The organism is Alteromonas sp. W12 (genome assembly GCF_001924945.1).
Lineage (GTDB): Bacteria > Pseudomonadota > Gammaproteobacteria > Enterobacterales > Alteromonadaceae > Alteromonas > Alteromonas macleodii.
In genome coordinates this window covers 288,358-346,028 of record NZ_LQXH01000009.1, presented here as the reverse complement: position 1 = coordinate 346,028, position 57,671 = coordinate 288,358, and the positions used below count along the sequence as shown (strand labels likewise).

Below are 57,671 nucleotides of genomic sequence, written 5' to 3'. Positions count from 1 at the left end.
AAACTAAATGGGTAACCAGTGAAGTTCACGGCATATTCAAGCTATCTCCTCGCCGTAAAATCAAGCAAATCAACAGTGACTCGTTAGTTGCACCTAGTGGCATTGAGCTAGACACCTTCAAAAATAGTGGCGATGTATTGATTGCTACAGCAAATGCTGAAATTTATACATGGAAAGTGAAAGAGCAAATACTCCAAAAGGAATTTGACTCGGTATTTAAAGAAGAAAGTGAATATTCAAATAGGGGAGTTATAGAACGACCTATTATTGTCCCCGATAAACACGGCAATATTTGGGTGGCACAAGACAACTTTATTGCACGTGTTAACAGAAAGAATGGAAATGTAAGTCGCTTAGAATATCCCAGAGAAGACAGCAAATATCGCCAATTCAGAGAGTTCAGAGCGTTAGCGTTAGATAACGAAGACAATGTATGGATAGGTACCTACAAGCATGGAGTTTATATATACAACGTGCAATCTGGCGTCTTTAGGCATCTTTCAACGACTGACGGTTTAGCTCACCCAGAGATTCACGCCATTGTAAATGACTCTCAAGGAAATATGTGGATTGGCACTGGAAGTGGCGTAAATTTATGGTCCATTCAGGACAATACTTTCACTCAGATTGAGTACAATAAAGAGCACAATGCAGGTCTGTTGGGCAGCATTGTCGAAGATATTCATGAGACCAAAAACGGCCAAATTTGGATTGCAACCCAACGGGGTTTGAACCTTTATAAGCCTGAATCGAAATCCTTCGAGTGGTTTGGGGAGCAGAAAGGATTGCCCGCTACCTTAGTAAGAGCGATTGCAGACGGCGACGAGGGCCAGCTCTGGCTTACCACGAATAAAGGAATCTTTCTTTTTAATCCGGCTACTGAAAGTGCCATTAATTACACTAGCACTGCCGGGGCTGTAAGTCAGAATTTCTATTCAAACAGTTTACTTAGAGCCACTAACAACACGTTCTTTACCAGTAGCCAGCGAGGTATCGAATACTTTGAGTATGTGCCAGGACAGTCTGAGTTGGTCGATTCTAAAATTGTGCTAACTGGCTTCAACAAAATGGGCGAAGCAGTAAGCCTTGATAAGCCACTATCCTACGTTACGGATATTAATCTTTCCTACGAAGACTATTTCTTCTCATTAGACTTTGCTCTTCTAGACTTCTCTGATCCCAAGCGTTCTCATTTTTCCTACAAATTAGAAGGATACGATGAACAGTGGATTGATATCGGAAATCACAACAACGTTTCATTTACTAACCTAAATGGCGGCACCTATACATTGCTGGTCAAAGCAATGAAGCCCAATGGTGAGTGGGGCAGTGAAGTCATGTCGGTTAATTTGCATGTAGCAGCAGCTCCTTGGAAAACATGGTGGGCATACAGCATTTACATTGCGTTTTTACTCGGCATTGTTCTGTTGATCATTTACTTAAGAACCCACTTACAGCAAACAGAAATTACCAAGCAGAAGCGCTTTGTTCAGGCGCTAGAGCAGCAAGTTTCAGAAAAAACAGCCTCGTTGAAAGCTCAGGCCAACGATTTGAAAAAAGCGCTGGAACAAGCCGAAGAAGCAACAAAGTTGAAGTCTGAATTCCTTGCAAATATGAGCCATGAAATTAGAACGCCAATGAACGGCGTGATAGGGATGCTGGGTCTGCTTAAGAAAAGCAACCTAACTACTGAGCAATCACAGCGCGTCAACATCGCAAGCTCAAGCGCTAATTCTCTACTGGCCCTGATTAATGATATTTTGGATTTCTCTAAAATAGAAGCGGATAAACTCGAGATTGAGTCCGTTGAATTTGATGTAAGGGAATTGATTGAGAGCATTGCTCAATCGGTTGCGCATTTAGCGCAAGAAAAAGGGCTGGATGTTGTTGTAGATTTGTCAAAGGTCAGTGAGTCGAAAATAAACTCAGACCCCAGCCGAATTCAACAAATCCTCACAAACCTTTTAAGCAACGCCGTTAAATTTACTGAGCAGGGAGAGCTCTCTGTCACGGCAGAATTGCTTCCTACTAACAATCAGAATACTGCGCTTATGCACATTGCGGTGGCAGATACGGGCATTGGTATTCCCGCATCAAAACTACCTCATTTGTTCGATGCGTTTACACAAGTCGACGCTTCTACAACTAGACGCTATGGCGGAACAGGGCTTGGGTTGAGCATTACCAAAAAGCTATGCCAATTGTTAGGAGGAGACATAAGTGTTACCACCGAGCTTGGCAAAGGCAGCCGTTTTGATGTGACATGCGAAATTTGCTACGCCGAGCAACGCAACGCTGTGCGCCCTCAGCTTGCTAAACAAGACATGTGTTGCCTGATTATTGACGACAATGCTTCAACAAGACGTGCCATGCAAAGCCAGCTGAAACTTTGGGGAGTGCTTACACTGACCGCATCTTCGATTGAGGAAGCGATTAGCTTATATTTGAAAGACAGCGAGCAAGAGATACCGGCAATACCCATTGATGTTGTATTTCTGGAGAAAGCAGAAGAGGAAGAGTTTTCACAACACTTCGGCCAGATACTTTTAGATAACCCCAGAACAAAACATACGCGTTTGGTATTAATGACACAGCTAAGCGACATGGAGAGCTCTGTTGTCTATGGCGGAATAGACGTTGATGAGAGTCTTCCTAAGCCACTGACCTCTTCAGATTTAATTCGAATTGTAGAGGAATCAGTAAATACATCTGACTATGAAGCTAAACCACGCTGTAGAAAACGCGAGGATGATCCGGTTCATATTATCGAAGGCAACACTCAGCACGTTCAATCACCTGAAGAAAACGCAAAATCCACCTCTGATGACAATGCTTATCGAATCTTGTTAGTAGAAGACAATGCCATTAATCAAATAGTGGCCACCAATGTTCTAGAAAGCGAAGGGTATGTGGTTGACGTTGCCAACAACGGTGTAGAAGCGTTAGAACTGTTAAAAAGCAGCAAGCTAAAGGCGCATTACAGCGCAATTGTCATGGATTGCCAAATGCCGGAAATGGACGGGTTCGAAGCAACCAAGCTTATTCGATATGGTGCAGCCGGCGAAGTTTACAAACGTGTACCCATCATAGCGATGACGGCGAATGCTATGCAGGGCGACAAAGATATGTGCATGAAAGCCGGTATGGATGATTTCCTCACCAAACCCATAGAGCACAATAAAGTAACTTCAACATTACAGCACTGGCTCAACAAAGTTAATTAGACCCTCGCCAACAGGGAAATAAACGCGTTAATATGCAACAAGTTTTTAACATGTTGTGAGAGCGTTAATGCTAAACCGAGCATCAAAACCCTTCGTCAAACTCGTCGAACGATATCTTCCTGACCCCTACATTTTCGTTTTATTACTCACCCTAATTACGTTTGCGTTTGCAGTGGTCATTCAAAATCAGTCTCCACTTACAACTATTCAACAGTGGGGTGACGGATTTTGGGGGCTGCTCACATTTTCAATGCAAATGCTCTTAGTGCTAGTCACTGGGTTTATGCTGGCATGCACGCCGTTAGTAAAATCCTTACTTGAGAGGCTTGCGAGCTTAGCAAAAAGCCCTGGGAGCGCCATTGTGCTGGTCACGTTGGTGTCGCTTATCGCAAGCTGGATAAACTGGGGCTTTGGTCTTGTTGTGGGTGCGTTGTTTGCTAAAGCCTTAGCAAGAAAAGTGTCGGTTGATTATCGGTTATTGGTGGCAAGCGCGTACTCAGGCTTTATTGTATGGCATGGCGGTTTAGCGGGCTCTGTGCCCTTAACTATTGCAACGCCGGGTCATTTTTCAGAAGCACAAATTGGCGTAGTTGGCACTGGAGAGACTATTTTCAGTGGGTTTAATTTGCTGTTATTGGCAATCATGTTCGTGATTATTCCTCTTGTTAATCGTTTAATGTTACCGCCTGAATCTGAAAGCATTATTGTCGATAGCGCCAAGCTACAAGACGACGCTTTGCCGTCGGCAACGAACGAGCGGCCCGCCGACAAACTTGAAAACAGCATGGTGCTTGGGTTACTCGTAGGCTTTGCAGGGCTTGCTTATCTCACCAACTACTTTGTTTCAGGGGGCGGGCTTAATCTCAATATCGTTAATACGCTATTTCTCTTTCTCGCTATTGTTCTTCACGGTACACCACGCAATGTACTGCACAGCCTGCAGCAAGCCGTTCAGGGCGGTAGTGGTATTGTTATACAGTTCCCATTTTATGCGGGGATCATGGCGGTAATGGTTCAATCAGGGTTGGCCCAAACCATGTCAGAATGGCTGATTAGCTTTGCATCTGCAGAATCGCTGCCAGTATGGAGTTTTATTAGCGCAGGCATTGTTAATATCTTTGTGCCGTCGGGTGGAGGGCAGTGGGCAGTGCAAGCCCCAGTAATCTTGCCTGCTGCCGCTGAACTTGGAGCCGAAATAAATAGAGTTGCCATGGCGGTAGCGTGGGGTGATGCGTGGACTAATTTGATTCAGCCATTTTGGGCGCTACCCGTACTTGCCATAGCCGGCCTGAAAGCAAAAGACATTATGGGCTTTTGCTTGGTTCAGCTTATCGTAACCGGTGTCATTATTTCCTTGGTATTGCGGTTTGTGTGAGGATTTAGAGAGCAATTTAACGCCGTCAAACAAAGCGAATAGAGCCGAATATGAAGCCACAACTTAAATACAAGCGGTGTGAATGATGCATTTAGACGAAGAAAAGGTAGGATTGTTGATCGTAGATGTTCAGGGCGCGCTGGCTCGAAAAGTCAATGATAGTCAGACAATGATCTGCAAAACGGTGAAGCTAATACAGTGTTGTAAATTGCTCAATATTCCCGTAGTTGTACTTGAGCAAAATCCTGAAGGCTTGGGGAAAACGGTCCCTGAAATTGAAACTCATGTCGCAAGCGATTCTCACTTTAAGAAGTTTACTTTTAACGCTGTAGCGGGTACTGACCAGTGTTCGTCCGAAATACTGGCGTACATTGGTGAAATGGAATTAAGTCGATGGCTGGTTGTGGGAATTGAAGCGCACGTATGCGTTTATCAAACGGTAACGGGTTTATTGGAAAATAATCACACTGTGGAAGTAATACAGGACTGCATTTCTTCAAGAGAGTCTTCAAATGCTGTGCTCGCCATCCAAAATATGCGTGAGCAGGGCGCACGGATCAGCAGTTTTGAGATGACACTTTTTGGCCTTTTAAAATCATGCCAACATCCAAAGTTCCGAGAAGTGTTAGCGCTCATCAAGTAGTCGAACAGCGTGATGAGCGAAACAAGTCGAAGCTAAGCGAATGCGGTTTCAATCGATACAATGTCAATACCGCGCACTTGCATAGAATCCAGCGCCAATAGATGACCAATGGCGTCACGCGTGCAGGTGCAAGGTTCAATGACTTTGGGGGAATACTTGGCAGCAGCTGGTGATAATGCTGTGTGAGTTACGCAGTTGTGGGTCATCATACCTGCAAGAAGAATTTCATCCACGCCCAATGACTGTAAGGTTTCGTCTAAATTGGTGTTTTCAAAACAATCGGCGTGTTGCTTTGTGATGATGGGCGCATCCGGGGCAGCGGCTATCACCTCTTTATGAATTTCAGCGCCATGAGATCCTTCATAGAAAAACAACCCTTCTCCGGCCTCAACAGGCACAAGGTGCTGTATGTGAATAATCGGAATGCTCTTTTCCTTTGCAATAGCCATCGCTTTAAGTGTTTCTTGCATCGCAAGCTCTGGTTTGTGTAAAGGATACTTCCCTTCAGGAAAGTAATCGTTTTGAATATCTATAACAATAAGTGCTTGTTTAACCACGGTCTTACCCTCTTTTTCCAAGAAATAGTCTCTAGCACGGTTTAAGTTGTGCTTACTCGATATTGACTATTTTGCGGGTTTTCACGTGTAATAGAGAGTGACGATAGTGACAAAAAGCGCGCCAAATGCGACAGCGTACACAGAACGACAATGAAACGATGAAAGAAATAAAAATAGCAGTAATAAACTATCCAACCGCAAGCCAATCTGCGCTTTACGGCATCGTTGAGATGTTAGAGTTAGCAAATACGATGTGTGAGCAAATCAACGCTGATGTGGCATTTAGCGCGAGTATTTACAAAGCGGAACAGTTAAATTCAAATGCACTGGTTGATGTCGTCATCTTGCCGCCAAGCATGAGTGAAACATTTTTTGAACATGACTTCACATCACTTATCAACTATATGGAAGTCATGCAGTCCCAAGGTGCATTGCTCGCATCTGCTTGCGTAGGTGCATTTATTCTTGGCAAAGGGGGCTTTTTAGATAACAAAGTGTGTACTACACACTGGCGAATTGCCAATCACTTCATGGCAACCTTTCCCACAGCAAAGCTAGATGCTAAGGCTATCGTGGTAAACGGGGAGGGTGTAATAACAGCTGGTGGAAGAATGGCGTGGATTGATCTTGTGTTTGAAATCATATCGACCTTAAGTTCACCCACCATTGCCTTGAATCTTTCTAAAGAGATGGTGGTGGATACAGGTTACAGGGAACAAGGCTTTTATCACCAGTTTTCACCTAAAAAAGATCATGGCGATGCTCTCGTTGTTAAAGCGCAAAATTACTTGGAAAACCATTACAGTCAGCCAATTTCTCTTAGCGATTTAGCTAGCCACACTTTCGTTAGTCAGCGAACCTTACAGCGAAGATTTACGCAAGCGTTAGGTATGTCAGTCATCGACTATCTGCAGAAGCTGAGACTTCATCATGCTTGTCAGCAAATTGAAGTATCTACGCGTAGTATTGCTGATATTGCATTCAACGTGGGCTATCAAAACGTCAATGCGTTTAGGAAGATATTCCGTAAAGAGTATGGGCTTAGTCCGGTGGAATACCGCAAGCGTTTTGCAATAAATTAATCATATCGTTATTTTCATTTTAATTGTTATGTTATAACATTTATTAAATTCGAGATTTAAAATGAAACTTAGCGAGTCGTTATGTCAATTCAAACTCAGCTTCCCGTTACCGTCCTTTCGGGCTTTCTAGGCGCCGGTAAGACCACGGTTCTAAACCATATTCTGAATAATCGTGATGGATTAAGAGTAGCCGTCATTGTTAACGATATGAGTGAAATCAATATCGATGCTGCTACGGTGAAAAATGAAATTAGCTTTAATCGAGCTGAAGAAAAGCTGGTTGAAATGAGCAATGGCTGTATTTGCTGCACGTTGCGAGAAGACTTGCTTGAAGAGATAGAGCGTTTAGCGCATGAAGGTAAATACGATTATCTGGTAATAGAGTCTACAGGTATTTCGGAGCCTTTGCCTGTAGCTGAGACCTTTACGTTTGCCGATGAAGACGGTAAAAGCTTGTCGGAAATATCACGCCTCGATTCGATGGTTACCGTTGTCGACGCATTGAATTTTCTTAAAGACTATGACGAAGCTAAGTTTCTCAACGAAGTGGGTGAGAGCTTGGGGGAGGAAGATGAGCGAAGCGTGGCAGACTTGTTGGTCGAACAAGTGGAATTTGCTGATATATTGCTAATAAGCAAAACCGACTTAGTCTCTGAACAAGAGTTGGCGCGCCTTAAAAGTATTCTGCAAACCCTTAATACCGAGGCTATTCAAATTCCTATCGAGCATGGAAAAGTGCCCCTCGACAAAGTGCTGAACACAGGGCGGTTTAGCTTCGAGCGTGCTCAGCAGTCGCCCGGTTGGCTGAAAGAAATGCGTGGCGAGCACGTACCAGAGACTGAAGAGTTTGGTATAAGCAGCTTTTCGTACGAAGCGCGACGTCCGTTCGATCCGCAGAAGTTTTATGATTTTATTCATAGTAAAGACATTGCAGGTAAGTTAATTCGTTCAAAAGGCTTCTTCTGGCTGGCAACACGACCTCAATTAGCTGGCAGCTGGAGCCAAGCTGGCGGTATGGCGAGATACGGGGCTGCTGGGCTGTTTTGGAAAGCCGTACCCAAAGAGCAGTGGCCTGAAGACCCTGAATACCTTAAAGCGATTGAAGAACAATGGATGGAGCCCTTCGGTGACATGCGTCAAGAACTGGTGTTCATTGGACAAGGGCTTAATAAAAACGACATTATCGAGCGGTTAGATCGTTGCTTGTTAACAGACGAACAGCTTATTCAAGGTCATCATGTTTGGGCTGAAATGCCTGACCCATTTCCTGCGTGGGAGCACTAATATGCAGGCGTTACAAGACTACAATACTTCCTTTGAACACAGCGACTCTTGGCGTTCAAGCGCCGATGCTATGGTGTTGGGCGATATCTTTGATAAAGGGATTAGCGTTGCGGTATGGACAAGGCCCGAAGTACCACTTGTCACGCAATATTATGTCGACGTTTTTAAATCATTAGGAATGGGGATTCGCGGTGTTTTCTCTTTAACATCACTGAAAGAGGAAGTCGCAAAGCTTTTACCTGATGGAAGAAATAATGCCGGAAAGCAGGCTGCCATTGACGATATTTATTTGCTGTCTGACATGCTCACCACGCTATTTGACTGTGACAGTGTGGGTGTAAGGTTAGTGCCCCTTTCATCAGCAATGTGCCCAAGCTTTCATGTGGACAATATTCCTGTTCGGTTGGTGAATACTTATTTAGGCGAAGGTACAGAGTGGCTGCCGAAAGAAAGTGTGGTTACGCGCCCAATAATTGGTCTTAACGACGCGAATACACAAGGGCTTACCAAGAATAGGTTGGGCCAACACTATCGAGAGAGCAGCGTTAGGCAAATGAACGCGTTTGATGTGGGTTTACTTAAAGGCAAGTCGTGGCAGGGCCATGAAGAATTTGCCGCCGTGCATCGGTCCTGCAAAGTCATCCCTGGTACTCATCGCGTGTTGCTTACCCTGGATCCCATGTAGTTTTTGAGTACTTATTGTACCTCACCCTCGGTTACTTCGGCGCTATCACTTTTTCCATGAGTTTTCCCTTGTGATAGCGCTTTTTTCTCTCTCGGTACCTAGCCTCGCTAATCTTCTTAAATATTCGCTTTTAAGCTTCCAGCTTTAAGGCGAGTTGTCTTACAGGCAAGTGCCACACCTTTTTAGCGAAAACTTGAAAAGCCAAGGTTTTCAACATATACCCTTAAACATTATAGTCTTTCATATTTAACGTATTGTGAATGCTAGGAATGCGTTCTTCTGTATGGTGATTTACATACAGCAGTGTACTTGTGCCTGCTTTAGCCAATATATCAATAAGCTTAAGCGCTTTTTGGCGGTTGAAGTCGTCTAAACCATTGCAAGGTTCATCCAAAATAAGCACGGCGGGGTGCTTAACCATAGAACGTGCAATAAGTACTAATCGCTGGTCACCAAAAGACAGTGACTGAAACGGCGTGTTCTTTTTCTGTTTCAAACCCAGTACTTCAAGCCACTGCTCTGCCACCATGCGTTCCGCTAGCGTGGGGCGAGTGTACAGACCAATACTGTCGTGAAAGCCTGAAATGATAACGTGCTCAACACTTGCATTCACTTTGTACTGCATGTGGAGCGCATTCGACATAATTCCAATGTGCTTTTTAATGTCCCATATGCTCTCGCCTGTGCCACGTTTTATGCCAAACATTGTTAAATCGTTGGTATAGCAATGGGAATTATCACCAGTAAACATTTGAAGCAAACAGGTTTTTCCTGACCCATTTGGACCAGTGATCTGCCAATGCTCATTTTTGTTAAGCGTAAAGTTAAGCTGTTCAAATACGGTTCGCTCATCGAAGCGCACGAACCCATCTTTAAGCTGAATTAAGGTATGAGGTAGTGAATCTAACTCACTGTTTTGCTCATTGAGGTTTCGGTCATTGCAATTGGGGTCATCGCCGTGTTTGTCTTTAGCGTTTAGGGCTGAGGGAACATCGATATCATCAGACTCTAGTGCAAACCAAGTGCTTAGTTCTGAGCGCAAACCGTCATAGTTAAGTTTATCTTCAGATTTCCACGTAATAGCCAAGTCATCCATGACAATCAACTGAGCTTGTATATTCTTGGGAATATCTGCGAGTTTGTTGGCGGTAAGTACTAAAGAAGCTTGCTGCTGAGAGACAAGAAAGCGACTAAATGCGCTTATCGCTTCAACATCTAAACCTTCGAAGGGTTCATCAAGCAAAATAATAGAGGCATTACTTAACCATGCTAACATGATAATAATCTTGCGGGTTTCACCTGTTGAAAGTGAAAGAAACCCATTATCTAGCAGATGCTCAATTCTAAGCGCAGAGGCGAGTTCGTCGTAATAAGGGTGGTTTTTATAATCCTCATTAGTCTGTGCGAATAGTTCGCGAACCTGTGTTGGCTCAGCTATTACGTCTAGAATATCTGCACTGTCTTTTTGTTTTTCTTCTTCAATTATCGCTTGCTGTTTAAAAACCGAAACCTCTGCAACAACCGAACTACATTCACGACTACCGCTTGCTGCCTTCCCACTACCGGCAAGCGCGGAAATTAAGAGTGACTTTCCGCTACTGTTTCTACCTGCAATAAGGAAGTGGGACGGCGCACTTTCAGTACAGAGCGCTAGCGAAAATGCAGGAGTAATGTATTGATTAGAAAGCTTTATTTGAAATTCAGAAAGGTACAGCATTAATGATCGCGAGTGAATATAAAGTAGAACCATTGTGAAGTTTTCTGATTACGTGTCAATGGTGAATAAGACTTTCTGAAGCCAGAACTAGCTGGTAAGTTAGTCTTATAAAGTTAGCGCCACGTTCAATGGCCAGTTAAGGGAATCAAATTGTGGGCAAGGTAGTTATTGTCACAGGTGCTAGTCGTGGTATCGGTGCCGCAACTGCTAAATTGTTGGGAAGTAACGATTATAAGGTTTGCGTTAATTACCTATCAGATAAAAATGCTGCGGATAGGGTGTGCGCGTCGATAGCTGACAACGGTGGCGTTGCATTTGCTCATAAAGCCGATGTTTCAGATGAAGCGCAAGTGCTGAACATGTTTGAGACTGTGAACGGCCGATGGGGTGAAATAACGCATTTGGTTAACAATGTGGGTGTTTTATTCACCAAAACTGAGTTAATTAACGTCACTGCAGAGCGCTTCACCAAAGTACTTAATACCAATGTGCTTAGCGCATTCTTGTGTTCGAAGGCTTTTGTAAAACAAAACGTTGCAGGGGGCGCAATCGTTAATGTTTCGTCCATTGCCTCTCGTACTGGTGCTCCTTTTGAATACGTCGACTATGCGACGTCGAAAGGGGCAATGGATTCATTCACCAAAGGGCTTTCATTAGAACTTGCTACGAAGAACATTCGTGTAAACAGCGTCCGGCCTGGTTTTATTAAAACAGACATTCATGCCGATGGTGGTGAACCTGGCAGAGTAGAACGGTTAAGCTCACAAATTCCTATGCAGCGGGGCGGTACAGCAGATGAAGTCGCACAGGCGATAGCCTGGCTTCTATCACCTCAGTCTTCATATGTTACAGGGTCGTTTATTGATTTAGCGGGTGGGAAGTAACGCGCGTGATAACACTCAGAGATTTTAAAATGAGCGATGTAGGTAGACTGGTAGATATTTTGAATCAACCGTCGGTCACGCAATTTCTGTCGACAAAAATTCCCAGCCCTTATACAAAAGAAGATGCCACATGGTGGATTCAAGAGGGGAGCAAAGAGGGTTTTATAAGAGCTGTAGAGTACGATGGCGAGTTAGTAGGGTGTATTGGTGTTAACCCAGGAAACTTTGAATATGAAAGAGCCGGAGAGGTCGGATACTGGCTTTGTTCATCACATTGGCGAAAAGGAATTATGCGTGACGCGCTGCGCCAAATTATCGCCCTTACTTTCTCAAACACAAGTATAGAGCGCATTTTTGCCTGCGTATTTTCATCCAATCTTGCTTCGCAAAAGCTGCTGTTAGATGCAGGGTTTAAGCAAGAAGCGATATTGCAACGCGCCATTTTTAAAAATGGACGGTTTTACGATAGCCATATTTTTGCCATTTTGAGGTAGCTAAAAGGTAATTCCTCAATAAAGTGTTTTTCCGTGTCTGAGAAACCAACCTTCAAAAGGTGCTATCCACAAAAAGGAGCTTTTGTGAAAAAAGCGATTATATCAATTCTACTAATTTTTCTGGTAATCATTTGCGCGGGGCTAGCAATGCCAGAAAAACTTGTAATTCCAGTAGAGGGGGCATCCTCTGCCGACTGGAATCACAATACGTTTTGGTATGAGCCATGGGGCAGCTCTGGTGTGCACAAAGGGGTAGACATCTTTGGGGCAAAAGGTACACCTGTTCAATCCGCCACCACAGGTTATGTTATCTACACAGGCGAATTGGGAAAAGGAGGAAACGTTGTCGCGGTTCTAGGCCCAAAGTGGCGTGTGCATTATTACGCTCACATGCAAGAAGTTACAGTTGAGAAAGGAGCTTGGTTGTCACAAAAAGATAAAGTGGGAACCCTTGGCGATAGTGGTAATGCCAAAGGTAAGCAGCCCCACCTTCACTACTCGGTAGTTTCTCTTATTCCTTTGCCATGGAAAGCGACGTCTGAAACTCAAGGTTGGAAAAAAATGTTTTTTCTTAATCCTCACGAGAAGTTGCTGTAGGTGCAAATGCAAGGATGATAGCTTTTTTAGGTAAATACATACTTCATATTGATGGTTTTGCAGGAACGAGTGTTGGCCTATTGCTTCTTCTTTTCCAAGATATAGTGAGCGACTTCTACCAACTGCCGAAAGGGCTAATTCTATTCTTAGCGGGTGCTAATGTATGCTATGGCATATACGCATTGAGGCTTGCCCTTATACGCAATAGATCACTTAACCAAGTAGCAGCTTTAGCAAGTGCCAACTTTCTTTGGGTGATTACATGTGTGGGGATTCTTCTCACTTTTTACGAACCAGCAAGTATATTCGCACTGCTATTTATTAGTGCTGAGAGCATATTTGTAGCGATGCTTGGTTTGTTTGAATGGCGCTACAGATTCTTATTAGTTTCTAGAAGTGATTGATTTTCGCCTAGAACAAGTGCGATTTGTAACCGCACTAGTACTTACAGAAGTTGCTACCAAATATACTTTGCTGAAAACATCTACGGGAAAATCTAGCCGTTTTTTACAAAACGCCCGATGAAGTGATAAACCGGGCGCTTTATAAAATATATACGTTAACTTATTTTAGAAATCACTCATAAGAAATTGCCAGTAATAGCGTATGAATTGGTCAGTGGGTATGTCAGAGCATGCGTTGGCTTTATCCTGACAACTACGGCCCTTAATTCTTGTGCCCGTGGTGTTTTTTGTGATGGAGATTGGTGCGCTTTGATAGTATTCGATACCTGTATCAATGAGGTCGCCAAGTTTGGGTGTTTGAACGGTAACGACTTCAATCTCGTCCCCATTTGGAGCTAACGCGCCTGCTGGGTGGCCAAGTGGGGTTTGTTCATCAGGGCTTTCGGCTGTTAATACTTCGAGTACCACTACCGTTTGTGGGAAGTTTTGTTCGTTGAACTTTTGCTCCGACTTTAATCTAGCAATTATTTGAGGAACCTGCTCATGGCGCTGCTCAGCTGCTTTAGCTAACCAAAAGTCAGCTTGCTCTAGATTTTGTATACCATAGCTTGAGTTGGACAAGATCTCAGCCATAAAATAAACCGCGTTTTTGTGACCACTCTTGGCCGAATCCCTAAGGAAGTATAAGCCTTTTTCTTTATCAGCTAGGCTGTCGTCAGAGATAATTAATAGTCCTGCTTTATAATTTCCCTCTACAGAACCCCAGCTACCGGCTTTCCTAAAGGCTTTCAATGCCTTACTTTTGCTTTCGTTGGTTCCGTAACCATTAAGGTACATATCTCCCAATATAATATTTGCGTTTATGTGCTTGCGAGCGCTTACTTTAATATCTTTGAAGCGTTTAACACATTCCTGTTTTGCACAAGGGAAGTATGAAATTGATGCGGCGTTAACCTGTAGAATTGCTAAAACCGAAAGTAAGAACAAAAAGTGTTTAAGCATTGTTTGATATCCTTATTCTGCCTGATTTATAAACACTATCATTACCTTAGACTTGTTGTTGTGTTGGGTCAATCATACTTTTACGACAATAAAAATGACGCTAGCTCTATTATTTAATCAACGCAGAGCCAATGCCAATTTATTTAGCTTGAGCCCATTACTTTTTACTCGTTTTTAAACCCTTTAATGCCCCCGTACTGGCAAGGTTCATCAATCGACGAAACCTCGGACATTCCAAATGACTCGGTGCTGTGCAAGCAGCTGCATGGTGCAGACCATCACGCATTGCTTCTAATTTTTTGATTGTTTCATCTAATTCGTTCGCTTTTTTAAGTAGTAGATCGCGATCTATATCAGGCTTTGCATCGGTTCCTAATATTCCTGCAATTTCTTCCAGTGAAAAACCTGCTGCGCGGCCTAGTGCGATTAATTCAAGGCGCTCTAGTACGTTTGAGCTAAATACGCGACGTATACCTTGTCGACCAATAGATTTGATAAGGCCTTTTTCTTCATAAAAGCGCAGTGTTGATGCCGACACTCCTGACTTTTTGGCGACCTGAGATATTTCCATACTTTTTCCCAAAGGAATGCTTGACTTAAAGTTAACTTGAAGTTGTAGGCTAGCATCTCATGTTAATTGAAACTAGTTATTGAGAGTGAATATGGAGAGTATTGTTTTTATCTTGCTGATAGGTATTGGAGCTACTTTAGTGATGGATTTATGGGCCTTGTTGAGAAAGCAATTGTTTGGTATTGCCCCTACCAATTGGGGCATGGTGGGGCGCTGGATAGGGCACATGAGAAAAGGGCAGTTTCGTCATACTTCTATTTCAAGTGCCCATGCTGTTCACGGGGAAAGTACTATTGGGTGGACAGCCCATTACCTAATTGGAATTGCCTATGCAGCACTGCTTATTTTCATATGCGGAGAATCTTGGTTGTTCGAACCGACGCTAGGTCCAGCAGTGGCGCTCGGTATCGCTACGGTCGTTGCACCGTTCTTTATATTGCAGCCAGGTATGGGCGCTGGTGTTGCCGCATCGAAAACGCCTAACCCTAATACCGCTCGGTTACACAGTATTATTAATCACGTCGTATTTGGCGTTGGGCTGTACCTTTCAGCTATGATACTAAAGCTCGTCTTGTCCTTAGAACTATTGAATTGATCGAGCGATGAATAAAAGTGAAAGCTGCAGAATGCTAGACAGAGCCTGACAACAGTGAGGCGTTGATTCGTAAAATAAGCAATTAGAGAGCATTTAGTTGGCGATTCTTACGGTTGATGCCTTACCTTTTCTAACGCCAAGAAATGTAGCAAAGTGTTGATTATCTTCACTGTACAGCCTAACAAAGCCTCCTTGCATACTGGCGGATATGTCTGCATCAAACATTAAGTCATCAACTAGACTATTTAATATTTCCAAATTACCTGACGCCACCTCTATTGCACAAAGGTCGTTATTACAAACGGCCTCTCGATACAGTGCTGCGTCGTGCTCTTCTAGTCTGTCGTAGAGTGAATCTTGCAGTTCGTTCTCTATTAAAAGGGTCTCACTAGTTTTGGGAGCGAACTTTATTGTCTCTACGAGTCCTCTTAATTCTGTAATAGTTAAAGAGCCTAAACGCTCAGTATCCAATATGGCAACGTCGTTATTGACCTTCAAAATGTGACTTGTATCGTCAATTGATTCTTCTGGTTCAATTAGAGGATGAACATTGGTTTCATCACTAGTTAGTTTTTCATTTTTTAGCTCAGCGTCAGTATCAATTTTCATCACCATAAGTTCTTCCGCTGAAGTGTGTTCTTGGGACGAAGTTGAATCTGACTTATCCGCGTGGGGAACTGCTGTATTGTTCAGGTTAGTTGCTTGGTCTTTCTTCTGAATACGTGGCTCACTGGTTAACGAACCGATAAAGTAACCCACAGTAGTGAACAATACTACGGTCAAAACAAAAGAGAGTTTTTTCAATATAAATATCCTTATTTCAATAACTGAAAGAGATTGTGCTTGTTGTGGGGAAGATTACCTCTGTCAAAAAGCGCTATTCCTTATGCTCTTAACCAACAGTTCCTGTAAAGCGTGTCACTATTTTATAAAGGTTAAAACACGAACCAAGAACAACATATCACAATGAACAACGAAATTACTTACCTCAATTGCTGATAAGAAAGTTTAAAATACCAAAACAGCCACAATTATTTATTTGTTCTTAATAATTAACCGGAAAAAGAAGACAGGATGAAAATTTCACTGGAAGAAATAAACAAATCTAACTATGAGCAGGTTTGTGACTTGGATGTGGCGGATGATCAACAAGCGTTTGTAGCGTGCAATATGTGGTCGTTGGTTGAGTCTTTCTACAACGAGAACCATACCTGCAAAGCCATTTATTGCAACGACCAGCCCGTAGGGTTCTTGATGTGGGTTCAGGAAACGCCAACCAAAGTGTCCATTTGGCGCTTTATGATTGATGAGAGCCATCAGAATAATGGAATTGGCAGAGTTGCTTTATCTCAAGCTATCACGCTTATAAAGCAAACTTCTGAGCTCAAACAGATAGAGATATGCTATAACCCCAAGAATCCTGTCGCCAAAGCCTTCTATTCAAGCTTTGGTTTCGAAGAAGTGGGGTTAGATGAAGATGGCGAAGACATGCTTGCTGTTATTGCCATTTAGCCACGACTTAAATTTAAAGCAGCGAAATGCGAGGGATCTCAAGATATGGACGTCATAGATATTAAGACTTTTATTCCAAGCAAAAACTACGACATTTCTAAAGCATTTTATTCTGAGATTGGATTTAATGCAGAATACGTAAATGAAGACCTAACACTGTTTGAAAATGGTGATTGTCTCTTCTTTCTTCAGCGCTTTTATAATCCTGAATTGGCGAATAACTTTATGCTACAAATATGTGTAGCAGACATTCAGGACGCTTTTGATTTGTGCTCGCGCTCGTTACATAAAACGAAAATTTCATCAATTGAGCAACAACATTGGGGAAGTGTTTTCTATCTATGGGGCCCGTCGGGCGAACTACTTCACATTACCGAATTAGGTAGCTAGCTTTTGCGAAAACGAGGGGCGGAATGACGAATGATGCATACCAATTACACCGTTAAAGAAAGTCCTCCGTCAGCTGAAGACTTTACCAGTCTGAGAAAATTGATTGGATGGAGTAACCCGTGTTTATCGGTTGTTCAAAAAAGTATTGATGCCTCGTTGTTTTGGGCAACAATTTACCTCGACAACAACCTTGTAGGCTGTGGTCGGGTGATTGGCGATGGCGCAATGTATTTTTATATTCAAGACGTCATTATTCATCCAGAACATCAGAATAAAGGCTTGGGCTCGAAAATAATGAACACGTTGATTGCACATTTGGAGTCTTGCTGCGCACCTGGCGCAACCATTGGCCTGTTGGCTGCGCATGGAAAAGAGAGTTTTTATCTTAAGTTTGGCTTTAAACCTCGCGATGGTCAGAGCTTAGGTTTAGGCATGTGTAGGTTTATTTAGCTACTTGGTCATTAACGTGGCATGAGAGTCCCGGGAGTTCTCAAGCTTTTTTAATCACTTGGCATTGTGATCATTGCCTATTTAATTATCGGCAGCTTTCTGTCCTAAGGCGGCAAGTCGCCTCCGCTTTTCATGAATTGGATGGCGATGGATATTAAATTCCTTCAGCACTGAAAAACTATATCTCCCTGAAATTAGCCGCCTTATCTAACACGCTTAAAAGTAGCGTTCTCAATGCTACTTGTAGTCTCTCTTTGGTGTGAATTTTGCAAAAGCCTGTCTAAAGACACTGAAAATGTCGGTTTGCGTAGTAGCTGATCACTGTTTTTCAATGAGTTTTTACTTCATTCCGATAGAAATTTGACGTTTTTCACTGGACATGTGTAATGAAAAGTATGACAAAACCTGTCTCTCACGCTTTGCTGACAGAAAATGGTCGCTTAGTTGCGAAAGCCTTGGCATATACCGCGCTTATCTTGGGCTTACTCTCTGGTTGCTCTTCATCTGACGAACCTAAGAGTCAATTTGCGCAAACCGATGCCAGCGATGTATCGGCATTGGGGAATGTGGAATACCATACCTATATGTTGGCGAACGAACTTTTTGCTGATGTGGGTCCAGCACGTCAGTCTCGCTATGCGGTAGTCGGCTTTGTACCTGCCGATACTATGAAATACAGTGCTGGTCATCAACATCCGCTAATGTTGTTGGGCCATCAACTTGAACAGGGAATGATTACTGAGGCCACGAAAAGAGGCTTTTCTACTCAAGAATTTAAGCTTTCGAACGATATAATTGTTAGTAACGAAAGCGACAGAGTATTAACCCGCGATATCGACCAGCTTTCCAACATTGAGCGCGTCGATTTTTATATAACCGGCACTATGGTGTATCAAGAGTCTGGCGCGGTGGTTAACGCTCGAATTATCAACGCTAGAAATAAAAACATTGTCGCTGCAGCAACACGCTTTTTCCCTGCCGAACTGTTTTGGCGCGAAGAACAAGTAACAACCAGAAACGGCAAGTTATACAGAACTGAAGGTACGAGGTAACCCCATGAAAAGACGAAATCAATACGCGGCGCTTTCGCTTTGTGCTTCACTGCTAAGCGTTAGCGGGTGCTCTATGATGATGGGGGAAGAAGAGGTAGCCGAACAAGCGCCTCAGCGCCCGGCCATGAACGTGATTGATATTACTGCCGCCGACCGCGCTCCCTCAAAGCCAGTTGAAAATACCAGTGATACCCAGTCTCAGGGTATGGACGCGTACGGCGCTATCGGTCAACCTCCTTTGTATTCGAGCGTACAGGGCGCGTATAAGGGTCGACCTCTAACCAAGCATATTGGCGACTATGTGAAGAACATGGCGCAAGACTTAATTGCCAATATGGAATATGTGAATAACAAGACACCTATTGGTGTAACCCATTTCGCACTACTAGATACTGACTTGCAGAAAACAGATTTGCTTGGTCGTCAGATGGCGGAATCTTTTGTTCACGAACTGCATAAATTCCGCGTGCCGGTTATCGACTTCAAAGCCACTGAGTATATTCGTATTACTGACGATGGCGATTTTGTATTAAGCCGAGACTATTTGGAATTGAGCAGCAGCCTTCCTATTGAATACGTGTTAACCGGAACAATGACCAAGCACCAAGGTGGCGTGTTAGTTAACGCCCGTATTTTAGGCATGGAGTCGCGCGCAGTTGTGGCAACTGCGCAAATGTTAGTGCCGTTCTACGTAGTAGATGCACTTATTCCAAGTGACGGTAGCCAGCAAAACGGTATGCGCGATGGCGTTAAGCTAAGTCGCGGCTAGGAGTTTCAGCATGGTGTTTACAAAGAAGCTTGTGTCAAGCAGTTGGGCAGCCGTTGGCGTAATGCTGAGTGTATGTATGACAGGGTGCACTAGCACAGAGTCTATTGGCTCATTTTGGTTAGGTGAAGACGGTGAAATTACTCATCACGCCGAGCCAGTGCCTGTACCAAGCCGTTCAGGGCTGGAGTACACACCAGATTCTCGCGATAGACAATATCAACAGCACGTGGAAGTCGAACCCGGCTATAAAGACCCACTACACCATGGCTATTCCCCTTCACAAACGCACAAGCGCTTAAATGATTACGCCTCGCAACTTGCGATGGAGTTAATGGACAATGCAACCCGTCTTACGCAGCAAGATATGGTGGGTGTGGCGAGTTTTGTGAGGCTTAATCAGTCGTTGAGCGACAGCACCGTGTTAGGCAATCAGCTTTCAGAGTATCTAATAGCCGAGCTACAAGACTTTGGGTTAGCGGTTGTCGACTTTAAGCTTGCAGGTGGCATTACCGTAACGCCAATTGGCGATTTCGTACTTACTCGAGATGGTACTGCACTCGCTAAACAGGTTGAAATGGACCATGTTGTAACTGGCACCATCATTGAAGATGACAGAGGCGTCCGCGTAAACGCCCGTATCGTGTCGCTGGAAAATAAACAAGTGGTGGCAAGCGCCAACGTATACATTCCTGCTTTTATCGTGATGGATTTAAATAAAATGGCTAGCGTAAACTAGCCATTTACTTCCATTGCGCTCTGTTTTTTCAAAGCGAACTCCTTTCATGTTCGCTTTAAAACCTCTAAATATCCGATCTATTGTGTTTAAGGACAGGAGAATTTTCGCAAAAACCTCTCCGTTTATTAACCCTGACTTCTAATCGCTTCGCGAGTCATAAAGCGGCTTGTGTTTACAGCATTAAGCAGAACATTGCTTAAAGGTAGCGGCTCCTTACATAGACTGCTCACCAAGACCTCTGCCATTAAAGGCGCTGTGGTTAACCCTCGTGACCCAAGGCAAGTAAGGGTGGAAACCACGCTGGTTGGCAACACTGGCGCGCTAGTCAACGGCTTGCCCACGCCTAACATATCGTAGTGTTTTTTCAGCGCATTAAAATCATGCAGTGCACCGACAACTGGCTGGTGGTCGGGTGAACCTAAGCGCGTAGCCGCTCTGGCTTTACCGTCATGTTGTAATGCTTGCACGATGTCGGTATTTGCCAGCGCCTGTTCGTGGGTGGCGAGGTTCATTTCAGTTTCATCGCTTCTTACATCGGTACTTAAGTCGTTTTTAACGTAGGTTGAACCTAACGCATGCCGACCTTCGAATACAGGTGTCATATAGCCTTTGTGACACAACACAGTGTTAAGCTGGTCAATTGGCATTTGGGTGGGAATAGCTTCAACCTGGCCGCGAACGGGGCGAAGGGACAGGCTGTTAAAATCGCTAGCGTTTACCGCACCTGCACCAAGGGCAAGGATAAGGTGATCGGCAGTAATAACTTCTTCACTCTCAGCGCAACCTAAGTTAAAACGAATCCGCACCCGCTGCTTTGTTGTCTCAACTGCCTCATGAGATACATAGGTATGATTGGGTTTCAGCTCGAGTTTGCCACTTTGAAGTGCTTCTTCAATCATGGTAGTAACTAGCTGTGGAGGAGAAATCCATCCGCCGAGGCCGATGTATAAGCCAGAGTAGGGAAGAGCTAGGTTAGCGATATCGCTCACTTCTTTGCTGTTCACCGGCTTGATCAAAGCTTCAGGCCATACGTCGGCAGCAGCCAATTTATTTTGGCGTTCTGCTACCTTGTCGTTAAAGCTTAGTTGAATAACACCACAGAAATCATGGGCAACGTCGGCTAGGCCACAGGCTTTTGCATGTTCAATAGTGTGGTCGTAGGCTTGTCTAGCATACAAAAAACTATGCGCCTGAATGCGGCTGGCAATACTTGCTTCGCTATGGAGCTGCGGATAAAAGCCGCCTTGCGGGTTGCCAGAAGCGCCGCTTGCAAGGGTGTCACCATCAAAATACAAAGTAGTGCTAATGCCGCGTTTTACTAAAGCCAAGCATGCCGTAGCTGCTGCAAGGCCGGAGCCTACTACCGCGACTCTACTTGTTTTATCTAAACTGTCGTTCGCGTACCTATAGTAGGGGCCAGCAGGCAGGCGAAGTTTATGCTGCACATTCTCATTGTCTTGGTTAAAAACGCCGGTCAGCATGTCGCGCTTACGGCCAAAACCGTTGCGTTTTTTAATGGTAAAACCCACTCCAGCTAGCCCACGCTTTACGATTCCTGCGGCGGTAAAGGTTCCAAAGGTAGTTCCGGTTTTTGACAAGCGAGCCATTTGGCTAAACAGAGCATCTGTCCACATATCAGGGTTTTTGCTAGGCGCAAAACCATCTAAAAACCAGGCATCGATGAGGCCATTTTCAGGGGAATGCCACTGAGGTAGAAGTTCGTGAACATCACCAATCCACAAGTCGAGTGTGGTTGAATGGTTATCAAAATGAAGGCGATGACAACCTTCTAGGCCCATGGGGTAAAGTGAGGCGAGTGCTTGCGCTTCGTCTTTAAGAGCAGGAAAAGCTTCTAGCGCACGGTGCATATCCTGTTGAGGCAGTGGAAACTTTTCCGTGGTGATAAAATACAGGCGCTTTAACGGATGGTCAGGGTTCGCTGCTCTAAACTCGTTAAAGGCACGCATGGCGACCAAAAAGTTCAGCCCAGTTCCGAAACCTGTTTCGGCGATAACAAAAGTAGGGTTGGGCCACTGTTGCCAGCGATCAGCAAGGTCGTTGCCTGCAACAAAAACGTGTTGGGATTCATCAATTCCGCTGTCGTTAGAAAAATAAACGTCGTCAAAATGGTCGGCGACAGGCGTACCGCTCTCATTAAAATGAACCTGTGCATGCTTAGATTTCACTGTTTATTTTTCTCCGTTTATGTCGTTGTTGTGTTGGCACTTTGAATTTGAGGCAGTTTTCACTACTTCAACAGCTTGCCCATTCAATGCTTGTTTTGAAACGTCAGAGCTAGCCTGGCTTTTAGATGGACAGTACACTTCTGCAGGTGTTGAAAAGTGCGGGATTACTTTACTGATCACGTGCTGTGCGCCAAACATACCGCCAATGGTGCTCCACGAACCATTAACGTTAATTAACCCGCGGTGATCCATTGTAGGCACTTCAGCATCTGTTTTTAATATAACCCAGGTTTCTTCCGCAATATCAAAGATCCAGATGGCTTCATCTGCAGTTGAAGGCTCGCCGTTATAGCCAATGCCATTGTAGTTGTACGGATTAGTTGAACCGCCCACAAAATAGATTTTATTCGTGGCGTTATCGCCCGCTGCGGCCATGCGATAGCGCGCAGTACCCGTTGGATGGTCAAGCGTACGCCAATCAATCTTGAATGGATTTTCCTTGTCAATATCACCTTTAAAGCAGGCAGTTTCTGGCGCGAAGCTGCGGCGTTTATCGCTGTGAGGTGTTACTGATACGCCGTCACAAATTACCATAGTGCTGTTAACGATGCCGCCAGCTTGCCCGAATACCGGACTGCCAAGAAAAGGGCTCGCCTGTTGCCATTGGCCTGTTTGCGTATCGTAAACCTGCACAAGGTTTACGTTCCCATCGTTGTGCCAGCCAGAAATTAAGTACACGTAACGGTCTTGGTAAACTAAAGCAGTTGCATCATCAACAGGGACGGGCATAGGCGCCAACAGCGTATATTCCCCAGCTACAGGCGAGAATTTATAAACATCTGGGGTGCTAATTTCATTATGGTCTTTATCAACCGTGTAACCGCCAAAAATATAAACGCTGTCATTAACGCCCACTGCTATTGATGCCAAGCGGCCTTTTAGCGCAAGACTTGATGGAACTGGGGGAAGGGCTTGCCATTGCGAAGGTTTATCGTTGTTGTTAATCACAAGCTGCCAAGCACGGTTGTGTACGTCTTTATGGGTTTTGCCTTTGCCCAGTCCCATAAAACTAAATACATATTGTGTGTCTTCTATGGTTACAGAAGCTACGGCATTGTTTGAAACTGGCTCTGGTAGCGCGGGGAGAGCGATAGGCGCAGCTGTTGCTGAGACAGTCGCTGCAGAAGCAATGATTAAGACAGCCACCACGAGAGAAAGTCGGGGTACCGCACTTTGGAATATACGTAGAGCAAGGGGGCTTGGCTTTTTTAATATCACAGCAATCTTCAGTTTTATCTAAATTTCGAACGTTTGGCCGCGTATTCTACCTGTCACCTTTTTGTTTTTCCGCAAAAGTTTGTACCTGCTTAAAACTCTTCTTTTCTTATTGCTTCTGCAAATAACAATCTATCAGTAAAAACAATACGTTTATTTAATTGTTGTTGTAAATATTTTGTTAAATTTAGCGATAGGTCTATTCAAGATAGTTCAGGGAGAAGGTATGGCGGGCGTGTTTCACCAATGTGGTCAAAGCATTTGCAAACGCACTAGAAACGAAATGGATGATCGTGCACGTATCATCGCACGTGCACTTGCTGAGCAAGGTGTGTGCGATAACGATGTGGTAGCTATTCTTATGCGAAACCACGTCGATATATTTGAAATAGTAGAGGCATGCCGATATGTGGGTTCGCGCTATGTTCTGCTTAATTGGCACAGCCCTGTTGCCGAACTTTTGCCTATTTTAGACGACTGTGGCGCTAAAGTACTGTTCGCTCATCGCGATTTATTAAAGGGTGAGAATGACCGCCAAACGTTATTACAAGTTCCCACCTTGTCAGTGATATACACCAGTAAAACGCCAGAAAGCATTTTAGGGCGCTACCATCTTACAGAAAATTCACTGTTAGCGTCAGAGGCGAAAACTGGGGAACAGTATCTGTGCCTTGATACGCTATTAGCTGCCCCAAACGCAAAGCGTCACAATGAACCGCCCAAGCGCTTTAAGGGCATGTTTCCCTACACATCTGGCAGCACTGGAAAGCCTAAAGGTATTAAGCGAGATGTAGACCTAACTCGGCCAGACCCTTATTTAATATTCAAAGGGCTGTCTGAAGCGCTAATGCAGTTATCAAGAGGTGATCGCTTTTTTGTCTCGGCACCGCTTTATCACAGTGCACCACATGCGCTTACGCTCTGCTGTTTAGCAGCGGGTAATATTGATGTATACATTGAGCCTCAATTCGACCCCGAACGCTTTTTACAAGACATAGAGCGGTTTAAGCTGACTCACGCCTATATTGTTCCTACCATGATGGTGAGGCTACTTAAGCTGCCCGAGTCGATAAGACGCAAATACGACACTTCAAGTTTGCGTTTTGCCTTATCAACCGGGTCAGCACTGCCGAGCGACGTGAAAGAAGCAATGATTAACTGGTTTGGCCCAATTTTCTTTGAATCTTATGGCGCTAGTGAATTGGGCTTTATGACCCTAATTTCATCTCAAGAAGCATTAGAGAAGCCAAATTCTGTGGGTAAGCCCATTCCCGGTGCCGCGATTAAAATACTGAGCGACGATAAAGAGGAGTGCGAAGTAGGTGATGTTGGCGTTATATATGCGCACCTTTCCATGTTCGCGCCATTCAAATATACCAATACTACGGGCACGCAAAGCGACTTACATGTTGGTGAATTCACGACATTAGGTGATATGGGTTATGTGGACGAAGATGGCTACTTTTATATTTGCGATAGGAAAAAAGACATGATCATCTCAGGTGGCGCCAATATATTTCCTGCTGAAATAGAAAGCGTCATCATCGAAATGCCTGAGGTTACAGACTGTGCGGTGTTCGGTGTGCCTGATACTGAGTATGGTGAAAAAGTTGTGGTGGCTGTTCAATGCTCACCCGGCAATGCGCTGTCGATTGATGCGCTACACGGGTATTTAGATGGCAAACTAGCGCGGTTCAAGTGGCCTAAAATATTGCAAATACTCGCTGCCCTGCCTAGAGAAGATACGGGTAAAATATTTAAGAACAAACTTAGAGCCCAATTTGGTCAATAAAAGAAACCGCTAAAGCTATTTTGAAGGTTTTATGAAGGTATAAATTAACGCTGGTCATGACCCTGTGCATTCGTGCTACATTGGAAATATTCTGAACAAGAAAGCTTAGACAAAGACGGCATAAACGAAAAAAGAAGGGAAGTGGGAATTTACCTGTTTATACACATAAGCCCAGAATTGAAACAGGTACTGCAACGCTGAAGTTTAGCAAATTTGAGTATGACAATTGGCAGAGCAGACCACTTTACCATTCAAAATCGTTACCATAAGCCGCAACAACGCAAAGGGTAAACTATGAGAAGAGCAGTTATCACCGGTCTTGGTATCGTATCAAGCATCGGCGTAAATAAAGAAGACGTACTTGCTTCACTTAAAGCGGGTAAGTCTGGAATTACATTTTCAGAACAGTTCGCCGAAATGGGCCTTCGCAGCCAAGTTTGGGGCAACATCGACATCGATTTGAAAGACCATATTGACCGTAAAGCTATGCGCTTTATGGGCGATGCGGCAGGCTACGCATACGTAGCGATGCAACAAGCCATTGCAGACTCTGGTTTAGAAGAAAGCGACATTTCAAACGAACGCACAGGTATCATTGCTGGCTCAGGTGGCGCGTCTTCTGAAAACCAAGTGCTTTCTGCTGATATTCTTCGCGAAAAAGGCGTTAAGCGTGTTGGTCCATACATGGTTCCTCGTTGTATGGCATCTACGGTATCGGCTTGCTTAGCGACACCGTTTAAAATTCGTGGCGTGAACTATTCAATTGCCTCTGCGTGTGCAACTAGTGCCCACTGTATTGGTAATGCGCTAGAGCTTATTCAGCTTGGTAAGCAAGACGTAGTATTCGCCGGTGGCGGTGAAGAATTACATTGGTCACTATCAAGCCAATTCGACGCTATGGGCGCACTAAGCTCTAAATATAACGACAATCCTGCTGTGGCATCACGTACTTATGACGCAGCACGCGACGGCTTTGTAAGTTCTGGCGGCGGCGGTATGGTTGTTGTTGAAGAGCTTGAGCACGCGCTTGCTCGCGGCGCAAAAATCTACGGCGAAGTAGTAGGTTACGGTGCTACATCAGACGGTTTCGACATGGTTGCACCGTCGGGTGAAGGCGCAATTCGCTGTATGAAAATGGCAATGCAAAATATCGATGCGCCAATCGATTACTTGAATACCCACGGTACATCAACGCCAGTAGGTGATGTGAAAGAACTTGCCGCTATTCAAGAAGTGTTTGGTCAAGCAGGTGTGCCAATTAGTGCAACCAAGTCGCTGACAGGTCACGCACTAGGAGCTGCGGGTGTAAACGAAGCTATTTACAGCTTGTTGATGATGGAGAATAACTTTATTGCGCCATCAATTAACATAGACACGTTAGACGACGCGGCACAAGGGCTAGATATTGTTACCCAAGCACGTGAAGCAACGTTAAACACAATTATGTCTAACAGCTTTGGTTTCGGCGGCACTAACGCAACGCTGGTTATGCAGCGTTATAACGGTTAATTGAAACCGCTTGAACCAGTAAGCTTTTTTAACTTCAGTTAAGAAGTTTCAAAGAAGACAAAAGGGCGTAAACCTGAGCAGCGTGGGTGCTTGTGTTTACGCCCTTTTTTGTTGCTATTTTTTTAAATAAAACCTGTGTTTTCAGAAGCGGCCGCTTAAGCGATTGTAATTGTGTGTTTTGTTCGTGAAGCAGAATGTCAAATTTTTATTAAGCGCAGTGTTTCGAGTGACGCTAAATTTGTCGTTTAACTAAGTGCTCTGAGCTATCGGTTAAACCAACTTTCATTACTCAATCGGCAATCTTTGTCAATCTTTGCCATAATTTTAGGGTGGTGAACATTCGGAAATAGACAATGGCAACTTTAAATGTGTCGCTTCCTGACGAAATGCGTACGTGGATTGATGAACAAGTAAAAACTGGCAAATTTGCTAATGCTAGTGATTATATTCGCGATTTAATACGTCGCAATCAGAGTGAGCGAGAGGCAATTAGCTTAGCTCTCATAGAAGGTGAATTGAGTGGGAAAAGTGATAAGAATGTTTTAGATATTATTCAAGCTAAGAAAACTCGAGCCTCAGAATGAATAAATATACCCTCTCTAATAAAGCAGAGGAAGATATCTCCGGGATTTACGATTATTCAGCCAATATTCATGGCGTAACTCAAACTGAAGCCTATCTTGTTGCCCTACACGAAGCTCTAGTTATTCTGGCGGAAAAACCTAGTTTCGGTACTTCAGCAGAGTATATCAGAAAGAATTACTTTCAACTGCCAGTTCATAGGCACATGGTCTTCTTTTAAAAAGTCGATGACGGCACTTTCGTCATTAGGGTACTTCATCAACAGATGAAATACTCTATACATCTATGCGATTGAAATACGAAGGAAAGACCCAGTAATGTGGCGGAAGCGTCAAGTTAAATAAACTGGTAACGACTAAACAAGGTATCTGGCTCGGGAATAGTGATTTTCCCGTAATGCCGTTTTACCAAACCTTCTTGTTGAAGTTCACCTAATAACTGGTTCACCGTTTGCCTACTGCTATTTATCATTTGCGCTAAAGACTCTTGCGAAAGGGTTAGCGTAATCGCGTTATGTTTGGGCAAATGCTGACCGTAACTGGTGGTAAGCATTAAAAGCCGTTTTACCAGCTGGTGCTTAAGGCTAAGACCCGCACTTGAGTCAATAAACTGAAAAGCGCTGCGCACTCGCGTGCATAAAAGGCGAGTAAAATGCGGGTAGAGTTCAGGATATTGTTCAAGCAGTGCTTTAAACGCGTTCTTTTGAATAATCGCCACCGTGCAATTTGTCTCGCAGAAGTTGTCGTGAGTACGAGGGAGGTCGTCAAACATCGATATCTCACCAAACCAGGTGCCGGGGCCCAGTAGCGCAAATAGCATTTCGCGACCATCCACGCCCACAGTGACAACTCTTAAACGGCCTTCGCATACGCCATAAAAACCGACACCGTCTTCACCTTTGGCATGCAGTTGCTGCCCAGCTTTTAAGTGTTTTAGACGCATCTTGTCGAACATGGCTTCCTGCAAATAGGGTGGAAGCGCGCTAAACCAAGTAGAGCTAGCGAGAACAGGTTTAAATTTTTCCATTTAACAAATTTCTTACAATGTCGTATATCCGACAGTGTATAGCAATTACTGCGCGTAATGTAGGCGGTAAGAGAAAGTAAGTGGAAGTTTCATTGAAACGTTCAAGGTATCGAGCCTTCCACCTAGGGCTCCCGCCTCAAATGAAATTAATTTGTACGTTAAAAGAGTAAAGCTATGACAGATTCAGTAAAGTCGAAAGTTAGCAGTGAAGAATGGCAAACCCGTGTTGATCTTGCCGCATGTTATCGCGCAGTTGCTATGTATGGTTGGGACGACCTCATTTTTACTCACATTTCTGCTCGTGTTCCTGGGCCTGACCATCATTTCTTGATTAATCCCTACGGTTTAATGTTTGATGAAGTTACGGCATCAAGCTTGGTTAAAGTTGATCTTCACGGTAACAAAGTAATGGAAAGTGAATACGACATTAACCCAGCAGGTTTTACTATTCATAGCGCCGTTCATGAGGCTAGAGACGATGCAAAGTGCGTGTTGCATTTGCATACAGCAGAAGGTGTGGCGGTATCCATTTTAGAAAAAGGACTGCAGCCTTACTCGCAACAGTCGCTTTTTCCGCTGGCGTCGCTTTCCTATCATGCCTACGAAGGCGTGGCGCTAAACCCAGAAGAAAAAGTGCGATTGGTTCGCGACCTTGGTGATACCCAATTTATGATTTTGCGCAATCACGGGCTTTTAACCTGTGCAGACAATATTCCCGATGCATTCTTGTTTATGTTTATTATGCAGCGCGCCTGTGAAATTCAGTTAAAAGCGCAGGCCACAGGCAAACCGCTTATTCCAATTCATTCGGCAATTCTAGATGGCATTCGAATGCAGGCCGATCAAGTCACCCGGCAGGCTGGTGGTTTGTTAGCATGGCCGGGTATTAAACGACGCGTTGAACGCCGTTTCCCTGGATATGACAAGTAACGGCGTGAAGTTAAACGTTATCTAATACGATGATCGCAACGGATGAAGTGGACAAAAAACGTGAGCTAAAGCGGTTTGCTCTGAGCGTTCCCGTTTTAAAGGATTGTATGAACTTCGGCCGTCTCTTTAATGTTGCGGCCAAACGTGCATCAAAATGACGTAAATGAAACGAATCACCGATAAGATAAATCAAGGGCGCTGGGTTACTAAAAGCCTAAGTTAAGGTACACTTAGCGCCATGAAAATACTTCTTGAAGATACCATTCCGTTTGGCACCGATTACCTTAATAGCGTAGGTGAGATTGAAACCTATGCGTGGCAATCTCTTGTGCCTGAAATGCTACGCGATGTAGATATTCTTGCGCTGCGTTCTACCACAAAGGTTACCCCTGAACTGCTGACCAGCGCTAGCAAGCTCAAGTTTGTTACTACGGCAACGGCGGGGACCAATCATCTAGATAAAACGCATTTAGATAGCGTGGGTATTATGCATAGCAGTGCAGCAGGCTGTAATGCCGTAGCGGTTGCCGAGTACGTGTTGAGTGTTTTGCTGCACGCGCAAAAAGCCCAAAAGCTCGATTTATATAATGCGACAGTGGGAATAGTAGGTGCTGGTAATGTGGGAACTGCATTATCAAGAATTTTAATGGCAATTGGCGTTAAACACTGTCTGTATGACCCACCGCTACAGCAAGCGCTAGCAAAATCTGGTAAGAAGGAGCATAACGGTCAGTCATTTGTAGACTTAGCGCAAATAGCAAAGTGCGATGTTATCTCGCTTCACGTGCCTTTTATTAAAGGCGGCGAATATCCTACATATCAGATGATAGACGAAGCGTTTCTGGAAGGATTAACATCAAACCAGTTGCTTATAAATGCATGCCGGGGTGAGGTTATTGATGAAGTGGCACTACTTAGCGTACTTCAAGGGGAAAAACCGCCAACGGTGGTACTCGACGTATTCGATAATGAGCCTGCCATAAATACAGCATTATTTGACTATGTTTGGTTCGTTACACCACATATCGCGGGGCACTCTGTAGAAGGCAAAGTGCGCGGTACGCAAATGATTTACGAGCAAATTTGTGACGTAGTGGGCAAAGCCCCAGACAAAGTGCTTAGCGACTTTTTAGAGAAAACCAATCCGATCAAAGTTGCGTTAAATTCGCCTGAGGCGGTGCGGTTGTCGGTTGAGGATCTCATTGCCGTATTCCACAATGTGTATGATGTAGCTATTGACGATGAGATAACGCGAAACGCGTTTGCGTCAGGCCATAATGAAACGCCAGAGACACACATAGCAAATACGTTCTCTACATTGCGCAAGCAATACAGAGTGCGTCGCGAGTGCAGCGCCTATGCGTTACACTTGCCAAAAAACACCAGTAAGCAAATCCAAGACACATTCACCAAACTGGGCTTTCACGTAAGTCTGGTTTAGTTATTTTAATATTAGGAGCATAAAGCATTATGTCGCAAGCGTTTGACGTAGCGGTACTTGGCGCCACAGGTCTAGTGGGCCAAACCATGATTGAACTATTAGAAGAGCGAGACTTTCCGGTAAACCGTTTGTATCCGCTTGCCAGTAAACGTTCAGCAGGTAGTACCGTGTCGTTTAAAGGCGAAGACATTGAAGTATTAGATGCTGATGATTTCGACTGGTCATTAGTGCAATTTGGCTTTTTCTCAGCTGGAGGCAGCATTTCTGCAAAATTTGCTCCGATAGCGGCAGAGGAAGGCTGTATTGTTATCGATAATACTTCAGAGTTTCGTTACGAGCCAGATATCCCACTTGTGGTGCCAGAAGTTAACGCCCATGCACTGGCAGAATTTCGCAATAGAAACATTATTGCGAACCCAAATTGCTCAACCATTCAAATGTTGGTTGCACTTAAACCTATTCAAGACGCTGTTGGTATTGACCGTATTAACGTGTGCACATACCAGTCAGTTTCTGGTGCAGGTAAAGAAGCCATGGAAGAACTGGCTAAACAAACCGCAGGTTTGCTAAACGCACGTGAAGTAAAGCCAGAGTCGTTTAGTCGCCAAATTGCCTTTAATGTCATACCTCAAATCGACATATTCCAAGACAACGACTACACCAAAGAGGAAATGAAAATGCTGTGGGAAACCCAAAAAATCATGGGCGATCAAAGTATTTTGGTAAACGCGACGGCTGTGCGTGTACCGGTTTTCTACGGGCATGCTGAAGCTATTCACCTTGAAACGCGTTCGCCAATAGATGCGCAGCATGTTAAAGAGCTTTTAGCCGATGCGCCAGGCGTAACAGTTTACGACGGCAATGAGCAATTCCCTACGCAAGTAAGCAGTGCTAGCGGCAACGACATTGTGCATGTAGGGCGGATCAGGAATGATATTACTCACCCTTGTGGTTTAAACCTATGGGTAGTGTCAGACAACATTCGCAAGGGTGCAGCGACAAACAGCATTCAAATTGCTGAGACACTCATTCGCGACTACTTGTAAATATTCTACAGAGGTTCAGCCTCTGATTAATCGGATAAGCACAGGAAAAGGTAAACATTTTTCTGTGCTTGCCGATACGCAATGAAAGGGCAATGCCTGTTGCAATGAAGCAGCACTGTTCAACGGGATAGAAAGACAGCACTCGAAGCTACTGAATGACGGTTTTTAGCGAAAATTTGAGCATTAGAGCGCTTCAATACTACTGTCTAACTAGATCACCCTTAATAACTGGTTTATAGTTTGTAAAGTTAGGAATAGAACAACGTTAAAAACAATACTCAGTCAGACACTTAGGCGAAGGGTAAGAACTCTAAAAAGCGCAAATAAATCTTACTGCTAAGTTCATAAAGACTGTAAAACGCTAGCTTGATTATTAATGGTTTCAAGGTGGCTTAAGAATAAAAATAAAAGCCAATATTTTCTTCCGTACTGATTGGCTAGAAAATCCGCCCATATGTCTCGGGTGGTAAAGACGCTTGAGGGCATATAGGACTGCTATGAAATTGCATTTGACGGGCTTACTTTTACTAACACTTTGTTTGTCTGGCCCTATTATCACTGTAGATGCACAAGAACGCGCTACCTTCTTAAAAGGTCCCAAAGACGCAACTAATCAGTATTCGGGCCTAGAATATGGCCCTATCGACGCCAACGATACTCTATGGCGTATTGCCGAGCGTTACCGCCAAAACAATAACCTGAGTGTGTATCAGGTTATGACCGCTATTTACGAGCTCAACCCAAACGCATTCGAAAATGGCAATTTAAATTTATTAGTTGATGGTGCGGTATTAAAGTTACCATCAGAGCGATATATCGCCAGAATTGATAAGCAAAAAGCCCAGATGCGCGCTGAGCAGGATGATAGAGCATTTGCTGAAATGCTTAATAAGCCCGGCAGTAGCGTAAGAAATATCAAGCCTGCATCGCCTTTAGTCAATCAACAAGACTTAACGCAAACCCAAACTGATATTGAACAAAAAATCACTCGCTTAGATCAGGAGCAAACCCGACAATTTGACGAGCTGCGTATGCAATTTGCAGCCTCACTGGAAAATGTTGAAGCTATTCTTAACGAAAACAGACGCTTGTACGAGCGTGTTGAGGCCGTTAATGGCGAGCTAGAAACCTTGCGTGGACAAGTGGAAGGTGATGTTAAGAGCCAACTTGATATGCAAGTGGCGCTTCAGCAAGAATTGCTCGACATGATCAAGGCCGAGCAAGCGCAGCGCGAAGCAGAAAAGCAGTCTTCTTTTTTAAGCGCACTTACCAGCCCACTCAGTCTAATCATAGGCTCTGCAATTCTGTCACTATTGTTAGTTGGTGGTCTTATCATGTGGCTGCTAAAACGTAATAGTAAGCCTGACGAAGCACCTGCGGCTGGACCTACGATTACAGCCGATAACGATGAAGTGCCGGTACCTGATTCTGACATTGGCGATCTTTCAAGTGCACTGGCCCCTGACTTTGATGATAAAGCAGAGTTGTCAGATGATGACTTGTTTAATGACGACGACCTACTTGATGACGTACTTACCTCAGATTTAGAAGAAAGCCTAGATGACGAACTAGAAACCTTCGCCGACCTTGAAGACGACATGTTGGTGCCAGACGATGGCAGTGATGACTTGTTTGAAGCTGGCGATGATGAGCTTGATCAAAGTGAACTAGATAGTCTGTTTGATGACGATGACCTGTCAGATAAAGTATTAAACGAAAACGACACTGACGACCTTGAAGGCTTCGACCTGTCAGGGGATGACGACATCTTTGATGAAGATTCTGCCGATGAAAGCGAGCCAAAGACGGAAGTTGCTGACGAGGCGGCCTCGACAGATGACGATGATTTTGACATTGATGACTTGCTTGATGATGTACAAAGCCAAGACGCGGCAGAACTTGAGAGTGATGAGCTAGATGAGTCGGGCGACATAGACCCTGACGACATACTGGCTGAGGTCAACGGAACCGCAGAATCTGACAACGTTGATGAAGACGATATCGACGCGTTGCTTGCAAGCTCGGTTGATGATTTATCTGACGCTGGCGAAGAAACAGAAAGTGTTTCTTCTTTGCCAACCGTAGAAGATGAGGACGATAAGCCTGAAATCAGTATTGACGATTTGCTAGAAGAGCACGGCGTTGATGCAGGTCTTACTGATGAGCTAGACAGCAATGACGACCTTATCAATGAGGATATGTTGAGCAAGCTCGACGACGAGATTAATCAGCAAAATAAAGAAATTGATAAAATCACCGACGATTTGTTAAATGAAATTGAGCAAATCGAAATGATGGGTGGCCTAGGTGAAGAAGATGACGAAGACGAAGATGATCTTGAGGAAGAAATAACAACTTCTTCGCCGTCGCCGCAGTCTATTCAGAGTCTTGATGCCATTACCGACGATTTAGACGAAATAGTCACCGACGAAATCGAAACTAACGCGGACTTCAGTGACCCTCTTTCCGATGAGCTTATTGCTGAGCTACAGGCGGAAGATGAGCTTGCTGAAGAGCCTTCAGCTGATGATGAGCTCGATGAAAGCGCTTCTAGCGATTTACCTACTCAATCCGATGAGGAAGGTGATTTTGACGATCCGTTTACTGATGAACTACTTGCAGAGCTTGAAGCAGAGTTAGATGGCGAGCCTGAAGTTAGTCCTGAAGCTCACGAAGAAGACGTAGATCTTGAAACGCCTGAAGGCGATGAAGAAGATGCAAGCGAAGATGATTTTAGCGACCCGCTAACTGATGAGTTGCTTGCTGAACTAGAAGCTGAAGAATCTAAAAGCAGTGAAGATGTAGATTTGCTGACAGACGAGCTACTTTCTGAGCTTGAGTCTGAAATAGAACCAGATGATGAAACAGATGCAGAGTTCGAACCTGAAGTCGAGTTTGAGTCAGAACCAGAAGCTGAGCTAGAAGCTGACATTGAAGATGAAGTAGAGCTTGAGACGGAAGCCGAAGGTGAACCGCAGTCAGAACTAGAATCAGAGCTTGGCACTGAAGTAGAAGCAGAGCAAGACGCTGAGATTGAGCCTGAACTAGAAGCGGAACTTGAGTCTGAGCCGGAGCCGGAATCAGAGCTAGAATTTGAAGCTGATTCTGAATCTGAATTCGAACAGGATTTCGATTCTGAAACAGAACTAGACCAAGAAGCAGAAGAAAAAGCTGAGCCTGAAGCCGACTTGGAAGATGAAGTAGAGCTAGAGGCGGAAGCCGAAGGTGAACCAGAGTCAGAACTAGATTCAGAGCCAGAGTTTGGCACTGAAATAGGAGCAGAACAAGACGCTGAGATTGAGCCTGAACTAGAAACGGAACTTGAATCTGAGCCGGAGCCGGAATCAGAGCTAGAATTTGAAGTTGAGCCTGAGCTTGAGCTTGAATCTGAATTGGAACAGGATATCGATTCTGAAACAGAACAAGACCAGGAACCAGAAGAAAAAGTTGAACCTGAAACTGAAGCTGAACCTGAAGCCGACTTGGAAGATGAAGTAGAGCTAGAGGCGGAAGCCGAAGGTGAACCAGAGTTAGAACTAGATTCAGAGCCAGAGTTTGGCACTGAAGTAGAAGCAGAACAAGACACTGAGATTGAGCCTGAATTAGAGGCGGAACTTGAATCTGAGCCAGAGCCAGAATCAGAGCTAGAATTCGAAGCTGAGCCTGAAACCGACTCGGAAGATGAAGTAGAGCTAGAAACGGAAGCCGAGGCAGAACTACAGCCAGAAACAGGCGTAGAGCCAGAGATCGAAGCTGTCGATGAAGACGCTGAAGAAAAGGCAGGGCAAACGTCAGACGATCCACTAGATGACGCTATTGAAGCGTTTGAAAGACAGATGATGGATGATATTCCTTCGTTCAGTCAGATGGATACGGAAGAGCCATCAGCGCCAGCGGAAGATGCTTCAGCAGAAGACAGTGATGAATACGACGACAGCCTGTTAAACGCTGCGTATGACGAAGTAGAAAGCTTTGAATTAGAGCAAGAAATTGACGGTGTAGTAGACGGTGAAGATGAAGGTGACGAAATATCATCAGAATCTAGTGCTGCTGAAGAATCGAGTTCACCTGAAGAAACTGATTTAAACCAAAGCGATTCAGATAAGAACAGCGAAGAAGACTTTAACGAACTTGACGATGTTCCTGGCCTTGACGACTGGCTGTCTGCTTCCGATGACGACGATCATGTAGACGACAACGAGATTCTTGACGATCTTGACAGTGCTGAGTTCGATGAGCTTCTTCAAAGTCTTGAGTCAGACGCTATTGTTGATACAAGTGATGTCGACACCAGTGAAATTGAAAGTGATGACGACGGTCAGGATCCAGAAGCATCTTCAGCAGAGAGTGAAGATACTTTCGAACTTGAGCAGGAAGATGATGAAGCCACATTCGAGTTAGAAGGGAGTGACGACAACCTTGGATTCGACGGAAGCGATGATACGTTTGAACTAGACGAAGAAGATGAAACCTTTGAGCTAGACGAAGATGGTGCTTTTGAGTCTGAGCAAGAAGACGACGAAGATACTTTCGCCCTTGAAGAAGATGATTCGGAACTTGCATTAGACGACCTTGAAATTCCAGATGATGTGGAATTGGATATTGCCACGCCAACTGAAATTGAAGAGGACGAACAAGAGGCTCAATCCGTTGAGACTGAAAAGGCTCAAGAGGATGATCTTAAACTCGATAACCCTGATTTAGATCTTGCCGCCTTACTTAGTGATGTCGACAGTGAAAGTGACGCGCAAAAGCCACCAGAAGACTTCCTTGATGTAGAGGCTTTAATGGACGATGGCGATGATGCAGACGCTATTGACCCGGATAGCCAAGCGCTAGATCTTGATGTAAGTTTATCTGACTTCACAGGTGTATCTGATGAAGATACGGTGATTGATATAGATAAAGACGCAGGGCAGAACGCTAACCTGGACTTAGCTCGCGCTTATATTGAAATGGACGATGTGGACGCTGCAAAAGAGTTGCTTGAAGAAGTAATGAAAGAGGGTAGCGAAGAGCAAAAACAGGAAGCTGCAGCGATTATAGCGAATATCGCCTAGATAATCTGTGCGGACGCACACAATAGATTGTTCGCCAGACATAATGAACGGCCTGTGTATTTACAAGATACGCAGGCCGTTTTTGTTTTAGGTGATGTACATTTATTTTCTATGACCTAAAGGAGTTTTGCGTATTAGCGGCATTGCATGTTGCAAGCGACATGACTACACTTAGCGCCTTTTCAGAAACGGGGTAATACAGATATGGGGCGAATTGCCTTAGGGATTGAATACGACGGTGCTGCTGTATACGGATGGCAACGCCAGCGTGAAGTACCAAGTGTTCAAGAACATCTTGAAAAGGCACTATCGACAGTAGCCAACGAACCCATTGAAGTGCAATGCGCTGGACGTACCGATGCTGGTGTACATGCTACTGGGCAAGTGGTTCACTTTAACTGTGATGCACCACGCTCAGAGCGCGCTTGGACACTCGGCGTAAATGCGAATCTGCCTAACTCTGTTGCTGTTACCTGGGCAAAGAACGTCAGCGATGACTTCCATGCACGTTTTTCTGCTACCCATCGCCGCTATCGTTACGTTATTCATAATGCGAAAATGCGCCCAGCTATCCTCCATTCCGGTGTTACCCATATTCACCGCGAATTAGATGAGAAAAAAATGCATGTTGCCGCACAAGCCTTGCTAGGCGAGCAAGACTTTACCTCGTTCCGCGCAGCGCTTTGCCAAAGTAAAACGCCATTTCGCAACGTTACTGATGTAAGCGTATATCGCCAAGGGCGATACGTTATAATTGATATTCGAGCCAATGCTTTCTTGCATCATATGGTTCGCAATATCACGGGCGCGCTTGTTGAGATTGGGGCAGGGGAGCAAGACGTAAATTGGATAGCTCACTTGTTAAGCCTGAAAGACAGAAGTAAATCTGCAGCTACGGCGAAGCCAAATGGGTTGTACTTGGTCGACGTCACTTACCCTGACGAGCACGGTTTACCTAAGCCGCCTTTAGGACCACTATTCCTTCCAGAAGCCTAATCTATCTACCTTCGCCTTTAAATTTTTCAATCTAAGTTAGCTGCACATCGCCTAGCAGTTAACTCAGGTTGTATTGAAGCGTGTATCTTCAAATCATCCCCTGCCAACTTCTAAGACCAGTTTTGTTTTTTCCATTTCGTTGTATTGTGGTCTAATAGCGCGCTATATTAGGTAGCTGTTCTATTGTGTTACGTATTTTTTCTTTGTAATACAGTATGAAACTTAAAAAATTAATGTGTTGTTGACCACAAGTATGAACAAACATCAATCGTCATGGTCGGCAAACAAAAAACAAAGGATTCAATTTCCATGAGCTGGATTCAAAAAATTCTTCCTCGCACGCAAACATCAACCAAAGGTAACGTACCAGAAGGTATCTGGACGAAGTGTGGTTCATGCCAAGCAGTGCTATATAAGAGCGAACTGGAAAAACTTCAGGAAGTTTGCCCTAAATGTGACCATCACATGCGTATTACGGCGCGCCGCCGTATCGATGCGTTCTTAGACGATGGCGATCGCGTTGAGTTAGGTGCAGAGCATGAGCCACAAGACGTACTTAAGTTTAAAGACTCTAAGCGCTATAAAGACCGTATCGTTGCTGCACAAAAGGCAACGAACGAGAAAGACGCACTAGTGGTAATGCAGGGCAAGCTAAAAGGTATGCCGGTAGTGGTTGCGTGTTTTGAGTTTGCGTTTATGGGCGGCTCAATGGCATCGGTTGTAGGCGCTCGCTTCGTTGCTGCTGTTAATGCATGTTTAGAAAACGATATGCCGCTTATTTGCTTTAGTGCAAGTGGTGGTGCACGTATGCAAGAAGCATTGATGTCGCTAATGCAAATGGCTAAAACATCTGCAGCGCTTGCTAAAATGAGCAAGAAAGGCCTGCCTTATATTAGTGTACTTACCGATCCTACAATGGGTGGTGTATCTGCAAGTTTGGCGATGCTTGGTGACGTAAACGTAGCCGAGCCAAAAGCGCTAATCGGCTTTGCGGGTCCTCGCGTAATCGAACAAACAGTAAGAGAAAAGCTGCCTGAAGGTTTCCAACGCAGTGAGTTCCTTGTTGAGAAAGGTGCAATTGATATGATTGTTGACCGCAGAGATATGCGTGATAGATTACACAGCCTGTTGGTTAAGTTGCATTATAAGAATTAGTGAATAACGAAAACAATCTAAATACTGGCTCAGCGCCACACGCAGAAAACGCCTCAGCGTCTTCATCTTCGCAAAAAAGCCTGAGCCAGTGGTTATCCTACCTAGAATCTATTCATCCTAGCGCCATCGATATGGGGCTAGACAGAGTGAAAGAAGTGGCCAATGCCATGGCACTCTCACTCAGCCAGTCTTTGGTTATTACTGTTGCAGGCACAAACGGTAAAGGCACAACGTGCCGCTTACTTGAGCAGGCCATGCTTTCGCAAGGCAAAAGTGTTGCGGTATACAGTTCACCCCATTTAACCGACTATCGTGAACGCGTGCGTTACAACGGCGAATTACCGCCTGCCGATGAATTTGTAAATGCATTTGAGTTTGTTGAAAGCGCGCGAAAAGACACGGGTGGCGAACCTATTACTCTAACTTACTTTGAGTTCGGTACACTGGCTGCCATGAAAATGATGCAGTCATGGGCTGTTGATGTGGTCATTCTTGAAGTAGGCCTAGGCGGACGTTTGGATGCCACCAACATTATTGATCCCAATCTAGCTGTTATTACGACTATCGATCTTGACCATCAAGATTGGCTTGGTAATACCCGCGAAAAAATTGCTCGGGAAAAAGCGGGCATTATGCGCAAAAACGGCAATGCAGTGGTTGGTGAGCTGTTTCCTCCATCATCGCTTTACGATGTGGCTAAGGAGCTACAAGCTAACGTACGTTGGGCTACACAAGATTTCGAAACAGTGGTAGCAAGTGATTACAGTGAGTGGAGCTGGAAAGGGAAGGGCAATAGTTATACGTCGCTACCTTACCCTAAAATTCCACTTCAAAATGCGAGTACAGCGTTGGCCGCGCTGGAGCTACTAGATTTGCTGCCCGAAGAAAGCGTGGTAAGAGATATTATTGAGAACACCACCATGCCGGGGCGCCAGCAGACTATCAGTGATTCCCCGTTAGTAGTTGTAGACGTTGCCCATAATCCACAAGCGACGACAGCTATGCAAGATTGGCTAAACCGTTACGATGTAAGCCAAATGCGCGTTGTGGTGGGCATGCTAAAAGATAAGTCTATTGCAGAGACCTTAGCGCCACTGGCGACACTTAATGCCAAGTGGTACGTAGCGTCAACGAGTGGTCCTCGGGGCTGCAGGGCAGAAGTACTTGAAAATGCACTTGTTAATGCCGGCACAACCATAGAGAATATAGACACGTTTCAGGACGTGACCTCGGCATATCAGCGCGCGCTTGCAGATTATCAAACTGGTGAACTTATTCTCGTTTTTGGTTCTTTTGTTACCGTAGCAGACGTGCTTGCTGAGCAAAACTAACACGCGCATTGTAGAGTAAAACCGTGTATTCAAGCAGGAGAGCACAGTGACATCGGCATTAAAGAATAGACTGGTGGGGACAATTATTGTTGTCGCCCTAGCGGTAATCTTTTTACCAGACTTTCTTGATGGCAAAAAGCAAACAAACAGAGAACCTTTTGTCTCTGTACCTGCTAATCCGCCTAAAAAGCCCATCGTAGAGCCAGAATCTTTTCCATCAGAGCGCGTAGCGAAAGCTGCGGTGCCAGCGGTTGAAATTCAAGATGAAACGGCATTAGATGATGATCTGGATTCTTCTGGAGCAGAGGAAAGTGGTAGTGCAGGTGAAGCCACTACCGCAAAAGCGCCAGCGGTGAAAACCTTTGAAGAAGAGGACAATCTAGCAAGCCAAACGGTGGTTAATACAAAAAGTGTCGCAGACGATGACGCTGGTTGGGTTATTCAACTTGGCAGCTTCCGACACGAGAAAAACGTGAAGGCACTGCTGACGAAACTGGAAAAGGCTGGGTATCGTGCGTTTAGTCGCAAAATTCAAACCAGTTCTGGCCCGCTTAATAAAGTTTTCGTTGGCCCAGATTTAGACAAGAAAAAACTGGAATCGGCACTACCGCATTTAAAAGAGCTGACGAGCCTTAAAGGTAAGGTCACTACGTTCAAAGTTGAATAGTGCGCATTGTTCCTGGCGCTAGTCGAATTAAGCACGGACAGAGCAACAGGGATTGGTATTACAGACTAGTAATATTTTTATCTTCTGTTAGAATGCGCGCCATCTCGCCAAAGGCTCGTTGCTTTACGATAAAAAGCAACATCAACGCAATAAAGAGACGATGAACTGGGTAGACTTTTCCATACTGGGTATCATTGCGGTATCTACCTTAATAAGCCTGATCAGAGGGTTTGTTAAAGAAGCCATCTCGTTAGTGGTATGGTTTGCTGCACTCTTTATTTCAAGCAATTTCTACGCTGACCTCGCCGTTTACTTCACAGCCATTGACGATCCTTACTTAAAAAACGGTGCTGCAATTGCAGCATTGTTTGTCACCACGCTCATTCTTGGCGGCATGATCAATTACGTGATTAGCCAATTGGTTCAGGCAACAGGGCTGTCTGGAACAGATAGGGCACTCGGTATAGTTTTTGGCGCACTGCGTGGCGTGCTTATAGTTAGCGCATTGCTCTTTTTTATGGATACCTTTACTGGTGCAGCTTCCTCAGATTGGTGGCAAGCATCGGTACTCATTCCAGAGTTTGGTGTCATCATTGAGTGGTTTTTCAGTTATGTGAAAGACTCCTCCAGTTTCTTAAATCCCGCTTGAAATAGGTAACGCACATGTGTGGTATAGTCGGAATAGTTGGTAAAACGCCCGTAGCTCAGTCACTGTACGACGGTCTAACGGTTATTCAACACCGTGGACAGGATGCCGCAGGCATAATGACTATCGACCAAAATATGTTTAATTTGCGTAAGGCAAATGGTTTGGTTCGAGATGTTTTCCATACGCGTCATATGAAGAGGCTGTCTGGCAACATGGGTATTGGCCATGTTCGCTATCCTACCGCGGGTACATCAAGCTCTGCAGAGGCGCAACCGTTTTATGTGAACTCGCCGTTTGGTATTGCTTTTGCTCATAACGGCAACCTCACCAACGCCCATGAGCTACAGGAAGAAGTATTCCGCATTGCACGCCGCCACATCAACACCACCTCAGATTCAGAATTATTGCTTAACATTCTTGCGCATGAACTGCAGCAGGTAGCAGGTTTAAGCGTAAGTGCCGAACACATTTTTGAAGTGGTAACGAAAGTTCATAAGAAAATTCGTGGTGCCTACGCAGTCGTTGCGGCGATCATCGGCCAAGGTATTGTAGCGTTTCGCGACCCGCACGGTATTCGTCCTCTAGCACTCGGTAAGCGTATGAGCGAGCTGGGTGAGGAATGGATGGTGGCATCTGAAAGCGTGGCGCTTGATGCTGTTGGCTTCCAGTTTGTGCGCGATGTAATGCCAGGTGAAGCGGTATTTATTACCGAAGAGGGTCAACTGCACACCAGACAGTGCGCCGAGAATCCAGTAACCTCTCCGTGTATCTTTGAGTTTGTTTACTTTGCTCGCCCAGATAGCTTTATAGATGGCATTTCAGTTTATGCATCGCGTGTAAACATGGGCCGTAAGCTAGGTGAAAAAATTAAGCGCGAATGGGCAGATCTGGATATCGACGTGGTTATTCCTATTCCTGAAACGTCGATGGACGTGGCGCTTCAAATCGCAAACACACTGGATTTGCCATATCGCCAAGGCTTCGTTAAAAACCGCTACATTGGCCGTACTTTCATTATGCCTGGCCAAACCATGCGTAAAAAATCAGTACGCCGTAAGCTAAACGCAATCTCATCTGAGTTCAAAGGTAAGAGTGTACTACTTGTCGATGACTCTATCGTGCGCGGTACTACATCAGGTCAAATCATTGAGATGGCGCGTGAGTCAGGTGCGAAGAAAGTATACTTTGCGTCAGCTGCTCCAGAAATTCGTTTCCCAAATGTGTATGGTATTGATATGCCATCGGCAAACGAGTTGATTGCTTATGGTCGTGAAATCGATCAAATTGCAGAGCTTATTCAAGCAGATGGCCTTATCTTCCAAGACATTTCTGACTTGGTGGATGCCGTTCGCGAAGAGAACGAAACCATTCAGCGTTTTGAAACGTCAGTGTTTGATGGGAACTATATTACTGCGGATATCGACCAAGAGTACCTTGAGCGAATTGATATGTCGCGCGGTGAAGCGTCAAGAAAAGCGCCAGTGGTACAAGCAGAGCTTAGCAATCTTGATGTGCATAATATTGATGCCGCTGATTAATGTAAGACGCTCTTTGATATAACAAAAAGCCGCTTTTTAAAGCGGCTTTTTTAATGCTTTATTTCAATGAAAGAGGCTAGTGAACAAATACTGGTCCGCCGGACAGTCCCCACACCAAAACTGAACCTGTCATTAGAATAACGAGCAATACTAGCCCACATGTCACTACCGAGCTTGAGTAAATGAACCCTTTATCTTCTGGCATATGCATCAAAATTGGCACGCCAGAGTAGAGCAGGTATACCGAATAGCTAATACCGACTAACAGCGCCGTCATCACTACCCAGAGTTCTGGGTAAAGACCTGCGAAGCCCACCATAAACAACGGTGTAGCCGTGTAGGCCGCAAGTTCTAGCGACTGCGTATAAGTTGGCGTCGCATCAAACGCTTTAGCCAACTCATGAATAAGTACAGCCAATGCGACCACGCCTGCAATTAAGCCAAAATACATGCCTATACCCATCATAATGGCGGTATTTTCGCTAAGGCGAATTATGTCACCTGCGCCGATACTCCAGCCAGTATGGGCACTGGAATAATAGGCCACGAGTGAAGGAATGAGAGATATAAAAGCGATATGGGTAAGCGCGTAAAAATAGGTTTCGTGTTTGGTATCAATGGTTTGCCACTCTTCTTTTGGATGAGTGTAAATACCAATTAAATGATTCAAAATCATAAAGTCCTGCCTTATTCACCAACGTTATTATTTTAAAAAATATTGTTGTGAGGCAGGGAGAACACACGGATTAACCGTAAAACCAAGGAAATACAAACACAGCGCAAAGCGCTAAACACTGCCGTTAACAATATGTTTACAAATTGAGTGTGCAGCAGAATTACTAAGCCGTCAATATAAATTGATTAATTTATAAACGGATGCAAAGCGTTAACTTTTAGCGTGGTGCGCCTGAGTGGAAACGCAATTCGTCATCGTCGCTTTCAATCAATGATCTTTCAACGTCTCCGAAGTGGGCAACGCGCTCTGAAATATCAGTTTTAGCGATTTGCCCAGCCAGCGTTAGGTAGTCTTCAAAATGTCTGGCTTCTGAACGCAGCAATGACACATAGAACTTACCTAAATCTTCGGAAACATACGGCGCAAGTTTGGCAAAGCGTTCACAGGAGCGCGCTTCAATGTAGGCACCACAAATGAGCTTGTCGATGAGCTTTTCAGGTTCGTAAGTGCGTACGTGACGCAATAAGCCATTTGCGTAACGACTGGATGTTACCGACTTATATTCAAACCCCAACTCGTGCATAATTTCTAGCACTTGGTAAAAATGATGAAGCTCTTCTTTAATTAGCATGACCATTTTATCAAGCATGTCTTTTTTAAAAGGGTCTAGCCCTTCTGTGTTAAATACATTTTTGGAAAGGTGCTTAGTATTAAGCGATTGCCAATCGCCTTCGTGGCGGTAAGTGAAGTCTTCGTAAGGTTTCAACCAGCCCAGCAATACCTTACTGGTTTCTTCATCGGCCACATAGCGGCGAAGTAGGTACATAGCAGACTGAGCTGCTTTAAGCTCGCAAATTAGGTGGTCAGTAAGGATAACGCGAAGGTTTTCCTCTTTCTGCGCTTCGTCTATCCATGACTGAGGCGTCTCGCAATGTAAAAAGGCATTGATTGGTGAAAGTAGAGACGTGACTTCAAAAGTGGATATTACAGACATGTTGAAACTCAATTTTAAGTGCTATGGTTTTTCAGTTACATTTGAATTTGGCTGCTGCCAACGCTAGTTTCGGCAGTTCGGTTTATAAAAGTACAAATTTAGCGTATCTGAATTGGACCGCAATTTTACTTGATACCAACAAGCCCTTACAACTTAAAATAGAGGCCAATAAATTACAAAATGAATTATCTTGCCCATCTTTTCTTAGCCCGACCAACTGCCGATTCTCAATTCGGTAACTTACTCGGTGACTTCAGGCGGGGTGTTGATATTAAAGAGTTTGGACAAGCGGTACAGCTAGGTCTTAAAAACCACTATGAAGTCGATAGGTTCACCGACAGTCATACCAGCGTCTTAGCAGCAAAGGCGTTATTTCATAAAAGTCGTCGGCGCTTTGCACCTGTGGCGCTAGATATCTACTTCGATCACTTGCTAATTAAACATTGGGCGTCGTTTACAGCACAGGGTTTTGACGACTTCAGGGAACAGAGTTTCGCATTGTTAGAACAGCGATTGCCCACTATGCCAAGAACGATGCAGCACAGTGTTGGGAATATGATAACCCATGACTGGTTTGAAGATTATGCTAAGGAAGAGGGCATTGCTAAGGCGATTGCTGTGGTTGCTAAACGTATTCGTTTCCCCAACACGTTTCATCTTGCTGTGGATGATATTAATGCGAACAGAGACGAGATTGAAGCGAGATTCTTAACGTTTTTCCCTGAACTCATTACACATATCAAAATTAATGGCCCTGAGAATATTTGAAAGGCTTAACCGTGTTACAGAAATGTATCGAAGAAATTGGTCGTTTTGTCGTTCATTGCTAAGCTGTCGTGTGAACAACGATATAGTAAAGCGTGCAATACAAAGACAACACAAAAACGATAAAATTAACGACACTCAAAGATAATAATGATGAATATTCAATCCTTAGTTAGAAATACATCGCCCGTATTATTAAGTCTGGGTAAAAATAAACACAAAGCGCAATCGCACTCGACCCTAGCATGGTTAACGGCAGCCTTAATTGCTTTTGTAAGCTTAACTACCAGTGCTTCAGCGCAAGAAGAAAGCGCATCTGCACATGCTCGTTCAATAAAAATTGATAGCAGTGTAGTGACAGAGCACGAAACTAAAATCCTAGGCAAGCGTGTAAAATACAGTGCCACCACGGGTACTCAACCGGTTTGGAACAGTAAAGACGAAGCGGTTGCCACTTTGTTTTACACTTACTATCAGCGCACTGACGTAAAAGAGAATACTGAGCGCCCGCTTATTATTTCTTTTAACGGTGGTCCAGGCTCTGCGTCAGTGTGGATGCATGTAGCCTACACAGGCCCTCGTATTCTTAATATTGATGATGAGGGCTATCCAGTTCAGCCCTATGGTGTTCAAACCAACCCTTACTCCATTTTGGATGTGGCAGACATTGTGTTTGTTAACCCAGTGAATACAGGGTACAGCCGTGTGCTGCCTAAAGCTGACGGCAGCATGCCATCGCAAGATGAACAGCAGAAAATGTTCTTTGGTGTAAACGCCGATATTAGCTATTTGGCAGACTGGGTGAATACTTTTGTAACGCGTAATAATCGCTGGCGTTCACCTAAATATCTTATCGGTGAAAGTTACGGCACGACGCGTGTGTCAGGATTAGCATTAGAGCTTCAAAATCGCCAATGGATGTACTTAAACGGCGTTGTGCTTGTATCGCCAACCGATATTGGTATAGAGCGCAATGGGCCGGTAAAAGCCGCTAATCGACTGCCTTATTTTGCTGCCGCGGCGTGGTATCACAATAAGCTTGAACCCGCGTTGCAAAACAAAGATCTTACTGAACTATTGCCTGAAGTTGAAGACTTCACCATCAATACGCTTATTCCTGCTCTGGCCAAAGGTGGCTTCATTGGTGAAACGGAAAAGCGCGATGTGTTAACGCAAATGGCACGCTATTCTGGGTTAAGTGAAGCGTCTATTGCGCAAAACAACTTAGACGTGAGCACTGCATTTTTCTGGAAAGACTTACTGCGCGACGAAGGGAAGACCCTAGGTCGTTTAGACAGCCGCTATTTGGGTATAGATGCTAAGCAAAGCGGCGACCGCCCTGACTATTGGGCTGAGCTAACATCATGGCTTCATTCGTTCACGCCCGCTATTAATTACTATTTGCGTGAAGAGTTAAACTACAAAACTGATATTAAGTACAACATGTTTGGAAACGTGCACCCATGGGATAGAAGCAATAATCAAACGGGTGAGAACTTGCGATTGGCCATGGCGCAAAACCCGTATCTGAATGTGATGATTCAAGCTGGCTATTACGACGGCGCAACGAACTACTTTGATGCCAAGTACACGATGTGGCAGCTCGATCAAAGTGGCAATTTAAAAGACCGCTTGAGCTTTAAGGGATATCGCAGTGGCCACATGATGTATCTGCGTCGCGACGACTTAAAACAGTCCAACCAAGACCTGCGCGAGTTTATTAAAATGAGCACACCAGGCAAAGGCATACCTGCTGAATACAAGAGGTAGTGAAAGGCAAATCGCTTAGTTGATAATAGGTATTCTCACATTATTGGGCTGTCATTACTTGGTTAGCGTAACGACAGTCGTTTGTCATTTGTGAGAGAACTGTGGTTTGCACCTCTAACGTCAGCTTAAGCGACTAGTTTTTACTCTCTACCACTACACCAGCTTCCTTGAGCTGCGCTAAACATTCAGCGCAGCGCTCTTTCAGCATATCTCTGAATAGTCTTACTGCTGGAGTAATAGATTGGCGGCTAGGGCAAATCAGCCAAAGCTGTTTCGGTTTAGGTTGATATTCGGGCAACAAGGTTACAAGTCGACCCTTTAAAATGTCGTCGCACGCATCTAAGCCAGATTTAACAGCAACACCTTTACCCGCGACGGCCCAACGCTTTACTATTTCTCCGTCGTTTGCGGTTCTGTTGCCTCGCATTTTTATCTTCAGCGGTGTCCCTTTGTGCAAAAACTCCCATTCGTTATATACCTTGTCGTGTAGTTGGTAAAAAAGCCCGTTGTGTGCTTGCAAGTCTTCAAATTTTTCAGGGGCACCATGAGAGCTGATATAAGATGGGGAGGCAACAAGTAAACTTGGTACATCACAAATTTTGAAACCGTATACATTCGCATCGGTTGGAGTACCGTACCTTAGCGCTAAATCGACGGGATCGCGATAAAAGTCAATGTTGCTGTCACTCAGGTTGAGCTTTACGGTTATTTTGTCATGCAAATCCATAAAGTCATCTAGCCAAGGCGCAATCACATTTCGGCCTAAATCAGACGATAAACCTAACCTAAGCTCGCCCTCAATCACGCCTGTATCGCCCTTTAAGTTCTGCTTGGCATTAGCCAGCATTGACATGGCTTCTTGGCACGTTGGCAAAAACCTTTCACCCGCAGACGACAGACGTAGTGAGCGTGTAGTACGAACAAATAATTCGGCACCAAGGGCCTGTTCTACGCGTTTGACCGCAGCACTTGCGGTTGCTGTACGCATATTCAAATGTGTCGCTGCTGCAGTAATGTTTCTAAATTCAGAAACTTTTATTACTACATTCAAGTCGTCGAGTAACATGGCTTTCAAAAACTATTTGATAATGTTTCTTTTATTGTGCTGTTTATCCAAATTTAATCAAGAGTATGATGATGATATTACTCAAAGGAGAGACAAATGATGAAAGCTATTGGTTATACCCACTCACTTGGTATTAGTGAGCCCAATGCACTGGTGGATATTGACATCGAAAAGCCCAGCGCGTCGGGTCGAGATTTACTTGTAAAAATAAGTGCGATAGCAGTTAACCCGGTGGATTATAAAATTCGTCATCGCGTTAATCCTAATGGAGGTGATCCCAAAATTCTGGGGTGGGATGCAGTAGGTGAAATCGTTGATATAGGCGCTGATGTTACCGAGTTCGCAGTTGGTGACAGGGTTTACTACGCTGGCGACCTTACCAGAGCCGGCTCAAACGCAGAGTTTCAATTAGTTGATGAACGTATTGTCGGTAAAGCGCCTAAGTCTCTGTCAGACAGCGATGCTGCGGCACTTCCTCTAACCACAATCACAGCATACGAATTGTTGTTTGATCATCTTGCTCTAAGGCAACAAAGTGAAAAGAGCGATGAGGTTGTGCTTGTGGTAGGCGCAGCTGGTGGCGTGGGTTCTATTATGCTGCAATTGCTTAAAGTACTAACGGGGGCTACCGTGATCGCCACTGCCTCGCGTGAAAGCTCAAAAAGCTGGGTTCAGGAGTTAGGTGCCGACTACGTAGTGGATCACAGCAAGCCTATGGCTGAGCAAATCAAGGCGTTAAACATTGGTGAAGTGACTCATGTCGCAAGTTTAAATAATACGCACCAGTACATTGAAAGCTTTGTTGAAGTTATGAAGCCAAAGGGCAAACTAGCGCTAATTGACGACCCAGAAAGTCTTGACGTAGCCAAGCTAAAGCAGAAGAGCTTGTCACTTCATTGGGAGTTCATGTTTACGCGCTCAATGTTTGAAACCGACGATATGGCAGAGCAAAGCCGTCTGCTTACTCATGTAGCATCGCTTATTGACGAAGGCAAAATTAGAACTACCGTTGGCAAACACTTAGGTAAAATTAACGCTGCTAACTTAATCGACGCGCACAAAATTTTAGAAGAAGGGCGAGCTATCGGTAAGTTGGTTCTAGAGGGCTTCTAAAGAAAGCGTGCTTGAGATGATATTCCGTAATACTATGCGCTAAATTAGGTGGTTTTGGCTAAGGTTTATAGCGCAAATGTTTGAATGGCTTGCGAGTCCAGAAGCTTGGGTGGCATTAGGCACCTTAATGGCATTAGAGATAGTGCTTGGTATTGATAACATAATCTTTATTTCAATATTGGTGGGCAGGCTACCTGAACATCAAAGAAATAAAGCACGTCAAATAGGCCTTGGTTTAGCCATGGGCTCGCGACTGTTATTGCTATTTAGTTTGGCTTGGGTAATGGGCTTAGTTAATCCGTTATTTAGCCTCTTTGGGAATGAAATATCTGGCCGTGACATTATTTTAGTGTTGGGCGGCCTCTTTCTTATTGCAAAATCAACCCACGAAATACATGCCAGTTTCGAGGTGACCGAAGCATCAACTACGGAAGTAGCAGCTTCTGGTTTTTTCTCAATTTTGGTTCAAATTGCGGTGCTCGATGTTATCTTTTCTCTTGACTCTGTTATCACAGCAGTAGGGTTAGTTGAACATTTAAGCATCATGGTTATTGCTATTGTTGCGTCAGTAGCAGTGATGCTAGTAGCTGCAAAGCCGATTGGCGACTTTGTGGATGCAAACCCAACCATCAAAATGCTGGCTTTATCGTTTTTGATTTTAGTGGGCTTTACCTTAATAACAGAAGGCTTTGATGTTCATGTACCTAAGGGGTATGTTTATTTTGCGATGGCGTTCTCGTTTATTGTAGAAATTCTGAATATTAAGGTTCGCTCGCGAAGAGCAAAGCAGGTCAGCACCATTCACTTGGCTAAAAAAATGAGTAACGACGGGAACTAGTCACTCGTAGGGGCGAGCCAGATAAACCGAAGGCACCATATTAAGGTGCCTTCTTTTTATGTGCTTAGCCTTGAACATTAACCAAAGTACGGCCAGAAATCTGCCCTTTTAAGATTGCGTCTATTTTTTCATTTACGGCATCAAGTGTTACTTCCTCAGTAAGATCGTCAAGACAGTCCAGCTTCCATTCGCTAGCAAGCTTGTCCCACAACCTCAAACGGGGTGGCATAGGGCACTGCACAGAGTCGATACCGAGAAGCGACACGCCTCGTAAGATAAAAGGAAATACGCTTACGTTAAGTTCAGCAGATGCGGTTAGGCCACAGCACGTTACTGTGCCGCCATATTGTGTCGCTTTAATTGCCTGCGCTAAATATTCACCGCCTACCGTATCAATAGCGCCAGCGTATAGCTCTTTTAACATAGGGCGTTCTTTATTTTCCAATAACTCGTCGCGGGTTATCACTTTGCTGGCCCCCAGTGCTTTTAAGAATGCCTCATGCTCCTTTTTTCCAGTGCATGCCACAACCGAAAAGCCAGCTTTGGCCAACAGAGCAACAGCGACAGAGCCCACGCCTCCTGTAGCGCCAGTGACTAGAATATCGCCTTTGTCAGGAGTCACGCCGTGTTCAACCAAGCCTTGTACCGATAGTCCTGCAGTAAAACCTGCGGTACCAATGATCATTGACTCTCTCAACGTAAGTCCATTTGGCTTAGCTACCGCCCATTCACTTGGAATTCTGATGTATTCGCCAAAGCCTCCAGCGGTGTTCATGCCGAGGTCAAATCCGGTGACAATAACTTCGTCTCCTTCTTTAAAGCGATTGTCACCACACGATACCACCGTGCCTGCTGCATCAATTCCTGGGGTATGAGGAAAGTTTCTGCTCACACCTGGATTGCCGGTGGCTGACAGTGCATCTTTGTAGTTAAGCGATGAATAATGCACCTTAATGAGTAGCGTGCCTTCAGGCAAGTCATCAAGTGAACGCTGCGTTACTTTACGCGTAAAGGATTTATCTTCCTGCTTTTCTACAAGCAAAGCTTTAAACGATGTCATACCTGTCTCCGTTAGTCGAATGATTACGCTACCCATTGTGACGATATATAAACTTTGCGCAAGTATGCACTTTTTAGTAGGGTAGTATCCTAAAAGATACTATTGGCGTGATGTAAACCCTTTACTCGATTTAACAAAGACCACTGACATCAATGCTGACATTAATAATAAAGCCTTTTACGTAGTGAATATGAACGTAATTACTCTAAGAGGGAGTAGTATGACCGCAACTTTGAACAGTGTAATGGCAGAGGAAAGTGATGTGACATCAGACATTGATAATAACGCCGTCCTAAAAAGCCAGAAACAAGATAATGCGCCCAATGCTGCAGAAAATAAGAACGACTCAAATCAATACATTTGTGGCGTAGCAGTATCCCTTGAGATAATAGGCGGTAAATGGAAAGGGGTTATTTTGTGGCACCTTTGCCATAAAACGCTACGTTTCAGTCAGTTGCGTAGACGATTGCAAGGCGTTACCCAAAAAATGCTTACACAGCAGTTAAGAGAGTTAGAGCGTGATGGGTTGGTAAACAGGAAAGTGTATGCAGAAGTGCCCCCTCGTGTAGAGTATTCTCTGACCGATTTAGGCCGTACACTAGAGCCAACTTTACGTCAGCTATGTGACTGGGGTAGGGCGTATAACGACGACTACAGATAAGACACCAACACAAACTAATACGTCGTTTAGGTAAACGAGTACTGAGTTAATTCACAACAATACCAGTTCTTCTGGTGGGGCTTGTAATACTTAAATCGTAATGGCTAATCCAAGGTTTACGTGCCGCTAATGCGTTTAAGCGCATTGACGACACGTGTTAATTCCTGAATAGCTGAGCGCTAAGTAGCTAAACTATCGCTAAAGATTGCGCTTTAATCAAGTAGCGTGTTGATTGACAATACGCTTTCTTCACCATTATCCACCGTATGAATAGTTGCATCCATTGTGCTGAAGTTCACGTTTAGTGACGCCGCATGGTTGCCGTTTTTCCACGAAAGCACGAATACGTTGTTGACGTAACTCACGTCAAATACACCGTTAAAAGCATCGCTTTCGTTTCTTAGCCTAATAAGCTGCATCAAGCCTTTAACCACTGGCTTTTCAACGGCTTCTTTTACCATGGCAGTAGACAAGTATGGGCGGTTGATGTCGCGGCCAACATTGGTTTTAGCAAGTAACGCCATGTCATTGTGCGCAGCAAGCAAGCCACCGTAATAAACTTGAGGGATACCCGGGCTAAAAAATTGAATGGCGCGTGCAACCAAATAAGCGAAGTCATCTTTACCTAACGCATCGTAATATGTGCAGTTTACCTGGTAAAGGTCTACATTATTTGCAGCGGCACCGGTGGCTTTTTTAGACTCGCCATTGGAATTTTCATGTATTTGGTCAACGAGCGAATTAATCGCATCTGCGGTAAGCAGGCCTGGTTTGTCACCATTCGCGCCCACGTCAACAATGCCGATGCCATCGTGAGTATCTAGCACGGTAAAGCAGTTACGTGGCGAAATTGAAAGCCAGTATGCCAATGCCTCTGCATTTTTAGAGAACAAGGTGTGTAGTACAAGCGGAGGTAAAGCGAAGTCGTAAACACTGTCGCAACGCGCAGCAATATCAATTTGAGTTTGATAGTGACTGTGTATTTCGACCAAACACTGCATGCCCATACCACGTGCGCGGTTTGATAATTCTTCGATAAATTCGAAGGTTTCTTCAAGCATAAAGCAGTTCGAACCTGCGCGTTTAATTGCATAGCCCGCCGCATCTAAGCGAATAAGATCAACATTACTTTCAGTAAACGACTGAAGAATAGAAGATAGGTAGTCTTTGCCTAACTGTGACTCCACATCAATATCAATTTGATTGGAGGTAAAAGTTGTCCAGAACGGCACGGTTTCAGGGTTACCAGTCTCTGTGCCCACCTCGTAATCGCTGAAAAACGGTGTGGGTCGAGGGCGGAACACTTGTGCTATTTGTTCGTCAATTTGCGTTTGATCGTTGCCCTTAAAAATATCTTCCTTGGTTAAGAACAGCGGCCAATAACTCGATTCGCGCCCGTTTTTCAGCACGTCTTTAAACGCTTCACTTTGCCCCGACATATGGTTAACAATGAGGTCGGCCATGATATCTACCGATTCGCCAAGCTTTTTGACGTTCTCCCAATCGCCCAAGCGCTCATCGACCAAGGTATGATCGATAGGATCGAAACCCGCGTCTTCACCATCGTAAGGGTAGTAAAAAGGAAGGATGTGAACACCCGTAAACAGGCCACCTAACGGGCCCTGAAGTATGCTTGTTAGACTCTCGATGTTGCCATCGCCTAGTCGGTCTGCATAGGTGATTAGTTGAACGCCATTGCGTATAGACATGATAACTCTCCAAAATTCAGCATGCGCTTGCTCGTACTTCTCTTACGTATCGCGAGCACACATTACTACGAATTAAGCACTACCAGTTTGGCAGATTAAAAATTAACCATGTAACGGGTTTAGCTTAATTCTTAATCTTCTGTTATTGACTGACCAAATTTGGTTGAGACTCACAGAAAATCAAAATCTTAATCGATTAAGATAAAATAGCAGTAGAATAGAAATTTGTAAATGAGAAGTTTAAAAAATGGAACTGTCAAACGCTCATGCGGCGGTTTCAATTAGGCAAGTTCTAAGACAGGGTAGCTCGTTCAAGGGCTGTTCAATAGTAGGAAATAGCGAACACGGTACTCTAAATACGAGTTCGGATCGCTAGTCTGGAGATCTTGTGTCTGATGACTCATTATTCGCTAACTCGTCAAATTCTCGCTTTGCTTCCTTCCACTTAGCGAGCTTCTCGTAGTATACGTCCCAAATACATGGGCAACACGAACCTCCGCCGCAACAATCGTCTCTTAAAGGTTTCTCTGGTTCTTCGGGTAGCGACTTCATAGCACTTATCCTCGACTTTCTTCCTTAAAAATATCTAAATCTCAGATAATATTTTCAAGGCTTAACAATATCCTCACGTCCAAACCTAATGTTTAAGCGCAGGGAATACAACTTTGCCTGTGTATGTTACTCCTTATGATACGCCTTTGCAGCTTGAAAGGTTACAAAGGCGTTTAACCTATTTTCGTTAATAAGTGAAAGCTGACATCAACGCCATCATGCTAATGGTGTTACAACTTCATACCACCAGATGCCTCAATCCTTTGGCCGTTAATCCAATAACTATCGTTACTTAATAGCGCTGCCATAACGCCACCTATATCTTCGGGTTGGCCAACGCGGCCCAAAGCGGTCTGAGAGGCTATAGCATTATTGACTTCGCTATTATCGCGAACATAGCCACCGCTAAAGTCAGTCTCAATGGCACCTGGAGCCAGGGTGTTTACTCTAATTTTACGGTCTCCTAACTCTGCAGCCAGGTAACGACTCATGACCTCTATGGCTCCTTTAGCCATACCGTAGGCGCTGTATCCTGGGAAGCAAAATCTTGCCAAACCAGAGGAAACATTCAGTATTGCTCCGCCATCCTCAATAATAGGTAACAGTGTTTGGGTTAAAAAATATGGTCCCTTCACATGCATATCAAATAGCGTATCGAACTGTTTTATACTTGTTGCTGTAAAAGAAGCATTTAGACCAACGCCGGCGTTATTTACCAGATAGGTAATAGCCTGTTTGCCAAATTGATTTTTCAGGACGTCTTTAAGCGTAACCAGAAATTCCGGGAACGAATAATGCGAGGAGGCAGTGTTAAGGGGCAGGGCACAGGCTTTTCTTCCAATGCTCTGAATCTCTTTAACAACCTCATCGGCCGCTGCTTCGTTAGTGTTATACGTGATAACAACGTCTATCCCTTTTTTCGCCAGTGCTAATGCGCCAGCGCGCCCAAGACCTCGACTTCCACCTGTTATTAATGCAATCGCCATTGTTATCTCTCTTTGTTGGTTAATTCGTAGACGATTATATTGACTAAAATTGGTATGAAAAACCTACCTAAAGCGATAACATTGTTCTTATTTGGTGAACAATAGGCGAAAGATGGACAGGTTCGATATGCTTACACGGTTTGTAGAAACCGCGAGATTGGGAAGCTTCAGTGCGGCGGCCGCACTTCTTGGTTTACCGAAATCGAGTATTTCTCAAGCGGTAACAAATCTTGAAAAGCAGTTGGGCACGCGCCTTTTTAACCGAAGTACGCGAAGCGTTTCTCTCACCTCTGATGGAGAAACGTTTTTGCCGCAAAGTATTGCCTTATTGAGTGAATGGGACGCCTTACAATCACAATTCATAACGTCAGCAGACAGCGTAAGTGGCGAGCTTCGTATCGATATGCCAAGCCGATTTGCAACCAATATTCTGCTTCCCATTTTAGGTGAGTTTATCTCTACTTACCCCAAGATTACGTTGCGAGTAAGCAGTGTCGATCGCAAAGTTGACCTTATTAAAGAAGGGTTTGACTGTGTGATTAGGGTTGGTGCATTAGCGGATAGCAGTTTGGTTGCCCGTCGCCTTTTAACTTATCCAATTTATAACTGTGTAAGTCCTGATTATGCGACGAAGTGGGGCGTACCGCAGTCGCTGGAAGATTTAGCTAATCACAAGCTTATTGATTATTCCCATACCCTAAGTCACAAAACACCAGAATTTGAATTTATGAAAGGTGAAGAACTCCAAACTGTCGAAATGCAAAGCTTGTTAAGTGTTAACAGTACCCAGGCCTACTTCGCGGCGTGCGCAAGTGGATTAGGTATTGCGCAAATTCCAAGTGTGGGGGTTGAGTCAGAGCTGAAAGAAGGAAAACTAATTCGTGTGCTTCCTGAATTCGAGGCCCAGGCGATGCCGGTAAATCTTCTGTACCCCTCTAGAAGACAAATGCCACTTCGGTTAAAAGTATTTTCAGAATGGTTAGTTGATAAATTACGTGAAAACAAAAAGCCCTGTTGAATTACAGGGCTTTGGGTGTTGTGTCGTGTTAGCTAGCTAGATACTAGCTCAATGAGCATTAATCAGCTGGAAGTTCTTCCGACGCTTTATTACCATTTAGGTTTTCTGGTGCTGCCACGATAGGTTTAGGTTTTACGGCATTGGCCTTGGTCAGTATGTCGCTGTTGCCTGTTACCAAATCATCTAATGTGCCTTTTTCCGCATCGACCAAGCCCACTTCACGCAACATAGAGTCTACCAGTGGGGCGTTAGCACGATAGCTTAGTGCGGCTTGCGTTACTTGTTCAGCTAAACCACTACCAGCAGTAGCAACGGTGTGATCGCCTTTCACGCCACTCCCTTGGCCGTAGCCTTGAAGAATTTTAATACCTTCTATGTTTTCAAGTGGTTTAACGGCGTGTGCCACAAGCTCAGGCAATATTTTGAGCATGGCAAGGGCTTTTTGCAGCTCAATTTGCTCGGTCTTAAGCGTATTTTCAGCCTCATAAAGCGCTTGTTTACCTTGAGCTTCAACAGCAAGCACTTTCTCATCAGCTTCAGCCTGAAGCATTTTTGCATCGGCAGCGGCCTTAGCTTCCGTAAGAATGGCGGCAGCAGAGTTTTCAGCTGCTTCTTTCTTAGCTTGTGCTTCTACGGTAATGCCCACAGCCTCACGCTCTGCCTCTTTGCGCGCGTCTATAACTTCAATTTGTTTCTTACGCTCAGCTTCTGCCACCATTTTCGCTGTAGTTACTGCTTCCACTTTTTCCACTTTAGCCTTTTCCGCTTCAGCAGCTTTAGCACGCGCGGCCGACTCTTCCTCAGATTTTGTCGCAACGGCAATTTGTTTAATTTGCTCAGAAACCTCAACTTCTTGCTGCTGACGAATGCGCGCTTGCTCTAATGCCTGACGCTTAGCAATTTCTTGGGTTTCAATTTCCCGTGATTTTTCAATTTCCGCAGCCTCGATAGCACGGTTTTTCGCGATCTCTGCTTCGCGCTCTTCCCGTTCTTTCATTTCGCGCTGCTTAGCAATTTCTGCTTTTTGTTCCTGACGTTTAAAGGCAAGAATTTGCTCTTGGGCTAAGCGAGCTTCTTCTTCATCTCGTTTCACTTCTAGTGATTGTTTCTCAGCAGCCAAATTACGCTGTTCAATGAAAATGCGGTTTTCTTGTTGAATATCGTTGGTTTCTTTGCGCTTTTCTTCAATGATCTTCGTTAAGCGTGCACGCCCCTCGGCATCGAAAGCGTTGTTTTCATTGAAAAACTGTAGGTCGG

The 57,671-nt window shown here is 44.5% G+C and carries 52 protein-coding genes and 1 pseudogene (2 of these 53 only partly in view); 37 read left to right on the top strand and 16 right to left on the bottom strand.

The window, feature by feature from the left end; all coding sequences use genetic code 11:
- The 3 genes from AWH61_RS15085 to AWH61_RS15075 form a co-directional block, all read left to right on the top strand.
- Positions 1–3,224: the 3' portion of a hybrid sensor histidine kinase/response regulator gene (locus AWH61_RS15085; RefSeq protein WP_075177505.1), read on the top strand. The gene continues 898 nt to the left of window position 1, outside the view; the window shows 3,224 of its 4,122 coding nt (coding positions 899–4,122); its start codon lies beyond the left edge, outside the window; its stop codon occupies positions 3,222–3,224.
- 67 nt (positions 3,225–3,291) lie between these two features.
- Positions 3,292–4,599 carry a short-chain fatty acid transporter gene (locus AWH61_RS15080; protein ID WP_075177504.1) on the top strand — a complete coding sequence of 436 codons (1,308 nt, stop codon included), beginning with the start codon at positions 3,292–3,294 and terminating at the stop codon, positions 4,597–4,599.
- A gap of 82 nt (positions 4,600–4,681) precedes the next feature.
- Positions 4,682–5,242: an isochorismatase family protein gene (locus AWH61_RS15075; RefSeq protein WP_249922659.1), complete on the top strand. Its 561-nt coding sequence runs from the start codon at positions 4,682–4,684 to the stop codon at positions 5,240–5,242.
- A 32-nt stretch (positions 5,243–5,274) separates the two neighbouring features.
- On the opposite strand, the gene AWH61_RS15070 is transcribed toward AWH61_RS15075, so the two are convergent.
- Complete coding sequence (locus AWH61_RS15070; RefSeq protein WP_039225252.1) at positions 5,275–5,799, bottom strand: cysteine hydrolase family protein; 525 nt, start codon at positions 5,797–5,799, stop codon at positions 5,275–5,277.
- A 125-nt stretch (positions 5,800–5,924) separates the two neighbouring features.
- Between AWH61_RS15070 and AWH61_RS15065 the strand changes: the two genes are divergently transcribed.
- The 3 genes from AWH61_RS15065 to AWH61_RS15055 all read left to right on the top strand — a co-directional run bounded on the left by AWH61_RS15065 (position 5,925) and on the right by AWH61_RS15055 (position 8,850).
- On the top strand, positions 5,925–6,881 hold the full coding sequence (locus tag AWH61_RS15065) for a GlxA family transcriptional regulator (protein WP_075177503.1): 957 nt from the start codon (positions 5,925–5,927) through the stop codon (positions 6,879–6,881).
- An 81-nt stretch (positions 6,882–6,962) separates the two neighbouring features.
- Positions 6,963–8,165, top strand: a complete 1,203-nt coding sequence (gene zigA / locus AWH61_RS15060) for a zinc metallochaperone GTPase ZigA (RefSeq protein ID WP_075177502.1) — start codon at positions 6,963–6,965, stop codon at positions 8,163–8,165.
- A gap of 1 nt (position 8,166) precedes the next feature.
- Positions 8,167–8,850, top strand: a complete 684-nt coding sequence (locus AWH61_RS15055) for a DUF1826 domain-containing protein (protein WP_075177501.1) — start codon at positions 8,167–8,169, stop codon at positions 8,848–8,850.
- A 223-nt stretch (positions 8,851–9,073) separates the two neighbouring features.
- Here AWH61_RS15055 and AWH61_RS15050 read toward each other — a convergent pair whose 3' ends face one another.
- Positions 9,074–10,600, bottom strand: coding sequence for an ATP-binding cassette domain-containing protein (locus AWH61_RS15050; protein WP_075177500.1), 1,527 nt, complete (start codon positions 10,598–10,600; stop codon positions 9,074–9,076).
- A 119-nt stretch (positions 10,601–10,719) separates the two neighbouring features.
- Between AWH61_RS15050 and AWH61_RS15045 the strand changes: the two genes are divergently transcribed.
- From AWH61_RS15045 to AWH61_RS15030, 4 genes are all read left to right on the top strand, one after another.
- The gene (locus tag AWH61_RS15045) at positions 10,720–11,451 is read left to right on the top strand and encodes an SDR family oxidoreductase (RefSeq protein ID WP_075177499.1); all 732 of its coding nucleotides are present in this window, start codon (positions 10,720–10,722) and stop codon (positions 11,449–11,451) included.
- A 5-nt stretch (positions 11,452–11,456) separates the two neighbouring features.
- Positions 11,457–11,945: a GNAT family N-acetyltransferase gene (locus AWH61_RS15040; RefSeq protein ID WP_075177498.1), complete on the top strand. Its 489-nt coding sequence runs from the start codon at positions 11,457–11,459 to the stop codon at positions 11,943–11,945.
- A gap of 84 nt (positions 11,946–12,029) precedes the next feature.
- Entirely contained in the window at positions 12,030–12,542 is a 513-nt protein-coding gene (locus AWH61_RS15035) for a M23 family metallopeptidase (protein WP_502686373.1), read from the top strand.
- Positions 12,543–12,556: 14 nt separating this feature from the next.
- A complete protein-coding gene (locus AWH61_RS15030; RefSeq protein WP_075177497.1) occupies positions 12,557–12,946 on the top strand; it encodes a hypothetical protein in 390 nt (129 codons plus the stop codon).
- A 165-nt stretch (positions 12,947–13,111) separates the two neighbouring features.
- Here the strand turns inward: AWH61_RS15030 and AWH61_RS15025 are convergent, their stop codons facing one another.
- Together AWH61_RS15025 and AWH61_RS15020 are read right to left on the bottom strand one after the other, a co-directional pair.
- Positions 13,112–13,948 carry a tetratricopeptide repeat protein gene (locus tag AWH61_RS15025; RefSeq protein ID WP_075177496.1) on the bottom strand — a complete coding sequence of 279 codons (837 nt, stop codon included), beginning with the start codon at positions 13,946–13,948 and terminating at the stop codon, positions 13,112–13,114.
- Positions 13,949–14,105: 157 nt separating this feature from the next.
- Positions 14,106–14,519, bottom strand: a complete 414-nt coding sequence (locus AWH61_RS15020; RefSeq protein ID WP_075177495.1) for a helix-turn-helix domain-containing protein — start codon at positions 14,517–14,519, stop codon at positions 14,106–14,108.
- 91 nt (positions 14,520–14,610) lie between these two features.
- On the opposite strand from AWH61_RS15020, the gene AWH61_RS15015 reads away from it, so the two are divergent.
- Entirely contained in the window at positions 14,611–15,114 is a 504-nt protein-coding gene (locus AWH61_RS15015) for a DUF2938 domain-containing protein (protein WP_075177494.1), read from the top strand.
- A 93-nt stretch (positions 15,115–15,207) separates the two neighbouring features.
- Here AWH61_RS15015 and AWH61_RS15010 read toward each other — a convergent pair whose 3' ends face one another.
- Entirely contained in the window at positions 15,208–15,918 is a 711-nt protein-coding gene (locus AWH61_RS15010) for a hypothetical protein (RefSeq protein WP_075177493.1), read from the bottom strand.
- A 270-nt stretch (positions 15,919–16,188) separates the two neighbouring features.
- Here AWH61_RS15010 and AWH61_RS15005 point away from each other — a divergent pair, with 270 nt between their 5' ends.
- The 6 genes and pseudogenes from AWH61_RS15005 (at position 16,189) to AWH61_RS14980 (ending at position 20,023) form a co-directional block, all read left to right on the top strand.
- Complete coding sequence (locus AWH61_RS15005) at positions 16,189–16,626, top strand: GNAT family N-acetyltransferase (RefSeq protein WP_014949962.1); 438 nt, start codon at positions 16,189–16,191, stop codon at positions 16,624–16,626.
- A gap of 45 nt (positions 16,627–16,671) precedes the next feature.
- Positions 16,672–17,050 (top strand): annotated as a pseudogene (locus tag AWH61_RS15000) (VOC family protein).
- Positions 17,047–17,466 carry a GNAT family N-acetyltransferase gene (locus AWH61_RS14995; protein ID WP_075177492.1) on the top strand — a complete coding sequence of 140 codons (420 nt, stop codon included), beginning with the start codon at positions 17,047–17,049 and terminating at the stop codon, positions 17,464–17,466. Before AWH61_RS15000 ends, AWH61_RS14995 begins: the two are co-directional and overlap by 4 nt.
- Positions 17,467–17,852: 386 nt before the next feature.
- A complete protein-coding gene (locus tag AWH61_RS14990; RefSeq protein ID WP_075177491.1) occupies positions 17,853–18,518 on the top strand; it encodes a FlgO family outer membrane protein in 666 nt (221 codons plus the stop codon).
- 4 nt (positions 18,519–18,522) lie between these two features.
- Positions 18,523–19,287, top strand: coding sequence for a FlgO family outer membrane protein (locus AWH61_RS14985; protein ID WP_014949957.1), 765 nt, complete (start codon positions 18,523–18,525; stop codon positions 19,285–19,287).
- A 10-nt stretch (positions 19,288–19,297) separates the two neighbouring features.
- On the top strand, positions 19,298–20,023 hold the full coding sequence (locus AWH61_RS14980; protein WP_049587774.1) for a FlgO family outer membrane protein: 726 nt from the start codon (positions 19,298–19,300) through the stop codon (positions 20,021–20,023).
- A 125-nt stretch (positions 20,024–20,148) separates the two neighbouring features.
- Here AWH61_RS14980 and mnmC read toward each other — a convergent pair whose 3' ends face one another.
- On the bottom strand, positions 20,149–22,209 hold the full coding sequence (mnmC, locus tag AWH61_RS14975; protein ID WP_075177490.1) for a bifunctional tRNA (5-methylaminomethyl-2-thiouridine)(34)-methyltransferase MnmC2/FAD-dependent 5-carboxymethylaminomethyl-2-thiouridine(34) oxidoreductase MnmC1: 2,061 nt from the start codon (positions 22,207–22,209) through the stop codon (positions 20,149–20,151).
- Positions 22,210–22,212: 3 nt separating this feature from the next.
- Positions 22,213–23,487 carry a Kelch repeat-containing protein gene (locus AWH61_RS14970; protein WP_075177489.1) on the bottom strand — a complete coding sequence of 425 codons (1,275 nt, stop codon included), beginning with the start codon at positions 23,485–23,487 and terminating at the stop codon, positions 22,213–22,215.
- 223 nt (positions 23,488–23,710) lie between these two features.
- Here AWH61_RS14970 and AWH61_RS14965 point away from each other — a divergent pair, with 223 nt between their 5' ends.
- The 4 genes from AWH61_RS14965 to AWH61_RS14950 all read left to right on the top strand — a co-directional run bounded on the left by AWH61_RS14965 (position 23,711) and on the right by AWH61_RS14950 (position 27,587).
- Positions 23,711–25,276 carry an AMP-binding protein gene (locus AWH61_RS14965; RefSeq protein WP_075177488.1) on the top strand — a complete coding sequence of 522 codons (1,566 nt, stop codon included), beginning with the start codon at positions 23,711–23,713 and terminating at the stop codon, positions 25,274–25,276.
- 294 nt (positions 25,277–25,570) lie between these two features.
- Positions 25,571–26,785 (top strand): beta-ketoacyl-ACP synthase I, encoded by a 1,215-nt coding sequence (fabB, locus tag AWH61_RS14960; protein WP_014949953.1) that lies wholly within the window; start codon positions 25,571–25,573, stop codon positions 26,783–26,785.
- 353 nt (positions 26,786–27,138) lie between these two features.
- Positions 27,139–27,369 carry a type II toxin-antitoxin system ParD family antitoxin gene (locus AWH61_RS14955; RefSeq protein ID WP_075177487.1) on the top strand — a complete coding sequence of 77 codons (231 nt, stop codon included), beginning with the start codon at positions 27,139–27,141 and terminating at the stop codon, positions 27,367–27,369.
- A complete protein-coding gene (locus AWH61_RS14950) occupies positions 27,366–27,587 on the top strand; it encodes a type II toxin-antitoxin system RelE/ParE family toxin (protein WP_249922657.1) in 222 nt (73 codons plus the stop codon). The genes AWH61_RS14955 and AWH61_RS14950 overlap by 4 nt, the downstream gene beginning before the upstream one ends.
- A 116-nt stretch (positions 27,588–27,703) precedes the next feature.
- On the opposite strand, the gene AWH61_RS14945 is transcribed toward AWH61_RS14950, so the two are convergent.
- Entirely contained in the window at positions 27,704–28,393 is a 690-nt protein-coding gene (locus AWH61_RS14945; RefSeq protein ID WP_069944556.1) for a Crp/Fnr family transcriptional regulator, read from the bottom strand.
- A gap of 174 nt (positions 28,394–28,567) precedes the next feature.
- On the opposite strand from AWH61_RS14945, the gene AWH61_RS14940 reads away from it, so the two are divergent.
- The 10 genes from AWH61_RS14940 (at position 28,568) to purF (ending at position 43,206) form a co-directional block, all read left to right on the top strand.
- Positions 28,568–29,323, top strand: coding sequence for a class II aldolase/adducin family protein (locus tag AWH61_RS14940; protein ID WP_075177486.1), 756 nt, complete (start codon positions 28,568–28,570; stop codon positions 29,321–29,323).
- Positions 29,324–29,561: 238 nt separating this feature from the next.
- The gene (locus tag AWH61_RS14935; protein WP_075177485.1) at positions 29,562–30,764 is read left to right on the top strand and encodes a 4-phosphoerythronate dehydrogenase; all 1,203 of its coding nucleotides are present in this window, start codon (positions 29,562–29,564) and stop codon (positions 30,762–30,764) included.
- Positions 30,765–30,793: 29 nt separating this feature from the next.
- Complete coding sequence (locus AWH61_RS14930; RefSeq protein ID WP_075177484.1) at positions 30,794–31,810, top strand: aspartate-semialdehyde dehydrogenase; 1,017 nt, start codon at positions 30,794–30,796, stop codon at positions 31,808–31,810.
- A 497-nt stretch (positions 31,811–32,307) separates the two neighbouring features.
- Positions 32,308–36,870, top strand: a complete 4,563-nt coding sequence (locus tag AWH61_RS14925; RefSeq protein WP_075177483.1) for a FimV/HubP family polar landmark protein — start codon at positions 32,308–32,310, stop codon at positions 36,868–36,870.
- A 204-nt stretch (positions 36,871–37,074) separates the two neighbouring features.
- Positions 37,075–37,866 carry a tRNA pseudouridine(38-40) synthase TruA gene (truA, locus tag AWH61_RS14920; protein ID WP_014949946.1) on the top strand — a complete coding sequence of 264 codons (792 nt, stop codon included), beginning with the start codon at positions 37,075–37,077 and terminating at the stop codon, positions 37,864–37,866.
- A gap of 309 nt (positions 37,867–38,175) precedes the next feature.
- Entirely contained in the window at positions 38,176–39,021 is an 846-nt protein-coding gene (gene accD, locus AWH61_RS14915) for an acetyl-CoA carboxylase, carboxyltransferase subunit beta (RefSeq protein ID WP_014949945.1), read from the top strand.
- Positions 39,021–40,352, top strand: a complete 1,332-nt coding sequence (folC, locus tag AWH61_RS14910) for a bifunctional tetrahydrofolate synthase/dihydrofolate synthase (protein WP_083605968.1) — start codon at positions 39,021–39,023, stop codon at positions 40,350–40,352. Before accD ends, folC begins: the two co-directional genes overlap by 1 nt.
- A 46-nt stretch (positions 40,353–40,398) precedes the next feature.
- Positions 40,399–41,019, top strand: coding sequence for an SPOR domain-containing protein (locus AWH61_RS14905; RefSeq protein ID WP_075177482.1), 621 nt, complete (start codon positions 40,399–40,401; stop codon positions 41,017–41,019).
- A 160-nt stretch (positions 41,020–41,179) separates the two neighbouring features.
- Positions 41,180–41,668, top strand: a complete 489-nt coding sequence (locus AWH61_RS14900; RefSeq protein WP_014949942.1) for a CvpA family protein — start codon at positions 41,180–41,182, stop codon at positions 41,666–41,668.
- Between the two features lie 14 nt (positions 41,669–41,682).
- Positions 41,683–43,206 (top strand): amidophosphoribosyltransferase, encoded by a 1,524-nt coding sequence (gene purF, locus AWH61_RS14895; protein WP_014949941.1) that lies wholly within the window; start codon positions 41,683–41,685, stop codon positions 43,204–43,206.
- A gap of 76 nt (positions 43,207–43,282) precedes the next feature.
- Here purF and AWH61_RS14890 read toward each other — a convergent pair whose 3' ends face one another.
- The gene (locus AWH61_RS14890) at positions 43,283–43,882 is read right to left on the bottom strand and encodes a Yip1 family protein (protein WP_014949940.1); all 600 of its coding nucleotides are present in this window, start codon (positions 43,880–43,882) and stop codon (positions 43,283–43,285) included.
- Between the two features lie 217 nt (positions 43,883–44,099).
- Entirely contained in the window at positions 44,100–44,876 is a 777-nt protein-coding gene (miaE, locus tag AWH61_RS14885) for a tRNA isopentenyl-2-thiomethyl-A-37 hydroxylase MiaE (protein WP_075177481.1), read from the bottom strand.
- A 180-nt stretch (positions 44,877–45,056) separates the two neighbouring features.
- Between miaE and AWH61_RS14880 the strand changes: the two genes are divergently transcribed.
- Both AWH61_RS14880 and AWH61_RS14875 read left to right on the top strand, forming a co-directional pair.
- A complete protein-coding gene (locus tag AWH61_RS14880; protein ID WP_075177480.1) occupies positions 45,057–45,644 on the top strand; it encodes an acyl carrier protein phosphodiesterase in 588 nt (195 codons plus the stop codon).
- A gap of 150 nt (positions 45,645–45,794) precedes the next feature.
- The gene (locus AWH61_RS14875; RefSeq protein ID WP_083605966.1) at positions 45,795–47,411 is read left to right on the top strand and encodes a S10 family peptidase; all 1,617 of its coding nucleotides are present in this window, start codon (positions 45,795–45,797) and stop codon (positions 47,409–47,411) included.
- A gap of 133 nt (positions 47,412–47,544) precedes the next feature.
- Here AWH61_RS14875 and AWH61_RS14870 read toward each other — a convergent pair whose 3' ends face one another.
- Complete coding sequence (locus AWH61_RS14870; RefSeq protein WP_170870515.1) at positions 47,545–48,477, bottom strand: LysR family transcriptional regulator; 933 nt, start codon at positions 48,475–48,477, stop codon at positions 47,545–47,547.
- Between the two features lie 99 nt (positions 48,478–48,576).
- Between AWH61_RS14870 and AWH61_RS14865 the strand changes: the two genes are divergently transcribed.
- Positions 48,577–49,590, top strand: coding sequence for a zinc-binding alcohol dehydrogenase family protein (locus AWH61_RS14865; RefSeq protein WP_075177559.1), 1,014 nt, complete (start codon positions 48,577–48,579; stop codon positions 49,588–49,590).
- A gap of 76 nt (positions 49,591–49,666) precedes the next feature.
- Positions 49,667–50,428 (top strand): TerC family protein, encoded by a 762-nt coding sequence (locus AWH61_RS14860; RefSeq protein WP_039225280.1) that lies wholly within the window; start codon positions 49,667–49,669, stop codon positions 50,426–50,428.
- Positions 50,429–50,492: 64 nt separating this feature from the next.
- Here AWH61_RS14860 and AWH61_RS14855 read toward each other — a convergent pair whose 3' ends face one another.
- Positions 50,493–51,488, bottom strand: coding sequence for a YhdH/YhfP family quinone oxidoreductase (locus AWH61_RS14855; protein ID WP_075177478.1), 996 nt, complete (start codon positions 51,486–51,488; stop codon positions 50,493–50,495).
- A 220-nt stretch (positions 51,489–51,708) separates the two neighbouring features.
- On the opposite strand from AWH61_RS14855, the gene AWH61_RS14850 reads away from it, so the two are divergent.
- Positions 51,709–52,149, top strand: a complete 441-nt coding sequence (locus tag AWH61_RS14850) for a winged helix-turn-helix transcriptional regulator (RefSeq protein WP_075177477.1) — start codon at positions 51,709–51,711, stop codon at positions 52,147–52,149.
- A gap of 212 nt (positions 52,150–52,361) precedes the next feature.
- Here AWH61_RS14850 and gtfA read toward each other — a convergent pair whose 3' ends face one another.
- The 3 genes from gtfA to AWH61_RS14835 form a co-directional block, all read right to left on the bottom strand.
- On the bottom strand, positions 52,362–53,858 hold the full coding sequence (gene gtfA / locus AWH61_RS14845) for a sucrose phosphorylase (RefSeq protein WP_075177476.1): 1,497 nt from the start codon (positions 53,856–53,858) through the stop codon (positions 52,362–52,364).
- A gap of 372 nt (positions 53,859–54,230) precedes the next feature.
- Positions 54,231–54,410 carry an oxidoreductase-like domain-containing protein gene (locus tag AWH61_RS14840; protein ID WP_014949928.1) on the bottom strand — a complete coding sequence of 60 codons (180 nt, stop codon included), beginning with the start codon at positions 54,408–54,410 and terminating at the stop codon, positions 54,231–54,233.
- 230 nt (positions 54,411–54,640) lie between these two features.
- A complete protein-coding gene (locus AWH61_RS14835) occupies positions 54,641–55,396 on the bottom strand; it encodes an SDR family NAD(P)-dependent oxidoreductase (protein ID WP_075177475.1) in 756 nt (251 codons plus the stop codon).
- A 127-nt stretch (positions 55,397–55,523) separates the two neighbouring features.
- Between AWH61_RS14835 and AWH61_RS14830 the strand changes: the two genes are divergently transcribed.
- On the top strand, positions 55,524–56,414 hold the full coding sequence (locus tag AWH61_RS14830) for a LysR family transcriptional regulator (RefSeq protein WP_249922656.1): 891 nt from the start codon (positions 55,524–55,526) through the stop codon (positions 56,412–56,414).
- Between the two features lie 58 nt (positions 56,415–56,472).
- Here AWH61_RS14830 and AWH61_RS14825 read toward each other — a convergent pair whose 3' ends face one another.
- Positions 56,473–57,671 carry the 3' portion of a flotillin family protein gene (locus tag AWH61_RS14825; protein ID WP_039236487.1) on the bottom strand. 571 nt of this gene lie beyond the right edge of the window, so only the last 1,199 of its 1,770 coding nucleotides appear in the window; the start codon falls outside the window, past its right edge; its stop codon occupies positions 56,473–56,475.

Coding starts and splice junctions, on each gene's coding strand:
- AWH61_RS15080 (WP_075177504.1), top strand. CDS start 3,292: ATGCTAAACCGAGCATCAAAACCCTTCGTCAAACTCGTCGAACGATAT.
- AWH61_RS15075 (WP_249922659.1), top strand. CDS start 4,682: ATGATGCATTTAGACGAAGAAAAGGTAGGATTGTTGATCGTAGATGTT.
- AWH61_RS15065 (WP_075177503.1), top strand. CDS start 5,925: ATGCGACAGCGTACACAGAACGACAATGAAACGATGAAAGAAATAAAA.
- zigA (WP_075177502.1), top strand. CDS start 6,963: ATGTCAATTCAAACTCAGCTTCCCGTTACCGTCCTTTCGGGCTTTCTA.
- AWH61_RS15055 (WP_075177501.1), top strand. CDS start 8,167: ATGCAGGCGTTACAAGACTACAATACTTCCTTTGAACACAGCGACTCT.
- AWH61_RS15050 (WP_075177500.1), bottom strand. CDS start 10,600: ATGGTTCTACTTTATATTCACTCGCGATCATTAATGCTGTACCTTTCT.
- AWH61_RS15030 (WP_075177497.1), top strand. CDS start 12,557: ATGATAGCTTTTTTAGGTAAATACATACTTCATATTGATGGTTTTGCA.
- AWH61_RS15025 (WP_075177496.1), bottom strand. CDS start 13,948: ATGCTTAAACACTTTTTGTTCTTACTTTCGGTTTTAGCAATTCTACAG.
- AWH61_RS15020 (WP_075177495.1), bottom strand. CDS start 14,519: ATGGAAATATCTCAGGTCGCCAAAAAGTCAGGAGTGTCGGCATCAACA.
- AWH61_RS15015 (WP_075177494.1), top strand. CDS start 14,611: ATGGAGAGTATTGTTTTTATCTTGCTGATAGGTATTGGAGCTACTTTA.
- AWH61_RS15005 (WP_014949962.1), top strand. CDS start 16,189: ATGAAAATTTCACTGGAAGAAATAAACAAATCTAACTATGAGCAGGTT.
- AWH61_RS14995 (WP_075177492.1), top strand. CDS start 17,047: ATGATGCATACCAATTACACCGTTAAAGAAAGTCCTCCGTCAGCTGAA.
- AWH61_RS14990 (WP_075177491.1), top strand. CDS start 17,853: ATGAAAAGTATGACAAAACCTGTCTCTCACGCTTTGCTGACAGAAAAT.
- AWH61_RS14985 (WP_014949957.1), top strand. CDS start 18,523: ATGAAAAGACGAAATCAATACGCGGCGCTTTCGCTTTGTGCTTCACTG.
- AWH61_RS14980 (WP_049587774.1), top strand. CDS start 19,298: ATGGTGTTTACAAAGAAGCTTGTGTCAAGCAGTTGGGCAGCCGTTGGC.
- AWH61_RS14965 (WP_075177488.1), top strand. CDS start 23,711: ATGGCGGGCGTGTTTCACCAATGTGGTCAAAGCATTTGCAAACGCACT.
- fabB (WP_014949953.1), top strand. CDS start 25,571: ATGAGAAGAGCAGTTATCACCGGTCTTGGTATCGTATCAAGCATCGGC.
- AWH61_RS14955 (WP_075177487.1), top strand. CDS start 27,139: ATGGCAACTTTAAATGTGTCGCTTCCTGACGAAATGCGTACGTGGATT.
- AWH61_RS14950 (WP_249922657.1), top strand. CDS start 27,366: ATGAATAAATATACCCTCTCTAATAAAGCAGAGGAAGATATCTCCGGG.
- AWH61_RS14945 (WP_069944556.1), bottom strand. CDS start 28,393: ATGGAAAAATTTAAACCTGTTCTCGCTAGCTCTACTTGGTTTAGCGCG.
- AWH61_RS14940 (WP_075177486.1), top strand. CDS start 28,568: ATGACAGATTCAGTAAAGTCGAAAGTTAGCAGTGAAGAATGGCAAACC.
- AWH61_RS14935 (WP_075177485.1), top strand. CDS start 29,562: ATGAAAATACTTCTTGAAGATACCATTCCGTTTGGCACCGATTACCTT.
- AWH61_RS14930 (WP_075177484.1), top strand. CDS start 30,794: ATGTCGCAAGCGTTTGACGTAGCGGTACTTGGCGCCACAGGTCTAGTG.
- AWH61_RS14925 (WP_075177483.1), top strand. CDS start 32,308: ATGAAATTGCATTTGACGGGCTTACTTTTACTAACACTTTGTTTGTCT.
- truA (WP_014949946.1), top strand. CDS start 37,075: ATGGGGCGAATTGCCTTAGGGATTGAATACGACGGTGCTGCTGTATAC.
- accD (WP_014949945.1), top strand. CDS start 38,176: ATGAGCTGGATTCAAAAAATTCTTCCTCGCACGCAAACATCAACCAAA.
- AWH61_RS14900 (WP_014949942.1), top strand. CDS start 41,180: ATGAACTGGGTAGACTTTTCCATACTGGGTATCATTGCGGTATCTACC.
- purF (WP_014949941.1), top strand. CDS start 41,683: ATGTGTGGTATAGTCGGAATAGTTGGTAAAACGCCCGTAGCTCAGTCA.
- AWH61_RS14890 (WP_014949940.1), bottom strand. CDS start 43,882: ATGATTTTGAATCATTTAATTGGTATTTACACTCATCCAAAAGAAGAG.
- miaE (WP_075177481.1), bottom strand. CDS start 44,876: ATGTCTGTAATATCCACTTTTGAAGTCACGTCTCTACTTTCACCAATC.
- AWH61_RS14880 (WP_075177480.1), top strand. CDS start 45,057: ATGAATTATCTTGCCCATCTTTTCTTAGCCCGACCAACTGCCGATTCT.
- AWH61_RS14875 (WP_083605966.1), top strand. CDS start 45,795: ATGAATATTCAATCCTTAGTTAGAAATACATCGCCCGTATTATTAAGT.
- AWH61_RS14870 (WP_170870515.1), bottom strand. CDS start 48,477: ATGTTACTCGACGACTTGAATGTAGTAATAAAAGTTTCTGAATTTAGA.
- AWH61_RS14865 (WP_075177559.1), top strand. CDS start 48,577: ATGAAAGCTATTGGTTATACCCACTCACTTGGTATTAGTGAGCCCAAT.
- AWH61_RS14860 (WP_039225280.1), top strand. CDS start 49,667: ATGTTTGAATGGCTTGCGAGTCCAGAAGCTTGGGTGGCATTAGGCACC.
- AWH61_RS14855 (WP_075177478.1), bottom strand. CDS start 51,488: ATGACATCGTTTAAAGCTTTGCTTGTAGAAAAGCAGGAAGATAAATCC.
- AWH61_RS14850 (WP_075177477.1), top strand. CDS start 51,709: ATGACCGCAACTTTGAACAGTGTAATGGCAGAGGAAAGTGATGTGACA.
- gtfA (WP_075177476.1), bottom strand. CDS start 53,858: ATGTCTATACGCAATGGCGTTCAACTAATCACCTATGCAGACCGACTA.
- AWH61_RS14840 (WP_014949928.1), bottom strand. CDS start 54,410: ATGAAGTCGCTACCCGAAGAACCAGAGAAACCTTTAAGAGACGATTGT.
- AWH61_RS14835 (WP_075177475.1), bottom strand. CDS start 55,396: ATGGCGATTGCATTAATAACAGGTGGAAGTCGAGGTCTTGGGCGCGCT.
- AWH61_RS14830 (WP_249922656.1), top strand. CDS start 55,524: ATGCTTACACGGTTTGTAGAAACCGCGAGATTGGGAAGCTTCAGTGCG.